Here is a 41,485-nt window from a genome sequence, read left to right as displayed (position 1 = left end):
CAATCTCAACGGCGAGGGCAATGGCCTGGCCAATGTGGTGACCGGCAATGCCGGCCACAACATCCTGAAGGGCGGCAATGGCCATGACCGCCTGAACGGCAATGGCGGGGCCGATACGCTGGTCGGCGGGGCGGGCAACGACACGCTGCAGGGCGGCGCGGGCAATGACCGGCTGCAGGGCGGCAAGGGGGCCGATGCGCTTTACGGCGGCTCGGGCAGGGATACCTTCGTGTTCGCAAGCCTGTCGGACAGCACGGTGAAGGCCTCGGGTCGCGACACGGTCTATGACTTCAACGGCAAGGCGGGCGACCGGATCGCACTGGGCGCCATCGACGCCAATAGCAAGCTGAAGGGCGATCAGGCCTTTGATTTCATCGGCACCAAGGCCTTCACGAAGACCGCGGGCGAGCTGCGCTACCACGTCACCAAGGGCGACGCCATCCTGACCGGCGACGTGAATGGCGACGGCAAGGCCGATTTCGCGGTGCTGTTCGACGATGTCACCAGCCTCAGCAAAGGCTTCTTCATCCTGTAAGGACAGGCTGCTACGGGGAGCCGCCAGCTGCGGCTCCTCGCGATCTTCTTTCGTTTCCCAACCGGATTGCCCGATGCGTTTTCACCCGCTTCCCACCCTGTCCCGCCTGCTGGTCGGGGTTGCTGTCCTTGCCCCTGCCACGGCCTCTGCGCAAGAGGTCCAGCTGGAATCGGATGAAGGGGCGGTGTTGCTGCAGACGGTCGTGCTGACTGCGACACGGATCGCAACCGGGGTTTATGAGACACTTTCGGGATCCAGCGCCATTTCCGGGGCGGATCTGGAACTGCGCTATCCGGGCGGCAAACTGACCGATGTGATGGCGGGCATTCCGGGCGTGACCACACAGACCTCGGCCGATGATCCGGGCGTGGCGGTCAATGTGCGCGGGATGCAGGATTTTGGGCGTGTCGCGGTGATGGTGGACGGTGCCCGGCAGAATTTCCAGAAAAACGGCCATGAGGCCAATGGCACGTTCTATATGGACATGCAGATGCTGAAATCCGTCGATGTGACGCGCGGGCCGGTGTCTTCGGTCTATGGCAGCGGTGCCATCGGCGGTGTGGTATCGATGACCACGCTGGATGCCGATGACCTGATTGCCGAGGGCGAGACCTCGGGCGTGCGGCTGCGCTTTGGCCTGGACAGCAACGGGCCGGGCCCGTCGGTGAACATCGTCGGCGCGACCAGGCTGGGCGAGCGGTCGGATGTGGTGCTGGGTGGCACGTTCCAGGAGCTGCGCGACTATACCAGCGGCGGCGACCAGAAGGTTGATTCTGCGCAGGCCATGCGGTCGGGCCTGTTCAAATACCGCTTCCGCCCGACCGAGGGGCAGGAACTGACCTTCTCGGCCAGCCGCTACGTCAATGACTTTGAAAACGGCGTGCGCGCGACCGATACAACGGTGACCGCAGACACTTTGACGGCGGGCTATCGCCTGACCTCGATGGACAGTGATCTGATCGATCTCAGCTTCAAGGTCTATTCCACCGGCACCAAGTTCGAGCAGTTCCAACCCGGCGGCGCGTCGGAGCAATCCTTCGATGTCGGCACCACCGGGCTTGATCTGTTCAACACCGCCCGTTTCAGCACCGGGGCGGTGGATCACGAGCTGACCATCGGTGCCGACATGTTCCGGGACCGGGTGAAGACGAATGACAATCTGGGCAATAGCGATGAGCTGACCCCCTCGGGCAAGCGGCTGGCCTGGGGCGCCTATGTGCAGGACCGCCTGCAATATGATGGCTGGCTCGAGGTGATCGGGGGCCTTCGCTATGACGGCTACAAACTTGAGGACGACACAACCAAGGTCAGCGGCAACCGCCTGTCGCCCAAGCTGACGCTCGGCCTGCATCCCAATGAGAATGTGACCTTCTTTGCTTCCTACGCCGAAGGTTACCGCGCGCCGTCGCTGACCGAGACGCTGATTGACGGGCTTCACCCGCCGCCGGTCATGGGCCGCTTTGTGCCCAACCCGGATCTGCGCCCCGAGATCGCCCAGACGGTCGAGATGGGGGTGAACCTGCGGTTCAATGATGTGCTGCGCGAGGAGGATCAGCTGAACCTGAAGCTGACGGCCTTCCGCAACAATGTGGATGACTATATAGACCAGGTCTTCATGATGTTCCCGCTGCCCGGCGGCTATCAATATCAGAACTTCTCACATGCGCGCCTGCACGGATTCGAGCTGGAGGCCGCCTATGACAATGGCGCGGTCTTCGCCAGCCTTGCGGGGCAGGTGCTGAAGGGGCGCAAATGGCAGATCGATCCGGCGGGCTTCAGCCAAAGCTCCGAACCGCTGAAAGACCCGCCCTATCGTGTCACGGCGACCGCCGGTATCCGGCTGCTGGACGAACGACTGACGCTGGGCGCGCGGGCCAATCTGGTGGGGGCGAAATCGAACGCCGCCGCAACCGGCTTTTCGGGGGAACGTTACGAGACGCTGGACCTTTTCGCGCAATACGCCTTCAGCGACAGCATTTCGGCCAATCTGGCGTTGAACAATGTATTTGACCGCGATTACACCCAGTATCTGAATGCCGACCCCAGCCCGGGCTTCAATGCCCGCGCGCAGCTGACGCTGAAGTTCTGATCCTGTGCCTGTCGAAACCCCTATGCCGGTCGAAAACGCCAAGCCTGTCGAAACCCCTATGCCGGTCGAAAACGCCAAGCCTGTCGAAATCCTTAAGCCCGTCAAGAACGCTGTGCGAACCCGAATCGCCGTGGCTCTGTTGGCCTGCCTGACCCTTGGCATCGCCTTTGGCACATTGATGCCGAGCGGGATGCAACCGCCGGTGCCCGGGGGCGACAAGACCCATCACCTGTTGGGATTTGCGGCACTGACGCTGCCGGTGGTCGCGCTGCGACCGGGCTGGTTCTGGCCCGTGCTGGCCTTTGCCGTGGCCTATGGCGGGGCGATCGAGATCGTGCAGCCCTATGTCGGGCGCAGCCGCGAGATGGCGGATTGGCTGGCCGATATCGCGGGCGCTGCGATCGGCGCGGGGGCGGGCCTGCTGATCGCGTGGATTTGGGCGGCCTTCAGGCGCCGGGGCGCCTGAAGTGCAGGAACCTGGGTCTCAATCGCCCAGCTTGGCGTGAACCTCGTCCAGATCGACCTCACCCAGCGGCATCTTGTTGCCCGGATTGTCGAAGTCGTATTTGAACAGCTGAAAATCGCGCTTGTAGATCTCCCAGACCAGATGGCGGGAAAGATCGTCGAAGTAATCCTCGACCGGGTGCAACCGCTTGGGCCCGTGCCCTTCGCTTTCGTTGAACTTCGGGATCTTCTTCAGGTTGACCTTCTTCTTCACTTTGATGTTGTCGAGAACATGTGCCATGCCCTCGTCGAACTTCTCGGTGAAGAAGATGTGGTCGTAACGCCCACCATTCACGATGAAGGTCGAGATATGGCCCGACATCGCCGACCAGTGGATGTCCGGCTCCATCGGTTTGCGGAAGCGGATGGTGTCGCGCGCGAACAGCAGGAAGCGGCGGAAGCTCGCGATCTGGTCAAACTCCTGTTTGCCGTCATCGCCGCCGACCTCGATCCCGTATTTCTGGATCAAGAGCGGCACCAGATTGCCGCGATAGCGCCGGCCGTTGCGCTGGATGCCGCAGATCTTGTCAAAAAAACTTGAAAGAATGCGGGTATAGGGGTTGCGGACGCAGGTGAAGGCATAGCTCTTGTGGCTCTTCACATTGGCTTCGATCAGCGGCTGGCTGGCCTCCTGGCTCCATTTGTGCATCCCGGCGGTCGAATCGTGGATGTCGCCGTCGAAGAACTTGCCGTGATCGGAATAGAACATGATCTGGCCGATGGTCGAGCAGGCACATTTGGGCACCACACGATACACAACACTTTCACTTTCGGTCATCCAGGTGCCTGGGAAACCCATTGCCTTGCCTCCAATAGCCGCAGTCCCGTGCCTTGCGGCCGGGCTGCTTCGTTATGTTGCGAAAAGAGCAAACAAACTCTGTCTTTTCAATGACCCGTAAAGCACTTTATGGAAACAATGACGACGATCCCGGGGTTTGGTTTCCATAAATGGCAAAAATTGCCTATATTCTTCTGTGCCACAAGGATCCCGCCGGGATCATCGCGCAGGCCGAACGTCTGACGGCGGCCGGCGATTATATCGCGATTCACTTCGACGCCCGCGCCAAGCGCGAGGATTACGCCCGCATCCGTGCGGCGCTGGACGGCAATCCGTCGGTCACCTTTGCCCGCAAGCGCCGCAAATGCGGCTGGGGGGAATGGAGCCTGGTCGACGCCACCCTGCAGGCGGTGCGGGCGGCGGTCGATACCTTTCCGCGGGCCACGCATTTCTACATGCTGTCGGGCGACTGTATGCCGATCAAATCGGCCGAATACGCCCATGCCTTTCTGGAGCGCGACGAGGCCGACTACATCGAGAGCTTCGACTTCTTCAACTCCAACTGGATCAAGACCGGCATCAAGAGCGAAAGGTTGATCTATCGCCACTGGTTCAATGAACGCACCCAGAAATGGCTGTTCTACACCTCGATGAACCTGCAGGAACGCTTTGGCCTGTCACGCCCGATCCCCGAGGATCTGGCGATCCAGATCGGCAGCCAGTGGTGGTGCCTGCGTCGCCGCACCATTGAATGGATCCTTGATTTCTGCGCCAAGCGTCGCGATGTGATGCGGTTCTTTCGCACGACCTGGATCCCGGATGAGACGTTCTTTCAGACGCTGGTGCGCCATCTCGTGCCGCAGGACGAGATCCGCACCCGCGCGCTGACCTTCCTGATGTTCACCGATTACGGAATGCCGGTGACTTTCTATAACGACAACTACAACCTGTTGCTGTCGCAGGATTATCTCTTTGCCCGCAAGATCTCGCCCGATGCGCTGGATCTGAAGAAGCGGCTGGGGGATCTCTATAATTCCGAGGGCACGGTCTTTCCGATCTCGAATGAGGGGCGGTCGCTGTTCAAGTTCCTGACCGGGCGGGGCCGGATCGGGCGCCGCTTCGCCCCCCGCTTCTGGGAGGCAGAGACCAGTCTTGGGCGTGAACGCACCCTGCTGATCATCACCTGCAAGAAATGGCATGTCGCCAAGCGGCTGGTGGAAAAGGCCCGGCTGATTTCCGGCATTGCCGCCGTCGAATACCTGTTCAACGAGGGCTCTACGCCGGTGCCCGACCTGGGCGGCATCCAGACCACTGTGGAAAAGCGCACCCGCCATCGCCGCGCGCTGGTGCGGATGCTGTTCGACTACTGGCAGACCGACAAGCTGATCCTCTGCATCGATCCTGCCAACATCGATCTCATTCAGGATTTCTACAACGACCGCGCGACGGTGCGTCTGCTGGAAGTCGATTGCGAATTTTCCGACGACTATCTGTTGGGCCATGCGAGGCGGGTGGGGCTTGCCGGCGACAGTTCGCCGCCAGAGGTCCTGTCGCGGCTGCTGCCGACCATCCGCTATGATGTGCGCTTTGAAAGCGACCGGCTGCGCGATGCCGATTTCGAGAATTTCCATCGCATCCGGCAAGCCGCCACGGTAGAGGAAAACGCCGGTCCGCTGGCGGCCTTTCTGGGCATCCCGCGCGAAGATGCGAAGCGCATCGCCGAGACCCATTACCTTTTCGTGGACTGACCTATTCTGGACTGAGGATCATGGCCTATACCTACGACACGCAAAACATCTTTGCCCGCATCCTGCGCGGCGAGATCCCGAACAAGACCGTGCTGGAAACCGCGCATACGCTGGCCTTCCATGATATCGGGCCGCAGGCCCCGGTGCATGTTCTGGTGATTCCGAAAGGGCCCTATGTCACCTATGACCATTTTGCCCGTGACGCCTCGGATGCCGAGATCGTCGATTTCAACCGGGCCGTCGCGCAGGTCTGCGCGATGACCGGCGTGCAGCCGGGTGAGGGGGGGCAGGGCTTCCGCGCCATCACCAATGCGGGTGCCCATGGGGTGCAAGAAGTGCCGCATTTCCACCTGCATATCTTGGGTGGCCGGGTGATGGGCCGCATGGTCGCGCAGGCCGATTGACCGGAATTCCGTGACCGGGGCTGGACTTGCGGCCCCGGGATCTTGCGGCGCGACCTTGGTTCTGTGTCCCTTGCCGTCATCAAGGTGCCGCAAAGTCAACACGCCGTCCCGCATCTTGTGATGCCGTCTCTCTGCCGCCATAGTGCGGGCTTCGCTGCGTGGGAGGCAGCGCATGGAGGGAGGACAGGCATGACATTCCATATCGGCGCAAAACCGGGTGAGATCGCCGAAACCGTCTTGTTGCCGGGTGATCCCTACCGTGCCCGCTGGGCGGCACAGACCTTCCTCAAGGATGCGGTTCTGGTGAACGAGGTGCGCGGGATGCTGGGCTATACCGGCACCTGGAACGGGCATCCTGTCACCATCCATGGCACCGGCATGGGGATGCCCTCGATGTCGATCTATGCCAATGAGCTGATCCGCGATTACGGCGCGCAGACGCTGATCCGCATCGGATCCGCCGGTGCCTTGCAGCATCATGTCAAGGTGCGCGATGTGGTGCTGGCCCAAGCCTGCTGGACCGCCGGTTCGCCGTCGCGCACGATTTTCCGCGAGTTGAATTTTGCCCCCACAGCAGATTTTGGCCTGCTGAAAGCGGCGTGGGAGGCGGCGGAGCGCATCCGCGCCGAACGCGGTATCGGCATTCATGCCGGGGCGATCTATTCCTCCGACACCTTCTATGACGAGCGGCAGGACCATAATGACGAGATGCAGCGTCATGGCGTGCTGGCGGTGGAGATGGAGGCGGCAGAACTTTACACCGTCGCTGCCCGCTATGGCCGCCGGGCCTTGGCGGTGATGACTGTCTCTGACCATATGCTGACGCATGAGGCGCTGTCCGCCGCAGATCGCGAGACCAGCTTTGGTGATATGGTCGAGATCGCCTTGACCGCCGCCTTCGCCTGAAAGCAGGGGTCAGGTCGGGACAAGCAGCGCCCGCGCCACCCGATCCGCGGGTTGGCCGGGCCGCAAAGGTCGGGCCGACCACAGCCGCAGCGCCGGGCCAAACGGCACACGCAGTGGCAGCGGGGCGACCAGTTGACCCGAGGCCAGCGCATCGGCGACCAGCGTGCCATGCGCCATCAGCACGCCCGCGCCCCGGATCGCCTCCTCCACCGCCAGCGCATAGAGCGAAAAGACCGGGCCGCGTGGGTGGAACTCCTGCCCCGGCAGCGCGATGCGCGCCCAGACGTCCCAATCGGAAATCCAGGCGCTGTCGATCAGGCAGGGCAGGGCGCGCAGATCCTCGGGGCGCTGCAATTGTGCGGCGAGGCTGGGGGCGCAAACCGGGAAGATCTGTTCCTCGGCCACGACCTGCCCCTCGGCACCGTGAAACAGGCTCAGGTCATAGGGCGCGCGTTTCAGGTTGGGCGGGGCCTCCAGTGCGGTCACCGATATTTCCACCCCCGGCACCTGCGCCCGCAAGGCGGGAAGGCGTGGTGACAGCCAAAGCTGCGCCAGAGCGGGCAGGGTTGCGATATGCACGATGCGCGGCGCGGCCTCGGCGCGCAAATCCTGCACGGCCACGGCCAGCGCGTCGAAAGCGGCCACGAAGCCCGGCAAGGCCCGTTGTCCCACCGCGGTCAGCTGCACCCCCTTGGCGTTGCGCTCGAACAGGGCGGCCCCCAGCCGGTCTTCCAATTGCTTGACATGGGCGGTGATCGCGCCGGGCGTCACACCCAGTTCCAGCGCGGCCGCGGTAAATCCACCCAGCCGCGCCGCAGCCTCAAAGGCACGCAGCGCATTCAACGGCAGATCCTTGGGACGAGGCGGGGCGACGGGCATGATATGGCTCAGATTATCTAAGCCTAATTTTCTGCAAATCTGCTTTGCTGGCAAGCCCGCCTTGCGCTTTCATTCGGGAAAATCAGGAGATGTCTATGCCCCGTCTTGCCAGCCGCCCTTGGGTTCCCACCGCCTGCGAGAGCCATGTCCAGACCCTTGCCGCTGCCGTTGCCGCGCCATCGGAAACCGTGGCCGCCCGGGTGGAGACGCTGATCGCCCGCAACAGCGCGATTCACGATCTGGAATGTTTCAACCTGAATCCTGCGACCAATATCATGAACCCGCGCGCCGAGGCGGCGCTTGCGGCTGGCCTCGGCTCGCGCCCGTCCTTGGGCTATCCGGGTGACAAATACGAGATGGGGCTTGAGGCGATCGAGGAGATCGAGGTGATCGCGGCCGAGCTTGCGGCCGAGGTTTTCGGGGCCCGCTATGCCGAGATCCGCGTGGCTTCGGGTGCGCTGGCCAATCTTTACGGCTTCATGGCGCTGGCCAAACCGGGTGATGCGATCATCGCGCCACCCCCTGCCGTTGGCGGCCATGTCACCCATCACAAGGCCGGATGCGCCGGGCTCTATGGCCTGGTCACCCATGCGGCGCCGGTGAATGCCGACGGATATACCGTTGATCTGGCGGCCCTTTCCGCGCTGGCAGAACAGGTGCGGCCGAAAATCATCACCATCGGCGGCAGCCTGAACCTCTTTCCACATCCGGTGCGCGAGGTGCGGGCGATTGCCGATAAGGTGGGGGCCAAGGTGCTGTTCGATGCGGCGCATCAATGCGGCATCATCGCGGGCGGTGTCTGGGCCAATCCGCTGGCCGAGGGCGCGCATCTGATGACGATGAGCACCTATAAATCGCTGGGCGGGCCTGCGGGCGGGCTGATTGTGACCAATGACGCGAACATTGCCGAGGCGCTGGATCATATCGCCTTTCCCGGCATGACCGCGAATTTCGATGCCGCAAAATCGGCGGCGCTGGCGCTTAGCCTATTGGACTGGCGTGACCATGGTGCTGCCTATGCGCAGGCTATGGTCGATCTGGCGCAGGCCCTGGCACGGGAATTGCAGGCGCTTGGTCTGCCGGTCTTCGGTGCCGGGCGGGGCATGACCCAAAGCCATCAATTCGCGATTGAGGCTGCAGGTTTTGGCGGCGGGCAGGCGGCCTCGAAGACTCTGCGCCGCGCGGGCTTCCTTGCTTGTGGCATCGGTCTGCCGATAGCCGATGTGCCGGGCGATCTGAACGGCTTGCGGATTGGCACGCCGGAGCTGGTCCGGCGCGGGGTAACGCCTGCCGATGCCCCGCGCATGGCCGCCCTGATCGCCGAGGCGTTGCGCGGCAATGACCCCGACAGCCTCGCCCCCCGCGTGGCCGAATGGCGCAAGACCTTTGCCGGTCTGCATTACATGAACGCCTGACAGATCGGGCCCTGTTCCTGGGGCCCATATATCGGCCCTTGCACAAGTCGATTCGCTGCTGTTCATTGGTCTCCCCCTGACGGAAAGGATGCCGCAATGCAGAAAACCCAGCTTGGAGCCCGAGGGCCGAATGTGTCGGTCCTCGGCTTCGGGGCCATGTCCTTTGGCGGCATTTTCGGCCCCACCGACACGGCTGAAAGCCTTGCCTGCCTTGATGCAATGCATGAGGCAGGCATCAATTTCATAGATACGGCAAATATTTACGGCTCCGGCATCAGCGAGACGGTGATTGGCACATGGCTTGCCTCACGTCGGCCTGATGGCGTGGTGATCGCGACCAAGGCCAGCATCGTCAATGGTCCACCGCGCCGCATCGACAATTCTGCCGCGCATCTTCGGGCCGAACTGGAAGGATCGCTGCGACGCCTCGGGGTGGAGCGGGTCGATCTGTTCTATATCCATCGCCGCGAACATGCCCGCCCGCTGGACGAGGTGATCGGCACGCTGCGTGATCTGGAGAATGTGGGCAAGATCGGCGGCTATGGCCTGTCGGAGATCGCGCCGGAGACCCTGCGCGCGGCCCATGCGATCCATCCGCCATTGGCGGTGCAGAACGAATATTCGCTCTGGTCGCGGCAGCCAGAACTGGGGATGGTGCAGGAATGTGCCCGGCTTGGTGTCAGCTTTGTCGCCTTCTCGCCGCTGGCGCGGGGCATGTTGGGCGCGACACCGTTGCGGCCGGATCAGGTGCAAGACGGGTTCCGCGCGCAAAACCCCCGCTTCACCGCGCCGAATTTCGGCCTCAATAGCCATAGGATCGATGCCTTCCGGGCCTGGTGCGCGGCGCGCGGCTGGTCGGTGCCCGCAACCGCATTGGCATGGTTGCGCGGGGCCGGGGGGCATGTGATCCCGATCCCGGGCACGCGTCGGGCCGCGCGGTTGCAGGAATGGCTGGATCTGCCGCAACTCGGCCAAGCCGAGCGGGCGGAGATCGAGACGATCCTGCCTGCGGGCTTTGCCGCAGGCGATCGATATGGCGATCATCAGTTGCTGGGAATCGAACGCTACTGCTGACGAAAAAGGCCCGGCAATGCCGGGCCTCTTCATTGCCATGCGGGGAGATCAGATCACGCCAAGGGCCCGCATCGATTCTGCGACGCGGACGAAGCCCGCGATATTTGCACCCAGCACATAATCGCCCGGCGCGCCGTATTCGTCGGCTGTGGCGGCGCAATTGTCGTGGATCGAGGCCATGATGGCAGCAAGCCGGGCCTCGGTCTGCGCAAAGGACCAGCTGTCGCGGCTGGCATTTTGCTGCATCTCCAGTGCCGAGGTGGCAACGCCACCGGCATTCGCCGCCTTGCCCGGCGCGAACAGCACACCCGCCTCCTGGAAGATGCGGATTGCCTCGGGGGTAGAGGGCATGTTCGCGCCTTCGCCCACCGCCTGCACGCCATTCTTCACCAGCGTCTTCGCATCCTTGCCGGTCAACTCGTTCTGGGTGGCCGAAGGCATGGCGACATCGCAGGGCACATCCCAGATCGAACCTTCGCCCGCCTTGACAAAGTAGATGCCTTTGCCCTCGCCCTTGATACGCAGGTATTCGGAAATGCGGGCGCGGCGCACCTCTTTGATTTCCTTGATCAACTTGAGGTCGATGCCGTTCTCGTCGACGATATAGCCTGAACTGTCGGACATCGCGACGACCTTGCCACCGAAGGAGGTGACCTTTTCATGGCTGTAGATCGCGACATTGCCGGAACCGGAGACGACGACCTTCTTGCCCTCGAAGGATGTGCCCTTGGTGCCCAGCATCGATTGCACGAAATAGGTATTGCCATAGCCGGTGGCCTCGGTCCGGGCGCGCGAGCCGCCGTAGAACAGCGCCTTGCCGGTCAGCACGCCGGCCTCATAGCGGTTGGTCAGGCGCTTGTATTGCCCGAACATGAAGCCGATCTCGCGCCCGCCGACGCCGATATCCCCCGCAGGCACATCGGTATATTCGCCGATATGACGATAGAGTTCGGTCATGAAAGACTGGCAGAAGCGCATGATTTCGCCCTCTGACCGGCCCTTGGGGTCGAAGTCGGAGCCGCCCTTGCCGCCGCCGATCGGCATCCCGGTCAGTGCATTCTTGAAGGTCTGTTCAAAGCCCAGGAACTTGATGATCCCGACATTGACCGAAGGGTGGAAGCGCAAGCCCCCCTTATAGGGACCAAGCGCCGAATTGAACTGCACACGGAAGCCACGATTGATGCGGACCTGGTTCTGGTCATCGACCCACGGCACGCGGAAGATGATCTGGCGCTCGGGTTCGCAAATGCGTTCGATCAGCGCGCCTTCTGCGAAATCGGGGCGTTTCGCCACCACGCGGCCAAGGCTTTCCAGCACTTCGCGCACGGCTTGATGGAACTCGGACTCACCGGCATTCCGCCGGATGACCTCTGCCAGAATGGACTCCAGCCGTTCATCGAGTTGCACCATTCGATCCTCCTGCTTGCAGATTCGATTAATCTTTGATCGATTTGCTGCTTGTTAAGGCAATGAATGCCAAAGTTTAAGGCGAAATGTGCAATTGCAGCGAAAATCCTGCGCCGCAGCGTCGCGGTGCAGGCCTGAAAGGTCGAAGTGTGGGGCTTCGGGTTACGTCAGGGCAGATTCGGCTGTCGGATCGAACAGTGCGAAGGCCGTGACGACGCCGATCCGCTTGGCGCGGGCGGGCCATGAAAAGCGCCCGTGCCGCAACGCGAAGGCGAGTTCACGATCCGCACGCCGGAGATAGCTTGTCGCCAGATGCGGCGCAGCCAGCGGTCGTGCGCGGGCGTAAAGGGCGGCCAGTTCGGCATAGGGCGAGGGGCCCTTGCGCGGCCTGCCGCCGGGTTTCGGGCGCGGGGCAAAGACCTGGCCAAGCGGCTGGGGGCTGGGCGTCACGCGGGTCAGGCCTGCGATGATTGCGGGCGTTGGGCTTTTGCGGCTTTTGTCAAAGGGCAGGTTTGCCAGACCGGGTCGCAGGCTTTCCAGAATGTCATAGAACAACTGCGCCCGCGTGATGCGCTCCGGCCCGGCAAGCGCCGCGCAATCGTCAAACAGCGCCGAGGCGATGGGGTTGAACGATATCAGGTATTGCGGCGTGCGCCCGCCATGGAGGCGGTTGCGAAAGGCGCGGTAATGCAGGACCAGCGGGTCCAACCCGCCATCGGGGCCTGCGCCTTCCTGTTCGGTCAGGCGAGCAATGGTGGCGCGCAGGGCGGCACCAAAGGGCGCGCGTTGCGCTGCCGGGCGCAGATTGCGCATTCGGGCCGGGATGAAGCGCGCAAGCTGCCCCATGCCGGTCAGCCTTGCCCAAACGGATCGGTCATAGACGCTGCGTTGGTTGCCGCCGCCGCAGCCGCCGAAATGGATCACATCATTGGTGACGCGGTGGCGCGGGAAATAGATCGGGTGATAGGCCCCCAGACAGAGGTCGCGCCAGACTTCGAACGCTTCGCCGGGGCCAAGGGCCGGGGGCTTGCGGGGCAGCGGTTGGTTCAGGGGCAGCGACAGTCGGGCGGACAGGCTTTGTGCCACCTTCAAATCGCGGACCTGCCGTGCGCCGGTGGCCGAGTTCAGAAACAGCCCCTCGCCACCGCTGCCCGCGAGCAGGATCGACAGCACGGTGCGGCTGTCCAGACCCCCGGTCAGATCGGCATGAAGCAGGCGGTCCTGCGCGGCCAGCGTGGCGATCCGCGCCACCCAGATGCCCAGTTCCCGGGACAGCGCATCGGCATAGCTGCCCTGCGGAGCACGCGGAGGCAAAGCCTCCAGCCGTGCGCCGGACGGGCCGATGCGCAGGCGCATCCGATGCGGCAGCAGCTTCACGCCCTGGATTACCGTGTCAAAGGTGGACATTTGCGCGAAGAACATGCCGCGCCCGGTGGGAAAGATCGTGCCTTCGGCCTCCACCGCCGCCAATTGCGCCAGATCGGGTTCAGGCATCAGCCCCGCGCGGCGCATCGCGTGGGCGATCTGCCAGAGGCTGTTCGACACCGCCCAAAAGCCGGGGCGGTGGATGTAGAACAGCTTGTGATAGCCGCAGTAATCCGCCGAGAAGATCAGATCTTCATCCGTCCGCAGGCCATGGACGTAACACCCATCCTCGGCTTCGGGCAGGGGCCCGCCAGCCTTGCGGAAAGCTGCATACCCCCTTGGGCCAGAGATGAAATCGGTCGCGTGGAAATAGTAGCCGGCAAACACTTCATCCGGCAGCGCAGTGCCCGTCGCATCTGCGCCGTTCACCACGAGAAAGCTCAATTTGTGCAAGGACGATGCTCCAGCCACCCAGACCGATTTTAGCAATCCCGCAGGGGGCCGACAATGCGAAAGCCCCGATGCGGGCTGCATCGGGGCCTGTGTCACGCGAAAGTCAGCGTAGCGGCGCGCGCAATTCAGGCGGCGCGTTCCACCATCATCTTCTTGATCTCGGCAATGGCCTTGGCCGGGTTCAGGCCCTTGGGGCAGGTCTTGGCGCAGTTCATGATCGTGTGGCAGCGATAGAGCTTGAAGGGGTCTTCAAGATTGTCGAGCCGCGCGCCGGTATTCTCATCGCGCGAGTCGATGATCCAGCGATAGGCGTGCAGAAGCGCGGCCGGGCCAAGGTATTTGTCGCCATTCCACCAGTAGCTCGGGCAGGAGGTCGAGCAGGAGGCGCACATCACGCATTCATAAAGTCCGTCGAGTTTCTTGCGATCCTCGATGGATTGCCGCCATTCCTTGGCGGGCGTGTTAGTCTTGGTCTCCAGCCAGGGCATGATCGAGGCGTGCTGGGCATAGAAATGCGTCAGATCCGGGATCAGATCCTTGATCACTTCCATATGCGGCAGCGGGTAGATCTTCACATCGCCCTTGATCTCATCCAGGCCATAGATGCAGGCCAGCGTGTTGATCCCGTCGATATTCATCGCGCAGGAGCCACAGATGCCTTCACGGCAGGAGCGGCGGAAGGTCAGGGTCGGGTCGACCTCGTTCTTGATCTTGATCAGGGCGTCCAGAACCATCGGGCCGCATTTGTCCATATCAAGGAAATAGGTGTCGACGCGCGGGTTCTCACCGTCATCGGGGCTCCAGCGATAGATCTGGAACTTGCGGATATTCTTGCCTTCCGGCTTCGGCCAGGTCTTGCCGGTGCGGATCTTCGAATTCTTGGGCAGGGTGAGCTGGACCATTGGCTAGCCTTTCCAATCGGGACGCGAGTAGAGCGGCTGCGACGGCAGCTGCCCGGATTTCTGGTAGACGCAGGAATCATAGACCGCTGACGGGTCACGTCCCTGAATGTAATCGGCGGAGACTTCCAGCTTCAGATGGCTGCGGGTCTGCCCGCGGCTGTTGATGCCTGCCCCCACCTCGCCGCGCGGCTGCTTGGCCAGCCAGGCGCGGGCAAAGCAATCCCGTTCGGCCTGCTCGCGCGAGACCGGGCCGCAAGCGGCCAACGGCAGGGCAAGAAGGAGAAGGGCGAGGGGCGCGCGCATCTGAAATCAGGCCCCGCCACCAAGCGAGACACCGCGCGTGCGCAGGCAGGCAGCCGTGGCAGGACGGCGAATGATATTGGTCACGTTCTGAACGGTCAGCGTGCCGGCCCGCACGCCGACATCCCGGGCCAGCGCGCGTTTTTCGGCCATGTCGGCATTGGCCAGAACGCAGCCTGCCGCAGCCTCGGCCTGCGGGGCGGTCATGTAGTTTTGCAGCACCGGGACCACGACCGAACGCGCAGCGCGTTCCGTGACCCCGTCAGTCAGACTCTGCGGCGAACAGGCGGCCAGAGCGGCCCCTGTCAGAACAATCAGTGTGGCGCGGGTCAGCATCACGCGTGTCCTCTTACCACGGCCGATGACAGGTATATGCGGTGCCACCCGTCATCATGGTCTGGCAGCGCGCGGATTCCTGGTTCCGCTCGTTTGCGGCGGCGATCATCATCCAGCCGCGCAGCGCAGGGTCGGTTTCGGCGGTGATGCGCATCGCATAGGCCGGGGCATAGGGGTCATAGGTCTGTTCGATACAGGCATTGATCCGCGCCGCGCCACCCGTGGTGCCACCTTCCAGCGGGCGCACCAGCGGCGGCCAGGCATTGGGGGCAAAGTCATATTCGCCCTGCACGCCGGTCGATTTCACACAGGCCACGACAAGGCCATGGGTATCCAGCGCCTGTGCAGGCAGCGACAGGGCGGTAAAGGACAGGGCGGCGGCCGCGCCGATCCGAAGGGCGGTGGCAAGATGGGTCATGACAAAACTCCTGAGCAAACCGGACACGGCAGCACCCCCAATGCGCGGGCCGCACCCCCTGCATACCAAAGAACCAGTAACCCCCCGCCCTGTCCAGCATCACATGCCGAACTCCGCAGGGCTTGCAGCCGGGGTGGCGCATCCTTGCCGGGTCGCAAGACCCCGCTGTCGCCGCCCCGACGCATCAGAACTTGCGTTCCGCAGGCGCGATTTTCTTCAGGCTGATGCCACCATCGGCCTCGGTGGTCAGCGGATCGATATGAACGGGGCGGTAATCGAGCTGCACCTTGTTGCCATCGATCCAGGCCAGCGAATGCTTGCGCCAGTTCACGTCATCCCGCGTCGGGTGATCTTCATGCGCATGGGCACCACGGCTTTCGGTCCGGGCGTGCGCACCATAGATCGTGGCCAGCGCGTTCGGCATCAGATTGGTCAGTTCCAGCGTTTCCATCAGGTCGCTGTTCCAGACCATGCTGCGGTCGGTGACCTTGAGATCGCCCATTTTGCCGGCGATCTCGGTCATCTTGACCTCGCCTTCGGCCAGCGTCTTTTCGGTGCGGAACACCGCTGCATCGCGCTGCATGGTCTTTTGCATCTCCAGCCGCAGATCGGCGGTGGGGATCGCACCATTGGCGTAGCGCAGTGCATCGAACCGGGCCAGGGCACGATCGACCTCGACCTTGTTGACCGGCGCGTTCCGGGCCTTGGGATCCACGATCTGGCCTGCGCGGATGGCAGAGGCGCGACCGAACACCACAAGGTCGATCAGCGAGTTCGACCCCAGGCGGTTTGCCCCATGCACCGAAGCACAGCCCGCCTCGCCGACAGCCATCAGGCCGGGGAAGATCGCATCCGGGTTTTCCGCCGTGGGATTCAGCACTTCACCCCAATAGTTCGTGGGGATGCCGCCCATGTTGTAATGCACGGTGGGCAGAACCGGGATCGGCTCCTTGGTCAGATCGACGCCTGCAAAGATGCGCGCGGATTCCGAGATGCCCGGCAGGCGCTCATGCAGCGTGGCAGGCGGCAGGTGGTTCAGGTGCAGGTGGATATGGTCGCCTTCGGCACCGACACCACGGCCCTCGCGGATTTCCAGCGTCATGCAGCGGCTGACATAGTCGCGCGGGGCCAGATCCTTGTAATGGGGCGCATAGCGCTCCATGAAGCGTTCGCCCTTGGAGTTGGTCAGATAGCCACCCTCGCCGCGCGCGCCCTCGGTGATCAGGCAGCCCGAACCATAAATGCCGGTCGGGTGGAACTGCACAAATTCCATATCTTGCAGCGGCAGACCCGCGCGGGCCACCATACCGCCACCGTCACCGGTGCAGGTATGGGCCGAGGTCGCGCTGAAATAGGCGCGGCCATAGCCGCCGGTTGCCAGCACCACCATCTTGGCATTGAAGACATGCATGGTGCCGTCATCAAGTTTCCAAGCCAGGACGCCGGTGCAGCGCCCGTCGGTCATGATCAGATCAAGCGCGAAATATTCGATATAGAATTCCGCGTTGTTCTTCAGCGACTGGCCGTAGAGCGTGTGCAGGATGGCGTGGCCGGTGCGGTCGGCCGCGGCGCAGGTGCGCTGCACTGGCGGGCCTTCGCCGAATTCGGTCGTATGGCCACCAAACGGGCGCTGATAGATCTTGCCCTCTTCTGTGCGCGAGAAGGGCACGCCGTAATGCTCCAGCTCATAGACAGCGGCAGGTGCCTCGCGGGCGAGGTATTCCATCGCATCGGTATCGCCCAGCCAGTCCGACCCCTTGACGGTGTCATACATGTGCCATTGCCAGTTGTCCGGCCCCATATTCGACAGCGAGGCGGCGATGCCGCCCTGTGCGGCCACCGTATGCGAACGGGTCGGGAACACCTTGGTCACGCAGGCCGTGCGCAGGCCCTGTTCCGCCATGCCCAGCGTCGCGCGCAGGCCCGCGCCGCCGGCGCCTACGACCACGACGTCATAATCATGCGTCTCGTATTCGTATGAAGCAGTCATTTACGTCTTTCCTTGCCGCAACTGTGGGACAGCCGGTCTTGTCAGATTACAGTGCCAGTTTCACCAGGGCGAACAGCCCGGTCGCGATGAGCGCATAAGAGGCGGCGGTCACCGCCACGAGCAGCAGCTTGCCTTTCACGCCATGGACATAATCCATGATCGCCTCATCGATTTCCGCCTTGCAATGCAAGGTGACCACGATCAGCGTCAGCGCCGACAGGATGGCCGGGAAGGGCCGCGCGAAATAGGCCATCACTTCGGCATGGCTGCTGCCCAGGATCCGTCCGAAGGTGAAGACAAACAGCGGCACCAGAATGATCAGCGCGGCCGAGGACACCATCATGTGCCAATGATGATGCGTGCCGCTGCGGCCCGAACCCAGACCCTGTGCGCGTTTGCGGTCAGTGGTGTATTGCATGGTGCCTCTCCTCAGACCACGAGCACGGTGATGAGGGTCAGCACCGTGGCCCCGCCGAACATCACCATGCCCATCAGTTCGTTGAACTTCACCTCGACCCCGTAGCCCAGATCCCAGATCAGGTGCCGCAGCCGCCCCAAAGCGTGATACCAGACAGCCCAGGCGGCCGCCGTCATCAACACATCGCCCACAAGGCTGGTCAGCAGCCAGTTCACGCAATCAAAGGCCGCAGGCGAGACCGCCGCTGCCAGCAGCCATGCCACAACCAGCGCCACGGTGCCGAAGGTGGCGATGCCGGTGATCCGGACCATGATCGACGAGATCGAGGTCATTTGCGGCCGGTAATAGGGGCCGATCATGAAGGGGGATAGGGGGCGCTCGACCCGCTTGGGTGAAGTCATGGAAGTCCCTCATCGCTTGGCGCGCCGCGACCAGCGCACTGGCAGGATTTGTGCTTGTTTCAATAGCGCGTTTTTTGCCCAAGTCACCTATGCAGGCGCAGCAAAAAGTGGCCTTTTGCGCTATCATCGCGAAAAAATGCGCTTTGTGATCACAAATTTTCGACGAGTGATCACAGATTTGCGCGGAAAGGGTGCCGGATCCGATCTGCGCGATATTCCCGACAATTTCAGATATTTGAGTCGGCTGATGCATCCATTGCGCGCCGGTCCGGCCCGTCATGCGGCCTGCGCCGCGGGCGGATGCGGCGTCGTATCAGGCCGCGGACTGGCTGTGGCAAGGTGCGCCGCCCTCGGGGCGATCGCGGCGCGATCACATCGGGATCAGGGCCCAGTAATCCAGATCCAGCAGCACTTCGGGGGCGTATTTGCCATCCGCTCCGCGCAGGGCAAAGGGGGCCGCGCCCTGTTTCACCGCAACCAGCCGCAACCGGATCGCGCCGACACCGGGGGCTGCGGTCGGGGCCTTGTCCAGCACCTCGGACCAAGCCTTGACGGTATCACCCGCAAAGCAGGGATTGGCATGGGTCCCGCCGTTCAGCGCGACCACCATCTGCGCATTGGCCAGCCCGTTGAAGGACAGGGCGCGGGCCATGCTGATGACATGGCCGCCATAAATCAGCCGCTTGCCATCCTCGCGGAACGTGGCGTCGAAATGCACCTTGGCGGTGTTCTGCCACAGGCGCGTGGCGATCATATGCTCGGCCTCCTCGATGGTGACACCGTCGACATGGTCGATCTTCTCGCCGATCTCGTAATCGCCAAAGCGGTGCGGCTCACCCGCCAGCCCGAAATCATAATTGGAGAAATCCAACCCTTCGGGGATCACCAGATCCTCGGGGGCCAGTGATTTCTTCAATTCCGGCACAACAGCCATGGGGGCCGGTGCTTCAAGGCGGTTTTTGCGCACCATCACCCAGCGGACATATTCCAGCACAACCTCATCGCGCTGGTTCAGGCCCTGGGTGCGGACATAGACATTGCCCGACCTGCCGTTGGAATTTTCCTTGAGCCCGATCACCTCGGATTCGGCCCGCAGCGTATCGCCGGGCCAGACCGGGTTGAGCCAGCGCCCTTCGGCATAGCCAAGATTCGCCACTGCATTCAGGCTGACATCGGGGACGGTCTTGCCAAAGACGATATGGAAGGCAGCCAGATCATCCAGCGGGCTGGCGGCAAGGCCTGAGGCACGCGCGAATGCATCGCTGGAATACAGCGCGTGGCGCGCCGGATAGAGCGCGTGATAGAGCGCGCGTTCGCCACCCGACACAGTGCGCGGCACAGCGTGGCGCAGCCTGTCGCCGATGCGGTAATCCTCGAAGAAACGACCGGAATTGGTTTTCATCCTGCTCTCCTGAGCGGCGGGGGCCATCCGCCTTTGGTGTCGGGGGCGGGGGCGAGCCCCGCCCGCAAGGGTCAGTGATCGCCCAGCTTGGTTTCGGGCGTGTAGGTGCCATCTACCTCTTTCACAACGGCCTGACCGCAGCGCATGACGCCGCGTGCGGAGTCAAAGGCATAGGTCGGGTCGCCATGCAGGCTCCATCCCTTGTTCAAGGCAGCGGTGACCTTGTGGCAAAAGGCGGATGTGTCGTCTTCGCTGAGAAAGCGATAAAGTTTCATGATCTTACCCGAATGCAGGATAGCCGAGCGCATAGTGCAGACCGGCAATTGCGCCGAAAACCAGCACGGTTCCGGCCAGTGCCATCGCCTCGAATTTCGCCGGTTTTGCGGCCGGTGGCACCCAGGCCCCGTCGCGGTTGATCAGCGCCATCTGCACCAGCGCCCAAGCCCCGATCCCGCCGAACAGCAGGAAAGACGGCGTGTCGCCATTGACCAGAAGATGCGCGATGGACCACAGCACCACACCGACCAGCATCGGGTGACGCAGGCGCCGCGCGATCCAGGTCTTCATGCCCGATGCGGCAAAAAGATAGACCGAAACCAGCATCAACAGGTTGTTGATCCCGACCAGCGCCGGTGTGCGGCCCCAGTAGAACGCGCCGTCGGCCATGCGATAGCCGATCACCATAAGGATGACAGAGGCAATGACGGTGACCGTCACCGCCAGCCGCCCGGCATCGCCCATGGCGGCACGGCGGCCGGGGGCCAAACGTTTGAAAAGATGGGCTGCGATCCAGAGGATCACGCCGGTGGCGAGCAAAAACATGGCTGGCTCCGATGGGTTGCGGGCGACGGTTGAAGGACGGCACCCACATTCCCATCATTCCGCCATGGCCGCAATCGCCTCGGCCTTGGCCAGCATGGCCTTGGCGGTCACGATATGGAGGTTCTCGACGATCTTCCCATCGACCACCGCGACGCCGCCGCCCGTCGCCATCACCGCGCCAAAGGCCGCGATCTGGCGGCGGGCCAGATCGATCTCGGCCTCGGACGGGGCGAAGGCGGTGTTCGCAATCTCCAACTGCGCGGGATGGATCAGGGTCTTGCCGTCAAAGCCCATGTCGCGCCCCTGTTCGCATTCCGCGCGCAGGCCCTCGTCATCCTTGAAGGCGTTATAGACCCCGTCGATCAACGTGACGCCATGGGCGCGCCCGGCCAGCAGGCACAGGCCAAGCCCGGCTTGCATCGGCAGGCGATCGGGGCGGAAGCGGCTGTTCAGTTCTTTCGCCAGATCATTGGTGCCCATCACCATACCCTTGAGGCGGGGATGCGCGGCGATCTCGGCCGCGTTCAGCATACCAAGGCAGGTCTCCATCATGGCCCAGAGATCGGCCCCCGGCACCGCCGCGGCCACGGCATCCAGATCCGCCTTGCCATTGACCTTGGGGATCAGGATCGCGTCGATCTTTGCGCCCCGCGCAATCGCCTCGTCCATGGCGGCGGCATCAAGACGGCCCCATTCGGTGTCAAAGCCGTTGATCCGCACGATCCGGGCACGATTGCCGAAATCCCAGTCGGTCAACACCTGGGCAAGCAGTTTACGCGCGGCGGGCTTTTCGTCGGGGGCGACGGCATCTTCCAGGTCAAAGATGATGGCATCGGTGGCCAGGCCCATGGCCTTTTCCAGTGCACGCTCTTTCGAGCCGGGAATATAGAGGACGGAACGGTAGGGGCGGGACATCTGGCTCTCCGTCAGGTAATAATCTTGCGTCAGAAAGCATATTATTGCCAGATTTGGCAAGCATGGATTTGCCGCAATGCAGAAATTCCGGACGGATGCAAACGGGATGCTGCGGCGCGTCTGTGTGAAACAGTCCGCGAACGTGCCGGGCGTTAAGGCTTTTTCAGGGGATGGAGCGCAGCGTGATTGCCGTGCCGTGACGCGCCGGATGCGCGCCCTATCCGTCGGAGATGCCCCATGTCCCTGCCTGACCGCACGCCTTTGCGTCTGCTTTTCGCCCTGTCGCTCGGCTTTGGCGGGCTGATTCTGGCGACCCGCGCGGCAGAGGCCGCGCAATGCGCCCCGCGTGAGGGGCTGATTGCTGCGCTTGCAGATCGCTATGATGAACGCCCGCAGGCGATGGGGCTTGCCGCCAATCAGTCGGTGCTGGAGGTGTTCGCCTCGCCGCAAGGCAGCTGGACCGTGACGGTCACGCTGCCCGATGGCACGGCCTGTCTGCTGGCCTCGGGCCAGTATTTCCAGACCCTTGGCGCGCCACCGCCCGGCGACCCGGCATAAGACGCGCGATTTTTCGTCGAAAAATCGGGTTCACATCATGCGGGCGGCATCCCAGAGCAGTTTCAGCGACAGGATCAGCAGCGCCCAGGTCACCAATTGGAAGAACTGCTTTTCCGGCAGGCGCTTTACCAGCCAGACCCCGGCAAAGACCGCGATCGAGGCCGGGATTGCCAGCACCGCCGACAGTTTCAGGTTTTCAAGATTGATCTGGTCCAGTGCCCAATAAGGCACCAGCTTTACCGCATTGACCCAGGCAAACAGGATCGTCGCAGTTCCGGCATAGACTTCTTTCCGCAGCCCAAGCGGCATGGTGTACACCTGATAGGGCGGGGCGCCGGCATGGCTGACAAAGCTGGTGAAGCCTGTCAGCACACCCCAGAACATCCCCGGCGCGAGTTTGGCCGGGCGCGGATCGGCCAGGCTTTGCGTTCGCAACAGCAGGTTCAGGGCGAAGATCGCGCCGATCAGCCCGACAATTCCGGTCACCACCCATTGCGGCACCATATGCGCCGTGGCCCAGCCAAGACCGACCCCGATCAGCGTGGCGGGGGCGAGGATCGCCAGCACCCGCCGGTCATAGGCGTGACGATAGGCATAGAGGCCGAACATGTCGGAAATCACATAGATCGGCAGCAAGAGCCCCGCCGCCATTGTCGGGGGCATCACAAGGCTCATCAGCGGCACCGACAGCATGGCGACCACCGGCACGCCGCCCTTGCCCATGCCGACCAAGGCCGAGGCCAGTCCGGCCAGAACCCAGAACGCGCCGTCCTGCATCGCGAATCCTTCCGCACAATCGGCCAATTTGCGCTGCTTTAGCGCAAACAACTTGCGCCTGCCATCCGGGCCTGTCATGCCGCGACGCGGCGGCTCTTCGATTGCGGCAAGATTCTTGCGGCGAGGCCGGAAAGCCCCTAAAGGCATACCGTTGCATACAATCCCAGCCGGAGACGGAATCATGGCACGACCCAAGATTGCACTGATTGGCGCAGGCCAGATCGGCGGCACGCTCGCTCATCTCGCAGCCATCAAGGAACTCGGCGATGTCGTTCTTTTCGACATTGCGGAAGGCACCCCGCAGGGCAAGGCGCTCGATATCGCGCAATCGGGCCCGTCCGAGGGCTTTGACGCCGTGATGAAGGGCGCCAACAGCTATGAAGATATTGCAGGCGCGGATGTCTGCATCGTCACCGCTGGTGTGCCGCGCAAGCCGGGCATGTCGCGCGACGACCTGCTGGGCATCAACCTCAAGGTCATGAAATCGGTGGGTGAGGGCATCAAGCAGCACGCACCGAATGCCTTCGTGATCTGCATCACCAACCCGCTGGACGCCATGGTCTGGGCGCTGCGCGAGTTTTCGGGCCTGCCGCATAACAAGGTTGTCGGCATGGCCGGTGTGCTGGATTCGGCGCGCTTCCGTCACTTCCTGTCGGTCGAATTCAACGTCTCCATGCGTGACGTGACCGCTTTCGTTCTGGGCGGTCATGGCGACACCATGGTGCCGCTGACCCGGTATTCGACCGTGGGCGGCGTGCCGCTGCCGGATCTGGTGGAAATGGGCTGGACCACGCAAGAGCGTCTGGACGGCATCGTGCAGCGCACCCGTGATGGTGGTGCCGAGATCGTCGGCCTGCTGAAAACCGGCTCGGCCTTCTATGCGCCCGCCACCTCGGCCATCGAGATGGCAGAGGCCTATCTGAAAGACCAGAAGCGCCTGCTGCCCTGCGCCGCCTATGTCGAAGGCGCGCTTGGCCTTGACGGCATGTATGTCGGCGTGCCGACCATCATCGGTGCCGGCGGGATCGAGCGCATCGTCGACATCAAGCTGAATGCCGAAGAACAAGCCATGTTCGACAAGTCGGTTGACGCCGTGAAGGGCCTTGTGGCCGCCTGCAAAGGCATCGACCCGTCGCTGGCCTGATTTCAGCGCATCATGACCTAGGGAAAGCACGCCGCGAGGCGTGCTTTTTCTTTTGGGGCTGGCCCGTGATATGGCTGCAACGGGATGGCAGAAACCCATCTGCCCCCCAGATTGCGGCCGCTCTGACCGCAAGGGCGACCCATATCGGCACCAAGGCCCCAAATGCAAAACGCGGCAGGGTTTCCCCCGCCGCGCCGACCTTACGCCCCGAAGGGGAAGGGATCACTCCTCGTCGGCGATCAGGCCCGAAGGAGCCGCGACATTCGCGATGACGAAGTTGCGCTCGATGGTGGGCTTGGCACCGTTCGGCAGGGTCACGTCGCCGATATGGATCACATCGCCGAAGGTCTTGCCGGTCAGGTCGACCACGATTTCCGACGGGATGTCAGAAGCCAGAACTTCCAGCTCGACCTCGGGGCGCACCACGGTCAGGGTGCCGCCACGCTTCAGGCCGGGCGACGCTTCGTGGTTGATGAAGGTCACATGGATGAACAGGTTGATGCGGCTGTCATCATGCAGGCGCATGAAGTCCACATGGGTCGGCAGGTCCTTCACGACGTCGCGCTGAACGCCGCGGCAGACGACGTGCACGTCGGGCTGGCCTTCGACTTTCAGGTTGAACAGCGTCGACAGGAAGCGGCCCTGACGCAGGCGCTTGAGCAGCGCGTTGTAGTTCATCTTGATCGCAACAGGCTCTTGCTTGTCGCCATACACGATCCCGGGCACGAAGCCCTCCCGACGTGCCTGACGAGCGGCCCCCTTGCCTGTCCCCGTGCGCACTTCGGCGTTAAGATCTTCGATCTTGCGTGCCATTGGTGTCTCCATAACATTGCACTGCATGAATCCGCCACCCTCCAAGGGTGCGTGGCGGATGGGGGGCTATAGCGGCAGAAGGCGTCGGCTGACAAGGGCAAATGCCCAATGCAGACAGGAATCTTTGCCCGTTTCGCCGCCAGAGAGCGACCGCGCTGTCGCGGTTGGACATGCGAGGGCAGGACAGGATCGATAGCAAGGTGCCATGTCGATCGTCACACTTCTTTGCGTGGCCCGCGCGCCGCTCGCGGCCTTTGGGGCCATGGGGATCCTCTGGGGCACCTTTGCGGCCGTGCTGCCCGATCTGAAGACCCAGTTGGGCGTCGCCGAGACCGAGCTGGGCTTTCTGATGCTGATGACACCGATTGCGGCGGTCTGCGCCATGCTGGTGGCACCCGCATACGGCGTGGCGATGGGGCGGGTGGCGCTGCCGGTCGCAGCGATCTGCATGGCCCTGGCTTTCGCGCTGCCGGGGCAGATCAGCACGCTTTGGCTGTTTCCGCCCGCGATGATGCTGGCGGGGGCGGCAACCGGGCTGACCGATGTGCTGATGAATGCGCGCGTCGCCGCGCTTGAGGCCGCGCGGGGGCAGCATCTGATGACAATGTGCCACGGTGCCTATTCCTTTGGTTATGCCACGGGCGCGCTGGCCACCGGGGCCTTGCGCGATGCCGCCTGGCCCCCGGGCGGGGTGATGGCGTCGATGGCCATGCTTGCGCTGGTGCTGACGCTGATGACCTATGAGCGCGATGGCCGGATCGACGGCCTTGCCCGCCCGAAATCCGGTGGTGCGGGGCTTGGGCTGGTGCCGCTGATCGGTGGCGGCATCGTGCTGATCGCCTTTCTGACCGAGAACGCGGCCGAAAACTGGTCGGCGCTGCATATCGAACAGACGCTGGGCGGCAGCCCGGCCGAAGGTGCGCTTGGCCCCGCCGCGCTGGCGCTGACGATGGGATTTGCCCGTATCGCCGGGCAGGGGCTCGTCACAAGGATCAGCCCGCGCCGCTTGCTGACCGGGGGCGCGGTGATCGCGGCCTGCGGGGCGCTTACGGCTGCCGCCGCAAACAGCCCATCAATGGCACATGCAGGTTTCATCATCATGGGGCTGGGGGCATCTGTCATCGCCCCCACGGCCTTTTCGCTGGTGGGCGAGATGGCCGCGCCTGAGGCACGGGCGCGGGCGGTGGCACGGGCCACGCTATACGGCTATTTCGGGTATTTCTTCGGCCCGCCCATGCTTGGACTGGTCGCGGGCGGCTTCGGATTGCGGGCGGCATTCGTCATTGCCGCCCTGATCCTGTCGCTGGTTCTGGTGCTGACGCCGGTGCTGTTGCGCCGGCGCTAGCCCGGCAGCCTCAGGCCCAGTTGCCCTCGAAATCCTGCGGCACAAGCAGGTTGTGCGCCCCAAGATTGCGGATGTCGCGTTCGCCGCACAGCGCCATGGTGATGTCCAGTTCCTTCTGGATCACCTGCAATGCCTTGGTCACGCCCTGCTGGCCCATGGCACCAAGGCCATAGATATAGGCGCGCCCGATCATCGCGGCGTCGGCGCCCATCGCGATCGCCTTCAGCACGTCCTGACCGGAGCGGATGCCGCTGTCGATCCAGATCTCGGTCTGGCCCTTCACCGCGCGCACGACCGAGGGCAGGATGCGGATCGAGGACAGCGCGCCATCGAGCTGCCGCCCGCCATGGTTGGACACCACGATAGCATCGGCCCCGAAATCGGCGGCCCGGCGGGCGTCATCGGCGTCCAGAACGCCTTTCAGGACCAGCTTGCCGCCCCATTTTTCGCGGATGCGGGCGATCTTGTCCCAATCCAGCTTGGGGTCGAACTGCTCGTTGGTCCAACTTGTCAGCGAGGACAGATCGCCCACGCCTTTGGCGTGCCCCACGATATTGCCGAAGCTGCGGCGCTTGGTGCCCAGCATCCCCATGCACCATTGCGGCTTGGTTGCCATGTTGATGATGTTCGGGATGGTCAGGCGCGGCGGCGCGCTGAGACCGTTTTTCAGATCCTTGTGGCGTTGGCCAAGAATCTGAAGGTCCAGTGTCAGCACCAGGGCCGAGCACCCGGCACGCTTGGCACGTTCGATGATATTGTCGACGAATTCCTCGTCACGCATCACATAAAGCTGGAACCAGAAGGGTTTGGTCGTATGCGCCGCCACATCCTCGATCGAGCAGATCGACATGGTGGACAGCGTGAATGGCACACCAAAGGCTTCGGCGGCGCGGGCGGCCTTGATCTCGCCATCGGCAGATTGCATCCCGGTAAAGCCGACCGGCGCAAGCGCCACCGGCATCGTCACGTTTTCGCCCAGCATCGTGCCGCCGGTATAGCGGTCCGACATATCCACCGCCACCTTCTGGCGCAGACGGATCTTGCTGAAATCGCTGACATTCTCGGAGAAGGTCTGCTCGGTATAGCTGCCGGATTCCGCATAATCATAAAACATCCGCGGCGTCCGGCGCTGGTGCAGGCGCTTCAGATCCTCGATGCTGGTGATGACGGGCATACGGCGACTCCCCCTTTGGGATAGATCTGGAATTGGTATATATCCCTTACCAATGCCCCGGAGGTGCTGCAAGCCTGAATGGCCCGGTTCAGCCGCCGCCGATCAGCGCCCCTGCGGCAAAGACCAGCGCCCCGCCCAACACCACTTGCAATGTCGCCCGCAGGAAGGGGGTCTCCATATACCGGTTCTGGATCCAGACGATGGCCCAAAGCTCGATGAAGACCACAGCAATGGCGATGCTGGTCGCGGTCCAGAAATCCGCGATCAGATAGGGCAGGGCGTGTCCCAGCCCGCCCAGCGTCGTCATCACGCCCGAGGCAAGCCCGCGCTTCCACGGGCTGCCACGGCCCGAGATCACGCCATCATCATGCGCGGCCTCGGTAAAGCCCATCGATATCCCGGCCCCCACGCTGGCGGCCAGGCCGACAAGGAAGGTGGTCCAGCTGTCATGGGTGGCAAATGCGGTGGCAAAGATCGGCGCGAGGGTGGAGACGGAGCCATCCATCAGCCCGGCAAGCCCCGGCTGCACCCAAGTCAGGATGAACTGGCGCTTGGCTGTCAGATCTTCGGCATTGCGGGCGCTGTCGGACAGATGCGCGGCCTCCAGCCCCTCGGCCAGTTGCTCGTGGCCTGCTTCGGCTGCGGCCAGATCCCCGAGCAGTTTGCGGGTGGCGGCATCACTGCTTTGACGCGCGGCGCGCAGGTAGAAATCCTCGGCCGCCTTCTCCATCGCCGCCGCCTCGGCCCGGATCGCATCCAGACCCAGTTCGGGCTGCAACCAGATTGGCCGCCGCACCTGTGCACCTGCCACATATTCACGCCGGATCAGGGGAATGGTCGTCCCGAACCGTGCGGTGAACAGGTCGATCAGGCGCTGGCGGTGCAAGTCTTCTTCCGCTGCCATGCTTTCCAGCATCGTCGCGGTCGCGGGATAATCGGGCCGCAATCGCTGTGCGAAGCTGCGATAGATGCGCGCGTCATCCTCCTCAGCGGAAATCGCAAGGGCGAGGATCTCCTGCTCCGACAGATCTGCGAAGCGGCGGCGATGGAAAAGCGGGGTGCTGAACATGGGATTCCATGATTTAGAATTATTCTAATGTATGGGGGTTCTGGCAGGATTTCAACCCCGGATCAGCCGGACCTGCCCGCCGGGGCAGGACAGATCGAGGTCAAACCGGGTCGGATGGGCGCGCAGGAACTTGCTCCAGCTGGCATGGCCGCTTTGGGCCAGCAACCCCGGAAGCGCGTGACCCAGGCGGCTCAGGGGCAGCGCATCCGGTGCGGCTTCGCGCAGCAGATCGGCGATCCGGTCAAGCAGGTCTTGTGCCTGAGGTTGTGCCGTGACCTTGGGCTTGGCTGCCGGCGGTGTCGCGACCGTTTTGGCGGGGGCCGGGGTTGGGGCGATCTGGTGGAAATGGTTGCAGGACTTCAGCCAATGCGCGGGCGCTTTTGCCTCGCCAATGCCGATGACGGGAATACCCCTCTCGCGCAGATGGGTTGCCAGATGGCTGAAATCACCGTCCGACGAGGCAATGGCGAAGGCCTGTGCATGTCCTGAATGCAAAAGTGCCATGGCCTCGATACAGATCAGCATATCGGTCGCATTCTTGCCGCGCCCGGAATGAACAAGCCGGAAGCCCGGCACGCCAGACCATCCCGGCAGCTTGGCCGCATCGCCGTAAACCCGACGGATCATTGGCGTGCCATAGGGCTGGCAACTGTCCAGCACCTTGGCGGCAAGATTGGAGCTCAGGTTATCGCCATCGACCAGCAGGGCGAGGGCGGGCGGATTGCGCGGGCTTGAAAAGGCGTTCACGGGGCAACTCGGTCATCGGCAATGCGCTGCAAGGTTGCCCGGTGATCATGGCGAGACTGTGGAACCTTAAGATAAATCGCGCGTCAGCAATTGCCCGCCCGGGCCCTGCGTCACCTCGAAGCGGCTGGTCAGCTTGCGCATCAGGTCCGACAGTTTGGTGCTGCCATAGGTGCGGGTGTCGAAATCGGGATTGGCCTGAGTGATATACTGGCCGATCTGGCCCAGCGAATACCACTCGCCATCGGGATCAATGGCACGCATGGCGGCGGCGATCAGCGGAATAGCCTTTTGCGGTGGCTCTTTCTCGCGCCGCGATGCGGGCTTCGGCTCGGATACGCTATGGCCGCCGGTCTCGGCCCGGGTCCCTTCCGGGCGCGGATCTGGCAGTGTCGCCTCGTCACCCTCATCGGAGCCAAGGTTCTCGACATAGATGAAACGCTTGCAGGCCATACGGAACGCCTCAGGCGTCTTCTTCTCGCCAATGCCATAGACATCCAGGCCCTGCTCGCGGATGCGCGCCGCAAGCCGGGTGAAATCGCTGTCGGAGCTGACCAGAACAAAGGCGTCAAACAGCCCGGAATGCAGAAAATCCATCGCCGCGATCACCAACCCGATGTCGGAGGCATTCTTGCCCTTGGTATTGGAAAACTGCTGATCCGCCACCATGCCAAGGGATGCCACCTTCTTGGCCCATCCCCCCAGACGCTGCGCCGACCAGTCGCCATAGATGCGGCGCACAGAGGCCTCACCCAGACTGGCGATTTCCTCGAAAATCGCCTCGGCATAGCCCGAGGGCACATTGTCGGCGTCGATCAGGACGCAAAGGCGCGGGGTGCGGGATTGTGGCAGGCGGGGATCGGGCATGACGGCCTCTTGGTGTTTGCTTGGCGCTATCGTGTCAGCTTCAACAGGCCTTGCCTAGCCGTATCCCCCGGTTTCGCAGCGGAAATGTCGGTAACGGACGCGAGCGAGCGGCGCGGTCCGGGCATATCCGGCGTGACGCGCGACAGGCGCGATGGGGGCAGGTGGGGATGACGGACAGCAGTCTCAAGGGCGTGATGCTCATGCTTGGCGCGATGGCGGTGCTGCCTTTCCTGGATGTCACCGCCAAGGCGCTAGGCGAGATGGGCGTGCCGGTGTTGCAGATCGTCTGGGCGCGCATGGTGATGGGGGCCGCGATGACGGCACCACTGGCGGTGAAGGCGGCGGGGCCAGGCGGCCTTTGGCCCGCGCGCGCGTCGATGCACGCGTTGCGGGCGGTGTTGCTGATCATGGCCACATTCTTTTTCTTTGCGGCGCTGCGCTTTCTGCCGATTGCCGATGCCCTTGCCGTGTTCTTCGTGCAGCCCTTGATCGTGACCGCGCTGTCGCCCCTGATCCTGCGCGAAAGGGTGGGGCCGCGGCGCTGGATCGCGGTCGGGCTCGGCTTTATCGGCACGCTCATCATCATCCGCCCCGGTCTGCAGGCCTTCAACCCCGGCACGCTTCTGGCCCTTGGCGCGGGCTGTTCTCTGGCGCTTTATTTCCTGATGACGCGGCGGATTGCCGGGCGCGATCCGGCGATGGTCACCACCTTCCGCACCTCGTTGCTGGGGGCTGTGTTCACCTCCGCCATGGTCTGGACGGTATGGCAATGGCCGACGCCGGGGGAATGGCTGCTGTTTCTGGCGCTCGGGCTGATCTCCACCCTGGGGCATGGGCTGATCGTCAAGGCCTATGACCATGCCGAAGCCAGCCTGCTGGCACCGCTGGCTTATAGCGAGATGATCATGGCGGTGATCCTGGGTTGGTGGTTCTTTGGTGATTTTCCCGATCTCTGGACCTTTGTCGGCGTGGGCGTGCTGATCGGCTGCGCGCTGTATATCTCGTCGCGCGAACGCAAGGCGGCGCGGCGGGGCTGACCCGGGCTGGATGCCGAAGGGCAACACTTGGGCCGTGGTTGCCCCCCGGCCTTGGCAGGGTAACCCGCCGGATCTATATAAGGGGCAGAGGACGACCTCGACCTGAAGACCAACGCGGGACGGCCCGCCCCTTCGCGGAACATTCCCGATGCGAAGCTTCAAGGATCGGCTGCGCCACGCGCTTGCCTTCGAAATTCTCGGCCTCATGATCATCACGCCGCTGGCCATGCTCCTGCTGCATCATCCGGTTGCGCAACTGGGCATCGTGACGGTGGGCAGCGCGCTGGTCGCAATGCTGTGGGTGGGGATCTACAACTGGTTGTTCGATATGGCCAAACAGCGCCTGCATGGCGGCACCGAAAAGGGCTGGACCGCGCGGGTTGTCCATGCGGTGCTGTTCGAGATTGGGCTGCTATCTGTGCTGCTTCCGCTGATTGCCTATGTGCTGCAGATCAGCATCTGGCAGGCGCTGCTGCTCGATATCGGCTTTGCGCTGTTCTATATGGTCTATGCCTTCGTCTTCAACTGGGGCTATGACCGGCTGTTCCCCCTGCCGGAATGGCAGAAGGATCAGGTCTAGGCAATCAACGGCAGCGCCCGAGCCGACAGCACGCGCAGCGCGTCTTCTGGTGCGATGCCCAGCAAAAGCCCGCGCTGACCGGCATTGATCCAGACCTTGGACGCGCCGCAGGACACTTCCTCCAGCGCGGTCGGGACAAGACGTTTCTGCCCGAAAGGCGAGATGCCACCGACGCGGTAGCCGGTCAGCTTTTCCGCCTTGGCGGGTGGCATCATCGCCGCAGCCTTGCCGCCAAAGGCACTGGCCACCCGCTTCATCGACAAGTGCCGGTCGGCCGGGATCACGCAGCAGGCGGGTTTGCCATCGACCTCGACCATCAGGGTTTTCAGCATCAGGGCGGGGTCGATGCCAAGGGCGGCTGCGGCCTGCATCCCGACCGCCTCGGCACCCGGATCATAGTCATAGGGATGCAGCGTCACCGCGATACCCTGCGCCTCCAGCAACTTCAGCCCCTGTGTTGACGCCATCGTCAAACCTTTCCGTCAAAAGAGAAGGGGGCGCGCGCCCCCCTCTCGGCCTGCATTGCGGCTTGCCAAAGGGGCGCGCATGTGACGCGCGCCCGACCCGAGGATATTTGAGAAACGATGCGAGCGGCCTCCACCCTATCATCTGTTCGCAAATATCCTCGGGGGTGCGGGGGCAGACAGCCCCCGCGACTTTGGATCAATACACCACCACGGCGCGGATCGACTTGCCTTCATGCATCAGATCAAACCCTTCATTGATGCGTTCCAGCGGCAGGATATGGGTGATCATGCTGTCGATCTCGACCTTGCCATCCATATACCAGTCGACGATCTTCGGCACATCGGTGCGACCGCGCGCGCCGCCAAAGGCGGTGCCCTTCCAGACCCGGCCGGTGACCAGCTGGAAGGGGCGGGTCTGGATCTCGGCGCCAGCTGGCGCGACGCCGATGATGATCGACTGGCCCCAACCGCGATGGGTGCATTCCAGCGCGTCGCGCATCACCTTCACATTGCCGGTGCAGTCGAAACTGTAATCTGCCCCGCCGATCTGGTCGGCCTCGGTCTTGGTCAGGTTCACGATGGCCTGCACCACCGACCCTTCGATCTCTTTGGGGTTGATGAAATGGGTCATGCCGAATTTCTCGCCCCATTCCTTCTTGTCGTTGTTCAGGTCGACCCCGATGATCATATCGGCCCCGGCCATTTTCAGGCCCTGGATCACGTTCAGCCCGATGCCGCCCAGACCGAAGACCACGGCCTTGGCGCCGATCTCGACCTTGGCGGTGTTCAGCACCGCGCCGATGCCGGTGGTCACGCCGCAGCCGATATAGCAGACCTTGTCGAACGGCGCGTCCTCACGGATCTTGGCCAGCGCGATTTCGGGCACCACGGTGTGCTGCGCGAAGGTGGAGCAGCCCATATAGTGATGGATCGGCGTGCCATCCAGCATAGAGAAACGGGTGGTGCCATCGGGCAGCAGGCCTTGGCCTTGCGTCGCGCGGATCGCGGTGCAGAGATTGGTCTTCTGGCTGAGGCAGGACGGGCATTGACGGCATTCCGGCGTGTAAAGCGGAATGACGTGATCGCCGGGTTTCAGCGTGGTCACGCCCGGGCCGACCTCGATCACCACGCCCGCGCCCTCATGGCCGAGAATCGCCGGGAACAGCCCTTCGGGATCTGCGCCCGACAGGGTGAATTCATCGGTATGGCAGATGCCGGTGGCCTTGATCTCCACCAGAACCTCGCCCCATTTCGGGGCCTCAAGGTTCACTTCCATGATCTCAAGCGGTTTACCGGGGGCAACGGCGACGGCGGCGCGTGTGCGCATGGGGTCCTCCCTCTGTCAATTTTGTGCAAGGTGTGCGAAAGAGGCAGGGAAAGCAACGCGGGAAACGGCACTTATGACTTCACTTGCGAAATCCTCGGCACTTGTTCTGGCGCTGTTTCTGGCGGCTTGCGGCCCAAGCCCCGAGGCAGAGCATGTGCCGGTCAACCCGGTGATTCCGGGCTATGATCCGGTGACGGGGCTGCCTGTCGATACCACGCCGGGTCTGAATGACCGCGAGCCCGACACCTGTCATGCCGCAGATTACCAGAATCTGCTGGGCCAGACCGAGAATGAGGTGCGCGCCTCCGGCATCACCCGCCCTGTGCGCATGGTGACGATGACGACCATCGTCGATCAGGAGTTGTATGACTCGTTCCGGATCAACTTCCATACCGATGCGACCGGCCGGATCATCCGCATCAGCTGTGGCTAAGGCCGCCCGTCAGCCCTGAACGGGCCGATTTCCGCCGGGAATTCAATGCGCTGCCTTGCGGGGCGGCGCGTGATGATTCACACTGGTTTTCGGTAGGGAATGGGGTTTGGGGATGCGGGGCCAGTATTGGGTTCTCGTGGCGATCTGCACTGCGCTGACGGCATGTCAGGCGCAATCTCCTGCCAATGGGGAAACGGATGTCGCGCGCTCTTGTGGGGCGGCGCGGCTGTCGGGTTGGGTTGGCCAGGACGTTTCCACCTTGGACGAACAATACCTGCCTCAGATCGTGCGCTTGATCCGCCCCGGCGATGCGATCACCGAAGATCATAAACCGGGGCGGTTGAATGTGGTGCTGAGCAAGGCCGGGGCGATCAAGGCGTTTTATTGCGGCTGAGACCCCGCTTTGGCGGGCAAGGAGACAGGCAAGTGTCAGGAATGGTGAATGTGCATTTGAAAAGGCTGGCGATGGTTTTTGGCATCGCAACGATTTTGGCAGGATGTCTTGGGCGTGGCGCACCCGGAGCCGCCGAGGCGGAGGTGACGCGGGGCACCGCGTCGCCCATGTTGTTTGTGGAACGCTGCGCGGCGGAAAACTGGCGCCCGGATCTTCTGGGCCGTCCCGAATCTGCGGCGCACAAGGCGGACCTGCCCGCCGGCCACCGGATCCTGCATCCGGGCAGCGTGATGCAGCAGGATTATGACGCGTTGAGACTGAATGTCACGGTCAACCGGAAGGGGCGGATCGATGGGGTCTATTGTGGATAAGATGACAGGGGTCAGATCGGCGGCGGCACTGATGCTGCTGGGGGCATTGGCGGGCTGCGTTCCGGCTGGGGGCGGCGCGCCGGTCAACCCACCGTCCGGGCCGGCCCCCGTGGCGCCGGCTGGCGGCAGCTGTGGTGCCGAGGGATTGCAGGGTCTGGTTGGCAAAAGCCGGGCCAGCATCTCGGGTCAGCGCTTCGCGCATGAGCTGCGGGTCTATGAGGAAGGCCAGCCGATCACGATGGATTACAACGCTGATCGCCTGAATATCGAGGTCAGCCGCAGCGGCACCATCCTGCGTGTGAGTTGTGGCTAAGATCACGCCATGCGAATAGTCAAAAGGGGCGGCCAATCGGTCGCCCCTTTTGTCTTTTGCGCGTGCCAGATCACATGCGATAATTGCTGTGGCAGGCTTTGCAGCTGCCGCCGATGGCCGCCATGCCCGCCTTGATGCCATCCGCGCTGGTGGCATCCACCGCCTCTGCAGCGGTGTGCAGGGCCGCGCCCTTGGCCGCGAAATCCTCCCAATTGGTCCAGATCTCGGGCTTTGCCTCCGAGGCGGGGTCGGTCGCGGCAGCTTCAAACTTTGCCGGGATCTCGGCGGCGGCGGCGATGAGGGCGGCCTTTGCGGCCTCGGCGCCCGCGGCATCAAACGGGGCCTTGCCGCTGGCCATATCGCCCAGCGTCTTGGTTGCACCGCCAATGGTTTTCATCAGCGCCATACGGGCCTGCACCGTCGGATCTGCAGCCTCGCCTGCGGCGAAGACGGCACTGGCGGTCAGGGCGGCAAAGATCGCCGCGCTGGTGATGCGGGAAATGGCTTTCATCGTCTGGCTCCTTGCTGGACTGTCGCCTAGACTATAGGGGCGCTTTGCGACAGACGAACAGGTGGGCGTTGCGCATCCGGCGCGTGTCACGCAATTGTGACGGCGCGATTGCGGAGACCCGGAGCACCCATAGACGGGCCATCTGCGGCCGGGATGCCTGTGCCCCGCCCCCGACTGGCAGAAGGCGGGGCAGGGTGCATCAGCGTTCGCCGGTCATCCGCACCGAATCGCGATCCATGCAGCGCGCGACCCATGCCTTGATGGCGGGCGTTGCGGGCAGCGCATCGCCGAACCACGCGAAGGGCGAGGCGCAGAACAGATCTGCCGCGCTGTAATCCTGCCCCAGCAGATAGGGCTGCTGCGACAGAACCTCGTCCAGCCGGGCAAGGGCGGTGTCATAGTCGCGCAAGGAGGCAAAGACCGCCGGGTGCTTTACCTTGGCCCAATCAAGGATCACCACCGGCTCGAATACGCCCTGATACCAGGCCAGCCAGGACAGATATCTGCCGCGTTTCGGATCGCCGACCACCGGCCCAAGTCCGGCCTGCGGAAAGCGGTCGGTCAGATACAGCACGATTGCCGCGCGTTCTCGGATCGTGTCTTCTCCATCCGTCAGGTAAGGCACCTTGCCTTCGGGATGCGGATTGGCCGCATCGCGCGCGCCGGTTCCGTCCTGACGCGGGATATCGACCTCGACCGTCTTGATCTGGTCGCTGATGCCCAGCTCCAGAATCAGCTGTTTCACGCTGGTCGAGCGGCTGTTGGGCGCATGGTAGAAGGTCAGCATGTTTGACTCCGTGATTGTTTGCCGCCACTGATCTAAGCGCTCCCTGCTGACAGAAGGTGACAGGATGGCCCGGACCGATCGCCTGATGCGGCTGATGGATGTATTGCGCCGCCTGCCGCCTCCGGTCACAGCGGCACGGCTGGCCGAGGAAACCGCGGTCTCGCCGCGCCAGCTTTACCGCGATATTGCCACGCTGCGCGCGGGCGGCGCGCTGATCGATGGCGAGGCGGGGGTTGGCTATGTGCTGACCGAGGATCCTGCGCTGCCGCCGCAAAGTTTTTCCCGGCTGGAGATCGAGGCGCTGTTGCTGGCGGTGCAGTCGCTCGACCGGATCGGCGACGCCGAAATGTCATCCGCCGCGCGCGAGGCCATGGCTCGCATCATCGCCACCCTGCCGGGCGATCAGCCGCGCCAGGCGCTGCACGCCATCATGCACAGTTTTGCCTCAGCGCCCGAGCGCGATCCGCCGGTGATCGATCTGGCCGCCCTGCGCCGCGCCTGCTGGGATGAAGAGGCGCTGGAGATCCGCTATACCGACCTTGCCGGGCAACGCACGGTTCGCCGGATCTGGCCGCTTGGCCTGTCCTATTCCGATCGCAGCCTGATGCTGCTGGCGCATTGCCGCACAAGGATGGATTTCCGGCTGTTCCACGTGAACCGCATCGCCGAGATGGTGCCTTGCGGCGAAAGTTTCCGCCCGCAGCGGGTGCCCCTGATGCGCGAGTTCCGCCGGATCCGCAGCCGATACCCCCGCATTCGCGGCGATGGCGGCGCGCAGCCTGTTCTGGGCAAAACCGGGGCCATCTGAACCGCGGGCAGCATTGGCGGGGGCGGTGCGTGATTGACCGACCTCGGACCGATGAGGGTGTGCCCATTTGACCGGCAGATAATGCCTGCAAGATTGCCGGCCATGGCGAGCCTTCTCGGTCGCAACCCTTGCCGCCCTGAGCCAAGATCGACGTCTGCGCAAAAGCGGTGACCTTTCCCTGCAGGTGCCGCGCTTCGCCCGGAGGATCAGCGCCCGGCCATCATCGGTGAAGATCCGGCAAAAACGCTCTTGCCCTTCCTTAGGGGATGCTCTAGGAACCGCTCACCGCAGCGTCAGACCCATGAGGATGATGCGGCACCCGGTGGGGTCATAGCTCAGATGGGAGAGCGCTTGAATGGCATTCAAGAGGTCGGGAGTTCGATCCTCCCTGGCTCCACCAATTACCAATGAAATTACTTGATAATTTTTGGCGGTGGCGCTTACCTACCATTGTACCCGCCGACTGCAAAGTGACTGCGTGTCATTTATTCCGGCGCTTCAGGGCATCTGATAGGCATTTTTGCAGAAGTCAGGCGGTGGCCGGACGCTCCTCTTTCCCCGTTGGCTTCGGGCTACTCGTTCTATCTCGGCAGCTCTGGGCGCTTTGAAACGGTTCATGATTGCCATGCGGATCTGGACTTCGGCTGTCTGGCGGTCCGGGTCGCGTGATGCAGATGCAATGCGTTCCCCGAACGAACTGAGGCACCTCATCTTGGCCTCGATCCGGCTTCGGACGTGAGATCCGGACCATCGCTTCCAACCTAACCGACCCAGGAGTTGTGTGGCCTTGAGGATCTCGTTGCCTGCCTTGGCGACGGGGCAATCGTCCCACCATCGTCGCCCGTTCTTGCGGATGGGTATGATCGCTGCTCCGTGAGCGAACGACCGAATTTCCAGGCTCTCCGCCTTTGCGATGTTGCACCGCCGTCAGGCCGGTTTCCGCCCAATCAACGTTTATGAACATGGTTCCACTTTCCTAAGCGCGCCGTTGGCGGACCCGCAGAGTTATCCTGGAAATCCATTTTTGACCTGCTCTAACGGTGCACTGAAGTTGATTCAGGCACCGCGAGCGACAGGTGACTCTCCCATCAGGTCATATCTTCATTGATGCGCGCCCAGAGCGCCGTCGCAACCGGCCCGGGGGCCTGGTCCCTGCGGCGGATCGCGAAAATCTCCGATCGGCGCGGTGGGAAGCCCTCAACCGCCAGTGCAACAAGGGTGCCTGACGCGAGATCGGCACGGATAAGATGCTCTGGCATTCCGCCCCAGCCCTGGCCCGCCAGAATGACCTGCCGCTTGGCGTGGAAATCCGACACCGTCCATTTCCTGCCGCCGGGCAGAAGATCGCGGCTCTGGCTGTCCTCGGGCCCGTTGGTTCCGGCAACGATGATCTGCGGGATTACCTGCATTCGGGAAATCGGCAGCACCTCCGACCCCAGTGCCGCAGCCATCTGGCGGCAGGCCACCGGGCGGATGATGACCTCGGTGAGGCGGCGGGTCTCGACCTCATCGACCGGCACGCCATCAAGCGTCGCGATGGCCATATCGGCACGCCCCTGCATGAGCCGGGCGAGCGGGCCGCCCATCATCTCGGTCGAGAGGCGCAGATGCGTTGCGGGAAAGTCCTGGCCGATCACCGCCAGCACAGGCAGCAGAAGCTCCAGCGGCAAGGTCGCAGCAATGGCGAGGCGCAGTTCCGGCTCTTCGCGTGCCCGAAGCCGCGCGGCGGTGGCCCCAAGATCGCGCATCTGCGCCAGAACCCGGCTGGCCTCACGGTAGAAAACGCGGCCTTCGGCGGTCAGCTGCGGGCGGTAGCTGTCGCGTGAGAACAGCGTCAACTCCAGCTCATCCTCCAGCTGGCGGATCGTGTGGCTGATCGCGCTTTGCGATTTGTTCAGCCGCTCGGCCGCGCCGCGAAAGGTGCCGGTGGTAACGATGGCCTCAAGGGCGAGGAGCTGGTCGTGTTTCATAATGATCCAAAAATCAGATCGTTTGGATGAAAACCCGATATTATCATCAGATCGGGATTCGGGCTAGCGAAAGGCAGCACGCATCAAGGAGTCCAGACAGTGAAGCTCTACTACAAACCCGGCGCCTGTTCGCTGGCCAGCCATATCACGCTTTATGAAGCAGGTGCCGATTTCGCCACTGAGGCCGTCGATACCGATGCGGGCCGCACCGAAACTGGCACCGATTTCCGGGCGATCAACCCCAATGGCTATGTGCCCGCGCTGCAACTTGCAGGTGGCGAGGTGCTGACTGAAGGTGCCGCCGTGCTGCAATGGATCGCAGACCGGCATCCGGGCGCAGGCCTTGCGCCAGAGGCCGGAAGTCTTGATCGCGCCCGCTTGCAAGAAGCGCTGAACTGGATTTCGTCCGAGCTGCACAAGGCTTTCGGCCCGCTTTTCCGCGCCAGCGCAACGGATGAGGATCGCGCTCGCGCTCGCACCCAGGTGGCAGCAAAGTTTGACCGGGCTGAGGCCATGCTGGCGGATGGCCGCGACTGGCTGGTAGCAGGGCGCTTTTCGGTCGCCGATGCCTATCTGTTCGCGGTGGCGAACTGGGCGAATTTCACCGGCATTGATCTGGCGCGCTGGCCCGCGCTGGCCGCCCATGTCGCGCGGGTGGCGGCGCGGCCCGCAGCGCAAAAGGCCATGAAAGCCGAGGGGTTGATCCAATGACGCCCGCCGATCACGCCGCAGTCACCGCGCTGATGCAAAGCTACTTCGAAGGCCTGCACCGGGCCGACAGCGTCATATTGCGCGGGGTTTTTCACCCGCAGCTTGCCTATGTCTGCGCCACGGAGGGCGACCCGCTTTACCTCGACCTCAAAACCTATATGGCCCGCATCGATGCCCGCGAGCCGCCCGTTAATCGGGGGGATCCGAGGGATGAGGCGGTGCTCGAGATCGCTTTCGGCAGCGACCGCATCGCCCGCGTCACCGCCCGGATGAGCATGATGGGCCGCGACTATCTCGATTTCCTGACCCTGGTGCCACATGAGGGCGAATGGCGCATCGTCACCAAGGTTTTCACCTATATCCCGAGGAAGGACTGAGCCATGCCCTATGTGAATATCAAGATCACCCGCGAAGGCGGCCCCGAGGGCAATGGTGCCTCTGCCGAGGAAAAGGCCCGGCTGATCGCGGGAGTCACAGAGCTTCTTCAGGCCGTGCTTGGCAAGAACCCCGCCACCACTTTCGTCGTGATCGACGAAGTCGCGCTTGAGGATTGGGGGATCGGCGGACTGCCGGTTCCACAGTATCGGGCGCGGCAATGAGAACCCGGCTGACGGATTTCTTCGGCCTGTCGCTGCCGGTGATACAGGCCCCCATGGCCTTTGTCGCCGGCGGTGCGTTGGCCGCAGCCGTGTCGCGGGCCGGCGGGCTTGGGCTGATCGGCGGCGGCTATGGCGATGCCGGCTGGATCGAGACGCAATTCGATATCGCGGGCGATGTGCCGGTCGGCTGCGGCTTCATCTCTTTCGCCCTGCAGGAGCGGCCCTGGCTGCTGGATCAGGTGCTGGCGCGAAAGCCAAGGGCGCTCTTCCTGTCCTTTGCCGATCCGGCGCCGTGGCTGGACAAGGTCCGCGCGGCAGGCGTTCCGGTCATCTGCCAGGTCCAGACCTTTCGCGATGCCTGCCACGCGCTGAATCTGGGTGTTGATGTCGTTGTGGCGCAGGGCGGCGATGCCGGCGGCCATGGGCAGAGCCGAGGCACCATGGCCTTCGTGCCCGAGGTGGCGGATGAGATTGCACGGCGAGGCAGCGCCACGCTTATCTGTGCGGCGGGCGGTATCGCCGATGCGCGGGGCGTTCTTGCTGCACTTGCCCTCGGCGCCGATGGGGCGGTGATCGGCACAAGGTTCTGGGCCGCGCAGGAGGCACTTGTCGACGAACGGCTGGTTGCGCTGACGCTGGCCCATGGCGGGGATGACACCATCCGCACACGCGTCGTCGATACGGTCCGGCGGATCGACTGGCCCGGGCGCTATTCCGGGCGGGTGCTGCGCAGTTCTTTCGTCGAGCGCTGGCATGGTGATGAAGCGGGGCTGCTCCATGACCTGCCAGAGCAGGAAAAACGCTGGCAGGCCGCCGTCGCCGAGGCGGATCCTTCCGTTGTCGCCCCCTTCGTCGGAGAAGCCATCGGTCTGGTGCAGGCACCCCAAAGTGCCGCCGGTGTGATCGCGTCGATCAGGGCCGGTCTGCAGAAAGGCTTTCGCCCTGATCAATATTCCGCAATCGATAGTTGAGCTTCCTGTCGTGGCATGGCGTACATTCCCTTGCAGCTGATTTTTGCCGTTTCGTCCCTCAAATGGCCGGTTCGAGGCTTGGGAAATGAATGACCGTCGCACCGCAATTCATGCCGCAGGGCAGTCTATCTGTTGTTTCTCACCCAGTGAGCTACTCCCCGGAAATCGGACAGTGACGGAAGCTACGATCTGACGTTTGCTGGTCTCCAAGGACGAGGAGATCAGGAATGCGGAAACGCCGGAACCATGACGCG

General features: G+C 63.2%; 48 protein-coding genes, 1 tRNA gene and 1 pseudogene. 23 read left to right on the top strand and 27 right to left on the bottom strand.

The genetic code is table 11. From position 1 onward, the window contains the following. The 3 genes from GBJ34_RS07990 to GBJ34_RS07980 all read left to right on the top strand — a co-directional run. A partial coding sequence (locus tag GBJ34_RS07990) for a calcium-binding protein (protein ID WP_404811412.1) occupies positions 1-535 on the top strand: 535 nt, incomplete at its 5' end. Positions 536-608: 73 nt separating this feature from the next. Then, entirely contained in the window at positions 609-2,624 is a 2,016-nt protein-coding gene (locus GBJ34_RS07985; protein ID WP_192931144.1) for a TonB-dependent hemoglobin/transferrin/lactoferrin family receptor, read from the top strand. Positions 2,625-2,646: 22 nt separating this feature from the next. Then, a complete protein-coding gene (locus tag GBJ34_RS07980) occupies positions 2,647-3,090 on the top strand; it encodes a VanZ family protein (protein ID WP_226341090.1) in 444 nt (147 codons plus the stop codon). An 18-nt stretch (positions 3,091-3,108) separates the two neighbouring features. Here the strand turns inward: GBJ34_RS07980 and GBJ34_RS07975 are convergent, their stop codons facing one another. Beyond that, on the bottom strand, positions 3,109-3,927 hold the full coding sequence (locus GBJ34_RS07975; RefSeq protein WP_151718746.1) for a sulfotransferase family protein: 819 nt from the start codon (positions 3,925-3,927) through the stop codon (positions 3,109-3,111). A 149-nt stretch (positions 3,928-4,076) separates the two neighbouring features. Between GBJ34_RS07975 and GBJ34_RS07970 the strand changes: the two genes are divergently transcribed. The 3 genes from GBJ34_RS07970 to deoD all read left to right on the top strand — a co-directional run bounded on the left by GBJ34_RS07970 (position 4,077) and on the right by deoD (position 6,964). Beyond that, entirely contained in the window at positions 4,077-5,654 is a 1,578-nt protein-coding gene (locus GBJ34_RS07970) for a DUF5928 domain-containing protein (protein WP_151718745.1), read from the top strand. A 20-nt stretch (positions 5,655-5,674) separates the two neighbouring features. Beyond that, complete coding sequence (locus GBJ34_RS07965) at positions 5,675-6,058, top strand: HIT domain-containing protein (RefSeq protein ID WP_151718744.1); 384 nt, start codon at positions 5,675-5,677, stop codon at positions 6,056-6,058. Between the two features lie 189 nt (positions 6,059-6,247). After that, the gene (gene deoD, locus GBJ34_RS07960; RefSeq protein WP_151718743.1) at positions 6,248-6,964 is read left to right on the top strand and encodes a purine-nucleoside phosphorylase; all 717 of its coding nucleotides are present in this window, start codon (positions 6,248-6,250) and stop codon (positions 6,962-6,964) included. Between the two features lie 9 nt (positions 6,965-6,973). On the opposite strand, the gene GBJ34_RS07955 is transcribed toward deoD, so the two are convergent. After that, positions 6,974-7,843 (bottom strand): LysR family transcriptional regulator, encoded by an 870-nt coding sequence (locus GBJ34_RS07955; RefSeq protein WP_151718742.1) that lies wholly within the window; start codon positions 7,841-7,843, stop codon positions 6,974-6,976. A 95-nt stretch (positions 7,844-7,938) separates the two neighbouring features. Between GBJ34_RS07955 and GBJ34_RS07950 the strand changes: the two genes are divergently transcribed. Both GBJ34_RS07950 and GBJ34_RS07945 read left to right on the top strand, forming a co-directional pair. After that, on the top strand, positions 7,939-9,258 hold the full coding sequence (locus GBJ34_RS07950; protein WP_151718741.1) for a serine hydroxymethyltransferase: 1,320 nt from the start codon (positions 7,939-7,941) through the stop codon (positions 9,256-9,258). 96 nt (positions 9,259-9,354) lie between these two features. Continuing rightward, the gene (locus GBJ34_RS07945) at positions 9,355-10,332 is read left to right on the top strand and encodes an aldo/keto reductase (protein WP_151718740.1); all 978 of its coding nucleotides are present in this window, start codon (positions 9,355-9,357) and stop codon (positions 10,330-10,332) included. A 48-nt stretch (positions 10,333-10,380) separates the two neighbouring features. Here GBJ34_RS07945 and gdhA read toward each other — a convergent pair whose 3' ends face one another. The 13 genes from gdhA to GBJ34_RS07880 all read right to left on the bottom strand — a co-directional run bounded on the left by gdhA (position 10,381) and on the right by GBJ34_RS07880 (position 21,461). Further along, positions 10,381-11,742: an NADP-specific glutamate dehydrogenase gene (gene gdhA, locus GBJ34_RS07940; protein ID WP_192931143.1), complete on the bottom strand. Its 1,362-nt coding sequence runs from the start codon at positions 11,740-11,742 to the stop codon at positions 10,381-10,383. A 159-nt stretch (positions 11,743-11,901) separates the two neighbouring features. Continuing rightward, positions 11,902-13,557, bottom strand: coding sequence for a hypothetical protein (locus GBJ34_RS07935; protein WP_151718739.1), 1,656 nt, complete (start codon positions 13,555-13,557; stop codon positions 11,902-11,904). Positions 13,558-13,682: 125 nt separating this feature from the next. Beyond that, positions 13,683-14,459: a succinate dehydrogenase iron-sulfur subunit gene (locus GBJ34_RS07930; protein ID WP_151718738.1), complete on the bottom strand. Its 777-nt coding sequence runs from the start codon at positions 14,457-14,459 to the stop codon at positions 13,683-13,685. A 3-nt stretch (positions 14,460-14,462) separates the two neighbouring features. Continuing rightward, on the bottom strand, positions 14,463-14,762 hold the full coding sequence (locus tag GBJ34_RS07925; protein WP_151718737.1) for a hypothetical protein: 300 nt from the start codon (positions 14,760-14,762) through the stop codon (positions 14,463-14,465). Between the two features lie 6 nt (positions 14,763-14,768). After that, entirely contained in the window at positions 14,769-15,095 is a 327-nt protein-coding gene (locus GBJ34_RS07920) for a hypothetical protein (RefSeq protein WP_151718736.1), read from the bottom strand. A 13-nt stretch (positions 15,096-15,108) separates the two neighbouring features. Beyond that, entirely contained in the window at positions 15,109-15,513 is a 405-nt protein-coding gene (locus tag GBJ34_RS07915) for a hypothetical protein (protein ID WP_151718735.1), read from the bottom strand. Between the two features lie 184 nt (positions 15,514-15,697). Then, positions 15,698-17,503, bottom strand: coding sequence for a succinate dehydrogenase flavoprotein subunit (gene sdhA, locus GBJ34_RS07910; RefSeq protein WP_151718734.1), 1,806 nt, complete (start codon positions 17,501-17,503; stop codon positions 15,698-15,700). A gap of 46 nt (positions 17,504-17,549) precedes the next feature. Next, entirely contained in the window at positions 17,550-17,921 is a 372-nt protein-coding gene (sdhD, locus tag GBJ34_RS07905) for a succinate dehydrogenase, hydrophobic membrane anchor protein (RefSeq protein WP_151718733.1), read from the bottom strand. An 11-nt stretch (positions 17,922-17,932) separates the two neighbouring features. Next, positions 17,933-18,322, bottom strand: coding sequence for a succinate dehydrogenase, cytochrome b556 subunit (gene sdhC / locus GBJ34_RS07900; RefSeq protein WP_151718732.1), 390 nt, complete (start codon positions 18,320-18,322; stop codon positions 17,933-17,935). Positions 18,323-18,692: 370 nt separating this feature from the next. After that, positions 18,693-19,724 (bottom strand): MaoC family dehydratase, encoded by a 1,032-nt coding sequence (locus GBJ34_RS07895; protein ID WP_151718731.1) that lies wholly within the window; start codon positions 19,722-19,724, stop codon positions 18,693-18,695. Positions 19,725-19,795: 71 nt separating this feature from the next. Continuing rightward, on the bottom strand, positions 19,796-19,999 hold the full coding sequence (locus GBJ34_RS07890) for a DUF1737 domain-containing protein (RefSeq protein WP_151718730.1): 204 nt from the start codon (positions 19,997-19,999) through the stop codon (positions 19,796-19,798). Positions 20,000-20,003: 4 nt separating this feature from the next. Beyond that, positions 20,004-20,546, bottom strand: coding sequence for an NnrU family protein (locus tag GBJ34_RS07885; protein WP_151718729.1), 543 nt, complete (start codon positions 20,544-20,546; stop codon positions 20,004-20,006). 54 nt (positions 20,547-20,600) lie between these two features. Then, entirely contained in the window at positions 20,601-21,461 is an 861-nt protein-coding gene (locus GBJ34_RS07880; protein WP_151718728.1) for an HpcH/HpaI aldolase/citrate lyase family protein, read from the bottom strand. 237 nt (positions 21,462-21,698) lie between these two features. Here GBJ34_RS07880 and GBJ34_RS07875 point away from each other — a divergent pair, with 237 nt between their 5' ends. Beyond that, complete coding sequence (locus GBJ34_RS07875) at positions 21,699-22,019, top strand: hypothetical protein (RefSeq protein WP_226341089.1); 321 nt, start codon at positions 21,699-21,701, stop codon at positions 22,017-22,019. 30 nt (positions 22,020-22,049) lie between these two features. On the opposite strand, the gene GBJ34_RS07870 is transcribed toward GBJ34_RS07875, so the two are convergent. Then, the gene (locus GBJ34_RS07870; protein ID WP_151718727.1) at positions 22,050-22,796 is read right to left on the bottom strand and encodes a sulfite exporter TauE/SafE family protein; all 747 of its coding nucleotides are present in this window, start codon (positions 22,794-22,796) and stop codon (positions 22,050-22,052) included. A gap of 181 nt (positions 22,797-22,977) precedes the next feature. Between GBJ34_RS07870 and mdh the strand changes: the two genes are divergently transcribed. After that, positions 22,978-23,940, top strand: coding sequence for a malate dehydrogenase (gene mdh / locus GBJ34_RS07865; RefSeq protein ID WP_151718726.1), 963 nt, complete (start codon positions 22,978-22,980; stop codon positions 23,938-23,940). Between the two features lie 222 nt (positions 23,941-24,162). Here the strand turns inward: mdh and GBJ34_RS07860 are convergent, their stop codons facing one another. Beyond that, on the bottom strand, positions 24,163-24,753 hold the full coding sequence (locus tag GBJ34_RS07860) for a 50S ribosomal protein L25/general stress protein Ctc (protein ID WP_151718725.1): 591 nt from the start codon (positions 24,751-24,753) through the stop codon (positions 24,163-24,165). Between the two features lie 205 nt (positions 24,754-24,958). Here GBJ34_RS07860 and GBJ34_RS07855 point away from each other — a divergent pair, with 205 nt between their 5' ends. Further along, positions 24,959-26,098, top strand: coding sequence for an MFS transporter (locus tag GBJ34_RS07855; protein ID WP_151718724.1), 1,140 nt, complete (start codon positions 24,959-24,961; stop codon positions 26,096-26,098). Between the two features lie 10 nt (positions 26,099-26,108). On the opposite strand, the gene GBJ34_RS07850 is transcribed toward GBJ34_RS07855, so the two are convergent. The 4 genes from GBJ34_RS07850 to GBJ34_RS07835 form a co-directional block, all read right to left on the bottom strand. Continuing rightward, a complete protein-coding gene (locus GBJ34_RS07850) occupies positions 26,109-27,272 on the bottom strand; it encodes an alpha-hydroxy acid oxidase (protein WP_151718723.1) in 1,164 nt (387 codons plus the stop codon). Between the two features lie 88 nt (positions 27,273-27,360). Then, on the bottom strand, positions 27,361-28,341 hold the full coding sequence (mbfA, locus tag GBJ34_RS07845; protein WP_151718722.1) for an iron exporter MbfA: 981 nt from the start codon (positions 28,339-28,341) through the stop codon (positions 27,361-27,363). Between the two features lie 51 nt (positions 28,342-28,392). Continuing rightward, positions 28,393-29,088, bottom strand: a complete 696-nt coding sequence (locus GBJ34_RS07840) for an NYN domain-containing protein (RefSeq protein ID WP_151718721.1) — start codon at positions 29,086-29,088, stop codon at positions 28,393-28,395. A 66-nt stretch (positions 29,089-29,154) separates the two neighbouring features. Further along, complete coding sequence (locus GBJ34_RS07835) at positions 29,155-29,952, bottom strand: NYN domain-containing protein (protein ID WP_151718720.1); 798 nt, start codon at positions 29,950-29,952, stop codon at positions 29,155-29,157. Positions 29,953-30,119: 167 nt separating this feature from the next. Between GBJ34_RS07835 and GBJ34_RS07830 the strand changes: the two genes are divergently transcribed. Both GBJ34_RS07830 and GBJ34_RS07825 read left to right on the top strand, forming a co-directional pair. Beyond that, positions 30,120-30,989 carry a DMT family transporter gene (locus GBJ34_RS07830; protein WP_151718719.1) on the top strand — a complete coding sequence of 290 codons (870 nt, stop codon included), beginning with the start codon at positions 30,120-30,122 and terminating at the stop codon, positions 30,987-30,989. A gap of 148 nt (positions 30,990-31,137) precedes the next feature. Then, positions 31,138-31,569, top strand: a complete 432-nt coding sequence (locus tag GBJ34_RS07825; protein WP_151718718.1) for a PACE efflux transporter — start codon at positions 31,138-31,140, stop codon at positions 31,567-31,569. On the opposite strand, the gene GBJ34_RS07820 is transcribed toward GBJ34_RS07825, so the two are convergent. Together GBJ34_RS07820 and GBJ34_RS07815 are read right to left on the bottom strand one after the other, a co-directional pair. Beyond that, positions 31,566-32,036, bottom strand: coding sequence for a YbaK/EbsC family protein (locus tag GBJ34_RS07820; RefSeq protein ID WP_151718717.1), 471 nt, complete (start codon positions 32,034-32,036; stop codon positions 31,566-31,568). The two genes, GBJ34_RS07825 and GBJ34_RS07820, sit on opposite strands and share 4 nt — an antisense overlap. Before the next feature lie 196 nt (positions 32,037-32,232). Further along, entirely contained in the window at positions 32,233-33,363 is a 1,131-nt protein-coding gene (locus tag GBJ34_RS07815) for an S-(hydroxymethyl)glutathione dehydrogenase/class III alcohol dehydrogenase (protein ID WP_151718716.1), read from the bottom strand. 73 nt (positions 33,364-33,436) lie between these two features. On the opposite strand from GBJ34_RS07815, the gene GBJ34_RS07810 reads away from it, so the two are divergent. The 4 genes from GBJ34_RS07810 (at position 33,437) to GBJ34_RS07795 (ending at position 34,874) form a co-directional block, all read left to right on the top strand. After that, positions 33,437-33,796 (top strand): I78 family peptidase inhibitor, encoded by a 360-nt coding sequence (locus GBJ34_RS07810; RefSeq protein WP_192931142.1) that lies wholly within the window; start codon positions 33,437-33,439, stop codon positions 33,794-33,796. Positions 33,797-33,908: 112 nt separating this feature from the next. Beyond that, positions 33,909-34,190 (top strand): I78 family peptidase inhibitor, encoded by a 282-nt coding sequence (locus GBJ34_RS07805; protein WP_151718714.1) that lies wholly within the window; start codon positions 33,909-33,911, stop codon positions 34,188-34,190. 71 nt (positions 34,191-34,261) lie between these two features. Continuing rightward, entirely contained in the window at positions 34,262-34,561 is a 300-nt protein-coding gene (locus GBJ34_RS07800) for an I78 family peptidase inhibitor (RefSeq protein ID WP_192931141.1), read from the top strand. A 1-nt stretch (position 34,562) separates the two neighbouring features. Then, positions 34,563-34,874, top strand: a complete 312-nt coding sequence (locus tag GBJ34_RS07795) for an I78 family peptidase inhibitor (RefSeq protein ID WP_151718712.1) — start codon at positions 34,563-34,565, stop codon at positions 34,872-34,874. Between the two features lie 70 nt (positions 34,875-34,944). On the opposite strand, the gene GBJ34_RS07790 is transcribed toward GBJ34_RS07795, so the two are convergent. Next, a complete protein-coding gene (locus GBJ34_RS07790; protein ID WP_151718711.1) occupies positions 34,945-35,385 on the bottom strand; it encodes a c-type cytochrome in 441 nt (146 codons plus the stop codon). 199 nt (positions 35,386-35,584) lie between these two features. Beyond that, on the bottom strand, positions 35,585-36,172 hold the full coding sequence (locus GBJ34_RS07785; RefSeq protein ID WP_151718710.1) for a glutathione S-transferase family protein: 588 nt from the start codon (positions 36,170-36,172) through the stop codon (positions 35,585-35,587). 64 nt (positions 36,173-36,236) lie between these two features. Between GBJ34_RS07785 and GBJ34_RS07780 the strand changes: the two genes are divergently transcribed. Together GBJ34_RS07780 and GBJ34_RS07775 are read left to right on the top strand one after the other, a co-directional pair. Next, positions 36,237-36,980, top strand: a complete 744-nt coding sequence (locus tag GBJ34_RS07780; RefSeq protein ID WP_151718709.1) for a helix-turn-helix transcriptional regulator — start codon at positions 36,237-36,239, stop codon at positions 36,978-36,980. A 324-nt stretch (positions 36,981-37,304) separates the two neighbouring features. After that, positions 37,305-37,380 (top strand) — tRNA-Ala (locus tag GBJ34_RS07775). 170 nt (positions 37,381-37,550) lie between these two features. Here GBJ34_RS07775 and GBJ34_RS07770 read toward each other — a convergent pair. Together GBJ34_RS07770 and GBJ34_RS07765 are read right to left on the bottom strand one after the other, a co-directional pair. After that, positions 37,551-37,853: pseudogene (locus tag GBJ34_RS07770) on the bottom strand (IS5/IS1182 family transposase); the annotation flags it as partial. A 215-nt stretch (positions 37,854-38,068) separates the two neighbouring features. Continuing rightward, positions 38,069-38,950 (bottom strand): LysR family transcriptional regulator, encoded by an 882-nt coding sequence (locus GBJ34_RS07765; RefSeq protein ID WP_151718708.1) that lies wholly within the window; start codon positions 38,948-38,950, stop codon positions 38,069-38,071. 99 nt (positions 38,951-39,049) lie between these two features. Between GBJ34_RS07765 and gstA the strand changes: the two genes are divergently transcribed. The 4 genes from gstA to GBJ34_RS07745 are packed head-to-tail and all read left to right on the top strand — an operon-like array spanning position 39,050 to position 41,231. Next, positions 39,050-39,661, top strand: coding sequence for a glutathione transferase GstA (gene gstA, locus GBJ34_RS07760; protein ID WP_151718707.1), 612 nt, complete (start codon positions 39,050-39,052; stop codon positions 39,659-39,661). Next, complete coding sequence (locus GBJ34_RS07755) at positions 39,658-40,038, top strand: nuclear transport factor 2 family protein (protein WP_151718706.1); 381 nt, start codon at positions 39,658-39,660, stop codon at positions 40,036-40,038. The genes gstA and GBJ34_RS07755 overlap by 4 nt, the downstream gene beginning before the upstream one ends. A 3-nt stretch (positions 40,039-40,041) precedes the next feature. Then, the gene (locus GBJ34_RS07750) at positions 40,042-40,260 is read left to right on the top strand and encodes a tautomerase family protein (protein WP_151718705.1); all 219 of its coding nucleotides are present in this window, start codon (positions 40,042-40,044) and stop codon (positions 40,258-40,260) included. Continuing rightward, positions 40,257-41,231 (top strand): NAD(P)H-dependent flavin oxidoreductase, encoded by a 975-nt coding sequence (locus tag GBJ34_RS07745; protein ID WP_151718704.1) that lies wholly within the window; start codon positions 40,257-40,259, stop codon positions 41,229-41,231. Before GBJ34_RS07750 ends, GBJ34_RS07745 begins: the two co-directional genes overlap by 4 nt. Positions 41,232-41,485: the final 254 nt, after the last annotated feature.

Source organism: Gemmobacter serpentinus (assembly GCF_008973825.1).
Classification (GTDB): Bacteria; Pseudomonadota; Alphaproteobacteria; order Rhodobacterales; family Rhodobacteraceae; genus Gemmobacter; species Gemmobacter serpentinus.
Note: the sequence above shows the minus strand (reverse complement) of the source record. Positions and strands in the feature narration are given on the sequence as shown.

Bases quoted from the DNA above. Each gene is read 5' to 3' on its own strand.
- GBJ34_RS07985 (WP_192931144.1), top strand. From the start codon at position 609: ATGCGTTTTCACCCGCTTCCCACCCTGTCCCGCCTGCTGGTCGGGGTT.
- GBJ34_RS07980 (WP_226341090.1), top strand. From the start codon at position 2,647: ATGCCGGTCGAAAACGCCAAGCCTGTCGAAACCCCTATGCCGGTCGAA.
- GBJ34_RS07975 (WP_151718746.1), bottom strand. From the start codon at position 3,927: ATGGGTTTCCCAGGCACCTGGATGACCGAAAGTGAAAGTGTTGTGTAT.
- GBJ34_RS07970 (WP_151718745.1), top strand. From the start codon at position 4,077: ATGGCAAAAATTGCCTATATTCTTCTGTGCCACAAGGATCCCGCCGGG.
- GBJ34_RS07965 (WP_151718744.1), top strand. From the start codon at position 5,675: ATGGCCTATACCTACGACACGCAAAACATCTTTGCCCGCATCCTGCGC.
- deoD (WP_151718743.1), top strand. From the start codon at position 6,248: ATGACATTCCATATCGGCGCAAAACCGGGTGAGATCGCCGAAACCGTC.
- GBJ34_RS07955 (WP_151718742.1), bottom strand. From the start codon at position 7,843: ATGCCCGTCGCCCCGCCTCGTCCCAAGGATCTGCCGTTGAATGCGCTG.
- GBJ34_RS07950 (WP_151718741.1), top strand. From the start codon at position 7,939: ATGCCCCGTCTTGCCAGCCGCCCTTGGGTTCCCACCGCCTGCGAGAGC.
- GBJ34_RS07945 (WP_151718740.1), top strand. From the start codon at position 9,355: ATGCAGAAAACCCAGCTTGGAGCCCGAGGGCCGAATGTGTCGGTCCTC.
- gdhA (WP_192931143.1), bottom strand. From the start codon at position 11,742: ATGGTGCAACTCGATGAACGGCTGGAGTCCATTCTGGCAGAGGTCATC.
- GBJ34_RS07930 (WP_151718738.1), bottom strand. From the start codon at position 14,459: ATGGTCCAGCTCACCCTGCCCAAGAATTCGAAGATCCGCACCGGCAAG.
- GBJ34_RS07925 (WP_151718737.1), bottom strand. From the start codon at position 14,762: ATGCGCGCGCCCCTCGCCCTTCTCCTTCTTGCCCTGCCGTTGGCCGCT.
- GBJ34_RS07920 (WP_151718736.1), bottom strand. From the start codon at position 15,095: ATGCTGACCCGCGCCACACTGATTGTTCTGACAGGGGCCGCTCTGGCC.
- GBJ34_RS07915 (WP_151718735.1), bottom strand. From the start codon at position 15,513: ATGACCCATCTTGCCACCGCCCTTCGGATCGGCGCGGCCGCCGCCCTG.
- sdhA (WP_151718734.1), bottom strand. From the start codon at position 17,503: ATGACTGCTTCATACGAATACGAGACGCATGATTATGACGTCGTGGTC.
- sdhD (WP_151718733.1), bottom strand. From the start codon at position 17,921: ATGCAATACACCACTGACCGCAAACGCGCACAGGGTCTGGGTTCGGGC.
- sdhC (WP_151718732.1), bottom strand. From the start codon at position 18,322: ATGACTTCACCCAAGCGGGTCGAGCGCCCCCTATCCCCCTTCATGATC.
- GBJ34_RS07895 (WP_151718731.1), bottom strand. From the start codon at position 19,724: ATGAAAACCAATTCCGGTCGTTTCTTCGAGGATTACCGCATCGGCGAC.
- GBJ34_RS07890 (WP_151718730.1), bottom strand. From the start codon at position 19,999: ATGAAACTTTATCGCTTTCTCAGCGAAGACGACACATCCGCCTTTTGC.
- GBJ34_RS07885 (WP_151718729.1), bottom strand. From the start codon at position 20,546: ATGTTTTTGCTCGCCACCGGCGTGATCCTCTGGATCGCAGCCCATCTT.
- GBJ34_RS07880 (WP_151718728.1), bottom strand. From the start codon at position 21,461: ATGTCCCGCCCCTACCGTTCCGTCCTCTATATTCCCGGCTCGAAAGAG.
- GBJ34_RS07875 (WP_226341089.1), top strand. From the start codon at position 21,699: ATGTCCCTGCCTGACCGCACGCCTTTGCGTCTGCTTTTCGCCCTGTCG.
- GBJ34_RS07870 (WP_151718727.1), bottom strand. From the start codon at position 22,796: ATGCAGGACGGCGCGTTCTGGGTTCTGGCCGGACTGGCCTCGGCCTTG.
- mdh (WP_151718726.1), top strand. From the start codon at position 22,978: ATGGCACGACCCAAGATTGCACTGATTGGCGCAGGCCAGATCGGCGGC.
- GBJ34_RS07860 (WP_151718725.1), bottom strand. From the start codon at position 24,753: ATGGCACGCAAGATCGAAGATCTTAACGCCGAAGTGCGCACGGGGACA.
- GBJ34_RS07855 (WP_151718724.1), top strand. From the start codon at position 24,959: ATGTCGATCGTCACACTTCTTTGCGTGGCCCGCGCGCCGCTCGCGGCC.
- GBJ34_RS07850 (WP_151718723.1), bottom strand. From the start codon at position 27,272: ATGCCCGTCATCACCAGCATCGAGGATCTGAAGCGCCTGCACCAGCGC.
- mbfA (WP_151718722.1), bottom strand. From the start codon at position 28,341: ATGTTCAGCACCCCGCTTTTCCATCGCCGCCGCTTCGCAGATCTGTCG.
- GBJ34_RS07835 (WP_151718720.1), bottom strand. From the start codon at position 29,952: ATGCCCGATCCCCGCCTGCCACAATCCCGCACCCCGCGCCTTTGCGTC.
- GBJ34_RS07830 (WP_151718719.1), top strand. From the start codon at position 30,120: ATGACGGACAGCAGTCTCAAGGGCGTGATGCTCATGCTTGGCGCGATG.
- GBJ34_RS07825 (WP_151718718.1), top strand. From the start codon at position 31,138: ATGCGAAGCTTCAAGGATCGGCTGCGCCACGCGCTTGCCTTCGAAATT.
- GBJ34_RS07820 (WP_151718717.1), bottom strand. From the start codon at position 32,036: ATGGCGTCAACACAGGGGCTGAAGTTGCTGGAGGCGCAGGGTATCGCG.
- GBJ34_RS07815 (WP_151718716.1), bottom strand. From the start codon at position 33,363: ATGCGCACACGCGCCGCCGTCGCCGTTGCCCCCGGTAAACCGCTTGAG.
- GBJ34_RS07810 (WP_192931142.1), top strand. From the start codon at position 33,437: ATGACTTCACTTGCGAAATCCTCGGCACTTGTTCTGGCGCTGTTTCTG.
- GBJ34_RS07805 (WP_151718714.1), top strand. From the start codon at position 33,909: ATGCGGGGCCAGTATTGGGTTCTCGTGGCGATCTGCACTGCGCTGACG.
- GBJ34_RS07800 (WP_192931141.1), top strand. From the start codon at position 34,262: ATGGTTTTTGGCATCGCAACGATTTTGGCAGGATGTCTTGGGCGTGGC.
- GBJ34_RS07795 (WP_151718712.1), top strand. From the start codon at position 34,563: ATGACAGGGGTCAGATCGGCGGCGGCACTGATGCTGCTGGGGGCATTG.
- GBJ34_RS07790 (WP_151718711.1), bottom strand. From the start codon at position 35,385: ATGAAAGCCATTTCCCGCATCACCAGCGCGGCGATCTTTGCCGCCCTG.
- GBJ34_RS07785 (WP_151718710.1), bottom strand. From the start codon at position 36,172: ATGCTGACCTTCTACCATGCGCCCAACAGCCGCTCGACCAGCGTGAAA.
- GBJ34_RS07780 (WP_151718709.1), top strand. From the start codon at position 36,237: ATGGCCCGGACCGATCGCCTGATGCGGCTGATGGATGTATTGCGCCGC.
- GBJ34_RS07765 (WP_151718708.1), bottom strand. From the start codon at position 38,950: ATGAAACACGACCAGCTCCTCGCCCTTGAGGCCATCGTTACCACCGGC.
- GBJ34_RS07755 (WP_151718706.1), top strand. From the start codon at position 39,658: ATGACGCCCGCCGATCACGCCGCAGTCACCGCGCTGATGCAAAGCTAC.
- GBJ34_RS07750 (WP_151718705.1), top strand. From the start codon at position 40,042: ATGCCCTATGTGAATATCAAGATCACCCGCGAAGGCGGCCCCGAGGGC.
- GBJ34_RS07745 (WP_151718704.1), top strand. From the start codon at position 40,257: ATGAGAACCCGGCTGACGGATTTCTTCGGCCTGTCGCTGCCGGTGATA.